The sequence below is a fragment of the Pseudomonas sp. GW822-FHT04H02 genome (genome assembly GCF_058800645.1).
The window spans coordinates 769832-827502 of record NZ_JBXAMM010000001.1 but is presented as its reverse complement, the minus strand read 5'-3'; the positions used below and the strand labels follow the sequence as shown (position 1 = coordinate 827502).

The following is a 57671-nucleotide window of genomic DNA, read 5'->3' as shown; positions in this document are numbered from 1 at the left end:
CCTCGACGGCGAGCCCTCGACCCTCGATGGCGTCAAGGTGACCCTGAGCCCCACCACCCTGCTGATCGAAATCGCCGCGGCCGACGCCGACGCCCTGAACGGCGCCGACCACCTGGAGATCCGCCACAGCACCGCTGCCTCGGACCTGGCCGAAGTGGAGGAAACCCTGCAGAACATCCTCAAGGGCACCGGCACCTACATCAGCCAGCTGTCCTGAGCGACAGTGCCCTTCCCGGTAGGAGCTGGCTTGCCTGCGAAGGCGTCTTCGGCCCCGCCGCAAACCTTGCCGGCCCCTTCGCCGGCAAGCCGGCTCCTACCAGAACCCCAGCACCGCGCCCGAGCGTAGGAGCTGGCTTGCCAGCGAAGGCGTCTTCGGCCCCGCCGCAAACCCTGCCGGCCCCTTCGCCGGCAAGCCGGCTCCTACCAGAGCCCCAACACCGCGCCCGACCGTAGGAGCTGGCTTGCCAGCGAAGGCATCTTCGGCCCCGCCGCAAACCTTGCCGGCCTCTTCGCCGGCAAGCCGGCTCCTACCGGGGGTGCGCGTGGTGCTGAATAAAACACGGATTTTTTTCGACTAATTCGCCAAATCAGGTTTTCCCCGTTAGTCGCCGACCCCCGCTATGGATTAAAGTATCGCCCCCAGCCCCGACGTTCCCTCAACGCCCGGGGCGCACCCTCTCCAGGAACAGTCACCGATGGAACATCGTGAAGCGCTTTTGGCGCTGCGAACCTTTCTTTCAACGCAGATTCTCGGCCAGGAAAAACTCATCGAGCGCTTGCTCATCGCCCTGCTCGCCGACGGCCACATGCTGGTCGAGGGCGCTCCGGGGCTGGCCAAGACCAAGGCCATCAAGGAGTTGGCCGAAGGCATTGAAGCGCAATTCCATCGGATCCAGTTCACCCCCGACCTGCTGCCCGCCGACATCACCGGCACCGAGATCTATCGCCCGGAAACCGGCAGCTTCGTGTTCCAGCAAGGCCCGATCTTCCACAACCTGGTGCTGGCGGACGAAATCAACCGCGCTCCGGCCAAGGTCCAGTCGGCCCTGCTCGAAGCCATGGCCGAGCGCCAGGTCAGCGTCGGGCGCAGCACCTATGAACTGTCGCCGCTGTTCCTGGTGATGGCGACCCAGAACCCCATCGAGCAGGAAGGCACCTACCCGCTGCCCGAAGCCCAGCTCGACCGCTTCCTGATGCACGTCAAGATCGGCTTCCCGGACGCCGCGGTGGAGCGGCGGATCCTCCAGCAGGCCCGTGGCGAAGCCCTGAACGGCGAAACCAAGCCCGAGCGCCGGGTCAGCCAGCAGGCGATCTTCGCCGCACGCAAGGAAATCCTCGGCCTGTACATGGCCGATGCGGTGGAGGAATACCTGGTGCAACTGGTGATGGCCACCCGCACCCCGGCCAAGTTCGACCCGGAGATGGCCGAGTGGATCGCCTACGGCGCCAGCCCCCGCGGTTCCATCGCCCTGGACCGCTGCGCCCGGGCCCACGCCTGGCTCGCCGGCCGCGACTTCGTCAGCCCCGAAGACATCCAGGCCGTGCTGTTCGACGTACTGCGCCACCGCATCATCCTGTCCTTCGAGGCTGAAGCGGCCGGCATCGACCAGGACCGTGTGGTACAGCGCATCCTCGACGTCGTTGCCGTCGCCTGAAGCCCATGACCCAGCCCGTTGCCGAACCCGGCATTCGCATCACCCTCGGCGAGCTGATCGAGATGCGCCATCGCGTGCGCGAGGTGCAGCTGTTCTCCACCCCCAGCCAGCGCAGCCCGCTGATCGGCCTGCACCACTCCAAGCTGCGCGGGCGCGGCGTGGACTTCGACCAGGTGCGGGTCTACCAGGCCGGCGACGACGTGCGCACCATCGACTGGCGGGTTACCGCGCGCACCCAGGAACCGCACACCAAGCTGTTCCACGAAGAGCGCGAGCGGCCGATCTTCATCATGGTGGAACAGAGCCGCCAGCTGTTCTTCGGCTCGGGGCTGATGTTCAAGTCGGTGCTCGCCGCCCAGGCCGCGAGCCTGATCGGCTGGGCCGCCCTGGGCCATAACGACCGGGTCGGCGGGCTGGTCTACGGCGACGACGAGCACTACGAGATCAAGCCGCGGCGCAGCAAGCAGAGCCTGTTGCAGCTGCTCAACCGCCTGGTGCGGGTCAACCAGTCGCTGCACAGCGAAGCCCGGCCCCAGCGCGACGCCCTGGGCACCGCGCTGCTGCGCGGGCGCGAAGTCCTGCGTCCCGGCAGCCTGGTGATCGTGATCTGCGACGAACGCGCCCTGAGCGACGCCGCCGAGCAGCAACTGAGCCTGCTGTCGCGCCATTGCGACCTGCTGTTGATGCCCCTTTCCGACCCGCTGGACCACGCCCTGCCCGCCGCCGGCCTGCTGCGCTTTGCCGAACGCGGCGCCCAGCTGGAACTGGACACCCTGAACTACGACCTGCGCCAGGCCTACCGCGCCATGAGCGAAGCGCGCATCGCCCGCTGGGAACGCCTGGCGCAAAAGCTGCGGGTGCTGCTGATGCCCCTGAGCACCCAGAGCGAGATGGTCGAGCAGCTGCGCGAGTACCTCAACCCGCAGCGCCCCGGAGCCGGCCGATGAGCAGCCTGGAACAACTGCAACCGCTGCTGCCGCCGCCCGCCGTCAGCCTGTGGCCACCGGCCCCTGGCTGGTGGCTGCTGGCGATCCTGCTGCCGCTGCTGGGCCTGGCCCTCTGGCACTGGCGCCACCTGTGGCCGCGCAAGGCCGTGCGCGCCCGCAGCGAGCAGCCCCTGGACCCGGTGCGCCTGGCCGCCCTGGCAGAACTGGCGCTGCTGCCCAAGCCCTATGACGGTGCCCCCGCCGGCGCCTGGCTGCAGGCCTTGAATGCCCTGCTCAAGCGCCTGTGCCGCAACCATTACCCCTACAGCCAGAGCCACACCCTGAACGGGCGCAAATGGCTGGCGTTCCTCGACAACCGTTGCCCGGCCGCCGGCCTGACCCGCTGGATGGTGCTGGTGGAAGGCGCCTACAAGCCCGAGTGCAAGCTCGACGACAAAGCCATCGCCGGCCTGACCCAGGCGGTGGACACCTGGATTCGCAAGCATGTTTGAGTTCGCCTGGCCCTGGGTCTTCGTCCTGCTGCCGCTGCCCTGGCTGCTGCGCCTGGTGCTGCCGGTGGCCGACAGCGGCGAGCCGGCGCTGAAAGTGAGTTTTCTCAGTGACCTGGAAGGCCTGTCCAAGCGCCGGGCCCGCGCCCACCTGCCGGCCTGGCGCCAGCAGGTACGTTTCATCCTGCTCTGGCTCCTGCTGCTGTTGGCCGCCGCGCGCCCGCAATGGCTGGGCGACCCCTTGCCGGTGGCCGCCAGCGGCCGCGACCTGCTGGTGGCGGTGGACGTTTCCGGCTCCATGGATTTCCCCGACATGCAATGGCAGGACGAGGACGTCAGCCGCCTGAACCTGGTCAAGCACCTGCTGGGGGACTTTCTCGAACACCGCGAAGGCGATCGGGTGGGCCTGATCCTGTTCGGCAGCAAGGCCTACCTGCAGGCGCCCCTGACCTTCGACCGGCACACGGTGCGGGTCTGGCTGGATGAAGCGAAGATCGGCATCGCCGGCAAGAACACCGCCATCGGCGATGCCATCGGCCTGGCCCTCAAGCGCCTGCGCCAGCGCCCGGCCCAGAGCCGGGTGCTGATCCTGGTCACCGACGGCGCCAACAACGGCGGCGAGATCGCCCCCATCACCGCCGCCCGGCTGGCCGCCGAGGAAGGGGTGAAGATCTACCCCATCGGCATCGGCGCCGACCCGGAACAGAGCGCCACCCTCGGCGTGCTGGGCATCAACCCGAGCCTGGACCTGGACGAACCGGCCCTCAAGGAGCTGGCGCAAGTCACTGGCGGGCGCTACTTCCGCGCCCGGGACGGCCAGGAGCTGCAAGCGATCAAGCAAACCCTCGACCAACTGGAACCGGTGGCCCAGCAACCGACCCAGGCACGCCCGGCCCAGGCCCTGTACCACTGGCCCCTGGCCACGGCGTTGCTGCTCAGCGTGCTGCTGGTGCTGCGCGAGCGCTGGCCGCAGAACCCGCTGCAACGCTTCTTCACCCAGTCGAACTTCCTGCTGCCTGCCCATGACTGGCGCCAGCGGCTCAAGCGCCTGCGCTTGCGGAGGCGTCGATGATCAGCCTCTGGCCCCATTGGTTCCGCCCTGGCTGGTTGCTGGTGCTGCCCCTGCTGGCGCTGCTGCTGTGGAAGCTCTGGCACCGGCAGAAACGGGCCGGGCGCTGGCAGATGATCCTGCCCCCGGCCTTTCACGCCGCCCTGCTCAGCGGCGGCAATGGCCGCGAAAGCAAGCTGCCCTGGGTGGCCCTGGGCCTGGCCTGGCTGCTGGCGGTGCTGGCCCTGCTGGGCCCCAGCTGGCAGCGGGTGGAACAGACCAGCCAGAAACCCGCCGACCCGCTGGTGGTGCTGCTGGAGCTGACCCCGCAGATGCTCGCCAACGACGTGCCGCCCGATCGCCTGGAGCAGGCCCGGCACAAGCTGCTGGACCTGTTGCAACTGCGCAGCGACGCGCAGACCGCCATCGTGGTCTACGCCGGCAGCGCCCACACCCTGGTGCCGCTGTCCGATGACCTGGCCACCAGCCGCAACCTGCTGGACGCCCTCAAGCCATCGATCATGCCCCAGGCCGGCCAGCGCGCCGACCTGGCCCTGCTCAAGGCCCTGAAGCTGCTGGACCAGGGGGCCCTGGGCCAGGGCCGGGTGCTACTGATGGCCTCCTCCCTCAACGAAGAGGAACGCCAGGGCATCCGCCAGGCGCTCAAGGGCGACGCGCCGCAGTTGCTGATGCTCGGCTTCGGCAGCCGCGACGGCGCCCCGGTGGCCCTGGAAGACGGCAGCTACCTCAAGGACGACCAGGGCGCGATCCTGGTATCGCGCCTGGACAGCCCGGACCTCAAGCACTTCATCGGCGACGTGGGCGGGCGCTACCGCCAGGCGCGCCTGGACGACAGCGACCTGCGCGGCCTGGGCCTGCTGGGCGGCCCGCAAGGCCTGCGCAGCGACGGCCAGACCCTGCGCCTGGATACCTGGGCCGACCAGGGCTACTGGCTGCTGCTGCCGCTGTTGCTGCTGGCCGCCTGCGCTGGGCGCCGGGGCTGGCTGTTCTGCCTGCCCCTGCTGCTGTTCGCCGTGCCGCAACCGAGCTACGCCTTCGACTTCAATGACCTGTGGCTGCGCCCCGACCAGCAGGGCCAGCGGCTTCTGCAACAGCAGCGCCCGGCGGAGGCCGCGCGGCATTTCCAGGACCCGCAATGGCAAGGCGTGGCCTTGTACGAAGCCGGCAACTACACTGCCGCCGCCGAGCGTTTCGCCGAGGGCAACGACGCCCGCGCCCACTACAATCGCGGTAACGCCCTGGCCCGCAGCGGCGAGCTGGAAGCCGCCATCGACGCCTACGAGCAGGCCCTGGAACGCCAGCCGGACCTGCAACCGGCGTTGCAGAACAAGGCCCTGGTGGAAAGCCTGCTGCAACAGCAACAGGCCCAGGCGCAAACACCGCCACCGGCGAAGAAGCCGGACACCCCCGAAGGCGACGACACCCGCCCGGGCCCCAGCGGCGCGGCCACCCAGCCACCACCGGGCAGCGATGGCCCGCAGGACCCGGCACAGACGCCGGCCAACGAAGGCGACACGCCGCCGCCGGATCCACAGGCCGCCGGCCACAGTGAAGTGCCCGGCAGCGAGCTGGACGACCAGCACACCACCACCCCGCTGCGCCCGGTGGAGGACAGCCTGGACGCTGAACACCAGCAGGCGCTGGAACAATGGCTGCGCAAGATCCCCGACGACCCGGGTGAATTGCTCAGGCGCAAATTCTGGTACGAACAGCAACAACATCAGGATCAGGGAAAAACTCGATGACCCGCTGCACCGCCCTACTGCTTGCCCTCGCGTTCTGCACTGGCCAGTCCCAGGCTGCCGGCCTGCTCGCCAGCCTGGACCGCAGCCAGGTCAATTCCGGGGAAACCGTCGAGCTGACCCTGGAGTCCACCGATGTCACCCAGTTCGGCAAGCCGGACCTGGCGCCCCTGGAGGCACAATTCGAGGTGCGCGGCACACGCCAGGTCAACCAGCTCAACGGCCTGGGGGACAACCACGCCAGTACCCGCTGGATCGTCACCCTGCTGCCGCGCCATACCGGCACCCTGGAAATCGCCCCGCTGCAACTGGGCAGCCTGCAGAGCCAGCCCCTGAGCCTGCAGGTCAACACCAGCCCGGCCCAGGACCAGAACGCCCGCCTGGAACCGGTGTTCATCGAAGCCGAGCTCGACCAGCCCAGCGTCTATGTCCAGGCCCAGGCCCTGCTGACCCTGCACATCTACCACTCGGTGCCGCTGTTCGACGACAGCAGCCTGAGCCCGCTGCTGCTGAGCGACACCCGGGTGGAACAGCTGGGCGAGCCGCGCACCTACGAAAAGCTCATCAATGGCGTGCGCCACGGGGTGATCGAGATGCGCTACGCGCTCTATCCCCAGCGCAGCGGGCCGTTGCAGATTCCCGCGCTGACCTTCAGCGCCACCCTGGCCAACCCGGACCCGGGCCAGGAAACCAGCTCGCAGACGCCCCGGGCCGGCAAGCTGATCCACGTCAGCTCCAGTGACATCAGCCTGCAGGTCAAGGCCAAGCCCGCCACCTACCCGGCCGACGCGCCCTGGCTGCCGGCCCGCAGCCTGAGCCTGAGCGAAAGCTGGAACCCGGAGCCCGAGCACCCTCAGGTCGGAGACTCCCTGACCCGCAGCCTGACCCTGCGCGCCGAAGGCCTGTCCAGCGCCCAGTTGCCGCCGCTGCCCCTGGCCGACGTCAATGGCCTGCGCAGCTACCCGGACCAGCCGCAATTGAGCAACCAGCACGTTGAACAGGGCCTTCTGGGCATTCGCGAAGACCGCCAGGCGCTGGTGCCCACCCGCCCCGGCAACGTCGAACTGCCCGCCATTGAAGTGACCTGGTGGAACACCGTCGAAGACCGCCTGGAAAGCACCAGCCTGCCGGCGCGGGCCCTGCAGGTGGCGAACAACCCGAGCCTGGTGGTGGACGCCCCGGCAGGCAACGCCCCGGCCGGGCCCGACGGCGGCAACCTGTGGCTGTGGCAACTGAGCACCCTGCTGCTGGCTTGCACCACCCTGCTGGGCTTCGGCCTGTGGTGGCGCGCCCGCTGGCAGCCGGCGGTGCTGCGCGCCACCCAGACCGGCCCCAGCCCGCGCTCGCTGCTGGACGACCTCAAGCGTGCCTGCCAGGCCAACGACCCCCAGGCCACCCGCCAGGCCCTGGACGCCTGGGCCCGACAGCAGCCCGAAACCCTGGCCGAAATGGCCGCGCGCTTCGTGCCGCTGTCCGACGCCCTGGACGGCCTCAACGGCGCGCTCTACAGCGAGACCGGCCAGTACTGGCAGGGCGAGGAACTGTGGCGAGCGATACGCGCCATCCCGATCGACGAACGGGTCCAGGACCCGGTGACGGACACCACCAGCCTGCCGCCGCTGTACCCCAAGTAACCGGCGCTTCGCGCAGCCCCCTCCCCCGCAGGAGCCGGCTTGCCGGCGAAAAGCCCCGTAAGCCATGCCGCGCCTGGGCGGGCCTGTTCGCTGGCGAGCCAGCTCCTGCAGCGCGTGCCCCCCACATTCAGCAGTGACGACAGTGCACCAGAACGCAAAAAGCCCTGCACCCGGCGACAAGCCAGGTGCGCCTGGCTGCGCGTAGCTTAAGGCCGTGGGCGCAACAGCCGTCGCGCCCCACCCCGAGAACAACAAGAACTCAGGTGAGCCATGAGCACAGTAGATCCGATCACCCTCGCCGTGGTGCGAGGGGCGCTGGAAACCGCCCAGCGTGAAATGACCCTGACCCTGGAGAAAACCGGCCGCTCCAGCGTCTTCAACCTGGCCCACGACTACTCCAATGCCTTGTTCGACCACCTCCCGGAAATGGTCCTCCAGGGCCAGGACATCCCGATCCACCTCGGCTCGCTGATCCCGGCGATGAAATGCGTGGCCGGATTCTTCGGCGACGACATCCATGAAGGGGACGTGATCTACCACAACGACCCGGCCTACCAGGGCAGCCATATCCTCGACTGCTGCATGTACAAACCGGTGTTCTACCGGGGCGAGCTGGTGTTCTGGGCGGTGTGCAAGGGCCACCTCACCGACATCGGCGGCCCGGTGCCTGCCGGCTACAACCCGGACGCCAGGGAGATCTATGCCGAGGGCCTGCGGATTCCGCCGGTCAAGCTCTGGTCCCGGGGCCAGCGCCGCGAGGATGTGATCAACCTGCTGCTGACCAACATGCGCGCCCGGGTCTACCAGGAAGGCGACCTGAATGCCCAGTACGGCGCCTGCAGCGTCGGCGAGCGGCACCTGCTGCAACTCCTGGAGCGCTACGGCGTGGAACAGGTGCGCGCCTGCATCGGCGAGCTCAAGGACATGGCCGACCGGCACATGCGCGCCCTGCTGCGCGAGGTGCCGGATGGCTTCTACCACGGCAGCGCGGTGCTGGAGGATTCGGGCCACGGCCTGGGCCAGCTGACCATCACCGCCCAGGTGCAGATCAGCGGCGATCAGGCCCGGGTGCGCATCGACAGCCCGCCCCAGGTGCCCTACTTCATCAATTCCTACGCCGGCAACTCGGTGTCCGGGGTGTACCTGGGGCTGATGATGTTCGCCCAGGTGCCGCCGCCCTATAACGAGGGCCTGTACCGCTGCATCAGCGTCGACCTGGGGGAGCCCGGAACCCTGTGCAACGCCAGCGAACCCGCGCCCCACGTCAACAGCACCACCACCCCCATGGAAACCCTCGCCGACGCGGTGCGCCAGGCCCTGGAGCAGGCCGCGCCGGAACGGGTCACCGCGTCCTGGGGCCATGCCAGCGGGATCAACATCGCCGGCCACGACCCGCGCAACGACAACGCCGAATACGTGACCATGGTCCTGGCCTCGATCATCTCCGGGGCCGGGGCCAACCAGGCCATGGACGGCTGGCCGGCCTGCGGCCCGCTGTGCTGCTTCGGCGCGCTGATGTCCGGCGACATCGAACTGCTGGAATACGCCTACCCGATCCTCATCCACCGCTACAGCCTGATCACCGACAGCGGCGGCGCCGGGCAGTTTCGCGGCGGCTCGGGCACCTGCATCGAGATCGAACCCTTGCAGCACCCGATGACCGTGGTGGGTTTCGGCGAAGGCCGGCAACTGCCCACCGCCGGCGCCGCGGGGGCGCGCAACGGCCTGCTGGCGCCCAAGCTCGGGCGCCTGACCCATCGCCGCACCGACGGCCAGGAACACACCTACCAGCACAATGCCCAGTTGACCGCGCAACCGGGCGAGCGGGTGATCAACCTCAACCCCGGCGGTGGCGGCTATGGCGACCCCTTCCTGCGGCCCCTGGAACGAGTGGCCGAAGACCTGCGCAATGGCCTGGTCTCCCTCGAAGGCGCGCGCCTGGACTACGGCGTGGTGTTCGACGCCGATCAGCGCCTGGACCACGACGCCACCCGCGCCCTGCGCACCCGCCCCTGAACCCACGGAGCATCCCCCATGAGCAAACACTATCGCCTGGGCATCGACGCCGGCGGCACCTTCACCGATTTCATCCTCGCCGACCAGCTCGGCAACGTGCAGCTGTTCAAGGCCCCCTCGACCCCGCAGGACGGCACCCTGGCCATCCGCAACGGCCTGGCGCAGATGGCCGACGCCCTGGGGCGCAGCCCGGCGCAGATCATTGGCGACTGCGACCTGTGCATTAACGGCACCACCGTGGCCCTCAACGCCCTGATCGAGAAGACCGGGGCCAAGGTCGGCCTGCTGTGTACCGATGGCCACGAAGACAGCCTGGAAATCCGCCTGGGGCACAAGGAAGACGGCCACCGCTACGACGCCAGCTACCCCCAGGCCCACATGCTGGTGCCGCGCCACCTGCGCCGGCCCATCGGCGGGCGCATGCGCAGCGACGGCCAGGAGCACGCGCCCCTGGACGAAACGGCGATCCTGCGGGCCATCGAGTACTTTCGCGAGCAGCAGGTGCAGGCGGTGGCCATCTCCTTTGTCTGGTCGGTGCGCAACCCGGCCCACGAGCAGCGCGCCGCACAGCTGGTGCGCGCGGCCCTGCCCGGGGTCTTCGTCTGCACCGGCAATGAAGTGTTCCCGCAGATCCGTGAATACACCCGCACTTCCAGCACCGTGGTCAACGCCTACCTGAGCCCGGTGATGCAACGCTATGTGGCGCGCATCGACAGCCTGTTCGAAGAACTGGGGGCACAGCAGCCGACCCGCTACTTCCAGTCCAACGGCGGCCTGGCCCCCGGCGCGATCATGAGCACCCGGGCGGTCAATGCCATCAATTCCGGCCCGGCCTCGGCGCCCCAGGCCGGGCTGTGCGTGGCCCGACCATTCGGTATCGACAACGTGATCACCGTGGACATGGGCGGCACCTCCTTCGACATCACCCTGAGCCAGGGCGGGCGCACCAACTTCAGCAAGGACAGCGACTTTCTGCGCTACCGCATCGGCGTGCCGATGATCCAGGTGGAAACCCTCGGCGCCGGTGGCGGCTCCATCGCCCACCTGGACCCCTTCGGCATGCTCCAGGTCGGCCCGCGCAGCGCCGGGGCCAACCCCGGGCCGGTGTGCTATGGCAAGGGCGGCAGCGAGCCGACGGTGACCGACGCCAACCTGGCGCTGGGCTACCTGGCGGACGGCGCCTTGCTCGGCGGCAGCATCCGCCTGTCACGCCAGGCGGCGCTGCAGGCCATCGCCAGCCGGATCGCCGAGCCCCTGGGCATCAGCATCGAGCGCGCGGCGCTGGGCATCATCACCCTGGTCAACCTGAACATGGTCAGCGGCATCCGCCGGGTATCGGTGGAGCGCGGCTACGATCCCCGCCAGTTCGCCCTGATCGGCGCCGGCGGCGCGGCGGGCATGCACGTGATCCGCCTGGCCGAGGAAATCGGCAGCCAGGTGGTGCTGATTCCCAAGGTGGCCTCGGGGCTGTGCGCCTTCGGGCAGATCCTCTCGGACATCCGCTACGACCAGCTGACCACCCTGCCCATGCGCCTGGACGACCAGCACGTGGACCTGGCGCTGCTCAACCGGACCCTGGCCCGGCTGCGCGAACAGGGCCTGGAGAACCTGCGCCAGGACGGCTTCAGCAACGGCAACCGGGTCGATACCCAATACCACCTGGAAATCCGCTACCTGGGGCAGATCCACGAATGCAGCGTCGAACTGGCCAGCAACGAGCTGGACCCGGCCGGCCTCAGCGCCCTGCGCGAAGCCTTCCACAGCCGGCACAAGGCGCTGTTCTCCTACAGCGAGCCGCAGAGCCCGATCGAGCTGGTGAACCTTGAATGCTCGGTGATCGCCAGGCTGCAGCACCCACCGATGCCGGAGATGCCGATCCCCGAGCAGCAGGTGCCGGCAACGCCTCGGGAACAGCGCTCGATGCTGTTCGACGAAGCCGGCGGCTGGCAACCGACGCCGGTCTACCAGGGCGAACAGCTGCAGGCCGGGCAGACCCTCACCGGCCCCTGCGTGATCGAGGAAGCCACCACCAACATCGTGGTGCCGCCGGGCTGGCAGGCGACGCTCGCGCCCTCGGCCTGCTACCGGCTGACGCCTGCCGATTGACCGACCCGCGCTCTTGCCCAAAGATCACCGGCACCGTGGCTGACCACCCGGTGCTGTCCTGACTAAAAAACACAAGAAAGCAGGAGTGATGATGGTTCAGCAGCTATCCACCCGTTACTGGCCCGAGCACCAATGCCAGCCCCGCTGGGCCGAAGCCATTGGCAACGCCTACTTTCCCCTGTCCCTTGAATTCAGCAGCGACCGCCCCTTCCAGGGCAACCTGCGGATCTGGGAAACCCCCAGCAGTGCCCTGGCCCTGTCGCGCCTGCGTTCCAGCCGCCTGGGCTATTCCCGGAGCAAGGCCCAGGTCAGCAACGACACCCAGGCCTGCTACCTGGTGACCATCCCCCGGCGCCACGAGGTGCTGTTCGAACAGGACGGCCGCGAGCTGCATTGCCGCCCCGGCAGCTTCATCTTCGAACGGGGCGATGCGCCCTACCGCTTCCGCTACGCCAGCGACAACGACCTCTGGGTGTTCAAGCTGCCGGAGCAGGCCCTGCACGGCCAGTTGCGCGGCGCCGAGCGCTACACCCGTTTCTGTTTCGATGCCCGGCGCGGCCTGGGGCGGATCTTCGCCGACCAGTTGGCCATGTGCGCCGCGCGCTTCGACGAATGCGCCCCGGCGGCGCGGCATATGCTGCTGGAACAGGCCCTGGCGACCCTGCTGCTGACCCTTCGCCAGGACGAACGGGTGCTCAGCAGTGAAAGCTCCAGCCTCGCCGCCCTGCACCTGCAACGCATCGAAAGCTACGTGGAGCAGCACCTGGGCTCGGCGGAGCTCAACCCCAGGCAGATCGCCAGCGCCTGTGGCATTTCCCTGCGCTATCTGCACAAGCTCTTTGCCGACAGCCCCTTCAGCCTGGGCGAATGGATTCGTCAGCAGCGCCTTTGCGCCGTGCACCGCCAACTGCGCGACGCCCACTGCCGCCTGTCGATCGGCGAGCTGGCCGCGCGCTGGGGGTTTGCCGACCAGGCCCAGTTCGCCCGGCACTTTCGCCAGCAGTTCGGCTGCACCGCCAGCGAAGTGCGCGCCGGCCAGGGCACTGCCGTACCGCGTCACTGAACGCCGGCCCCACTTGGCAGCGCCGGGGCATTTGCCACGGCTCGGGCATGAACACGCATTTGCCAGTAAACTCTCTGCCCTTTCGCCGCAGTCACCCTTATGTGCGGCCAAGCCTTTTGCATGCGGAGCCTGCCTTGCGTCTGTTTCACACCTCCGACTGGCACCTGGGCCAGAACCTCCACGGCCAGGAACGCGACTTCGAACACGCCTGTTTCCTGGAGTGGCTGCTGCGCCAGCTCAAGCACGAACAGCCCGATGTGCTGCTGATCGCCGGCGATATCTTCGACACCGTCAACCCGCCGGTCAGCGCCCAGGAGCGGCTCTACGACTTCATCGTCAGCGCCCACGAGCAGCAGCCGGCCCTGACCGTCGTGATGATCGCCGGCAACCACGACTCCGGCTCGCGCATCGAGCTGCCGGCGCCCTTGATGCGCCGCCTGCGCACCCACGCCCTGGGCCGGGTGCTGTGGCTGGACGACGGCCAGCTGGACGCCGAGCGCCTGCTGCTGCCGCTGCCCGACGCCAGCGGCCAGGTCGCCGCCTGGTGCCTGGCCCTGCCGTTCCTGCGGCCGGCGGAAGTCACCGGCCGCCAGCTGGGCGACGACTACCTCAAGGGCATTGCCCAGGTCCACGAATGGCTGATCGCCGCGGCCAACGCCAAGCGCCAGCCGGGCCAGGCCCTGGTCGCCGTCAGCCATGCGCACATGGCCGGCGGTTCGGTCTCGGAAGATTCCGAACGCAGCCTGATCATCGGCAACGCCGAGGCCCTGCCCGCCAGCCTGTTCGGCCCGGACATCAGCTACGTGGCCCTGGGCCACCTGCACAAGCCGCAGAAGGTCAACGGCGAGGAGCGCATCCGCTACAGCGGCTCGCCGATCCCGTTGTCGTTTTCCGAGATCGGCTACCAGCACCAGATCCTCGACGTGCGCCTGGACGGCGAGACCCTGGTCAGCGTCGAACCGCGGCTGATTCCCCGCGCGGTGAACCTGCAACGCCTGGGCCCGGCGCCCCTGGGGGAACTCCTGACCCAGCTCGGCGAGCTGCCGGACATCGACCTGTTGGCCGAGGAGCAGCGCCAGCCCTGGCTAGAAGTGCGGGTGCGCCTGGACGAGCCCCAGCCGGACCTGCGCCAGCAAGTGGAAAGCGCCCTGCAAGGCAAGGCCGTGCGCCTGGTGCGGATCGCCGCCGAATACGCCGGCAAGGGCGCAGGTGACGGTGAAGAGGCCAGTGCCGAGCTGATCGAGCTGGACCAGCTGACCCCCGAAGAGCTGTTCCGCCGCGCCTGGCGCGACGCTTACGCCAACGAGGTGGACGAAGCCACCCTCAAGGATTTCGCCCTGCTGTTGCAGGACGTCCAGCAAGAAGGTGAACAGCCATGAAGATCCTGGCCATCCGCCTGAAGAACCTGGCCTCCCTGGCCGGCCCCTTCGAGATCGACTTCACCGCCGAGCCCCTGGCCAGCGCCGGGCTGTTCGCCATTACCGGGCCCACCGGCGCCGGCAAGAGCACCCTGCTGGATGCCCTGTGCCTGGCGCTGTTCGGCGCGGTGCCGCGGCTGAACAATATCGGCCGCGAGACCAAGGTCCCCGAGGTCGACAGCGAGATCCTCACCAGCGACCCGCGCACTCTGCTGCGCCGCGGCACCGGCAGCGGCTATGCCGAAGTGGATTTTGTCGGCATCGACGGCCGTCGCTACCGCGCCCGCTGGGAAACCAACCGCGCCCGCGACAAAGCCACCGGCAAGCTGCAAGGCAGCCGGCAGAACCTCACCGACCTTGACAGCGAACAGCTGCTGAGCAACCAGAGCAAGAGCGAATACAAGCAACTGATCGAGGCCCGCCTGGGGCTCAACTTCGAACAGTTCACCCGGGCGGTGATGCTGGCCCAGAGCGAGTTCAGCGCCTTTCTCAAGGCCGACGACAAGGAACGCAGCGAGCTGCTGGAAAAGCTCACCAACACTGCGGTCTACAGCCAGTTGGGGCGCCGCGCCTACAGCAAGAGCAAGGAGGCCGAAGACGCCCACAAGGAGCTCAAGGCCCAGGCCAGCGGCATCAGCCCGCTGGAGCCCGAGGCCCGGGCCGAGCTTGAACAGCAGTTGAGCCAGGCCCAGCAACAGCTCAAGGAGCAACAGGCCCAGCTCAGGCAGTTGGAAGCCCAGCACGTCTGGCTCAAGGAACTACGCCAGTGGCAGGAAGCCCGGCAGAGCGCCGCCGAACAACTGCAAGCGGCCGAACAGGACGCCCAGGCCCTGGCCCCGGAGCGCCTGCGCCTGCAACGCCTGGAACAACTGGCGCCGCAGCGGCACCAGTTCCTGCGCCAGGCAGAGCTGGGCGCCAGCCTGCTGCCGTTGCGCCAGCAGATCCAGCAGCAGGTCGAACAGCAAGGCGCCCTGCAACAACAGCAGGAACGCCTGCAACAGCAACTGCAGGACGCCGGCACGGCCCTGTCCCAGGCCCAGGAACAGCACAGCACCAGCGCCCCGTTGCTGCGCGAAGCCTTTGCCGAACAGGCCAACCTGGAGCGCCTGGGGCAGAGCCTGGCCCAGGCCGAGGCCCAACGCAGCCGCGCCGAGCAGGCCAGCACCGAGGGCCAGCAAGGCATCCAGCAACTGCTGGAAAAACAGCGCCTGGTGGGCGAACGCCTGGAGCGGATCGCCGGGCAACTGGCCCACAGCGTCGCCCTCGCCCCCTTGAGCGACGCCTGGAACGCCTACCGCGAACGCCTGCAACAACTGATGCTGATCGGCAATCGCCTGCACCAGGGCCAGGCCGAACTGCCGGCCCTGGAACAGCGCGCCAGCAGCGCCGCCCAGCAACTGAGCGAGCAACGCACGCAGCTCGAACTGCTCTACAGCGAAGCCGGGGCCGAGCCCCAGGCGGTGGCCGAGCAGATCCAGTTGCTCGGCACCCTGCTCCAGGACAACCGCAAGCAGCAGCGCGCCGTCGAAGAGCTGGCCCGGCTCTGGGCCCAGCAACGCGAACTGGACCAGCGCGGCCAGGCCCTGCAGGACAGGCAGCAGGCGGTGGCCGCCCAGCGCGAGGAGCTGAACAAGGTCGGCCTGCAGGCCAAGGCCGAGCTGGTGGTGGCCGAGCAGACCCTGAGCGTCACCCAGGCCCTGCTGGAGCGCCAGCGGCTGGCCCGCAGCGCCAGCGTCGAGGAATTGCGCGGGCAATTGCAGAGCGACCAGCCGTGCCCGGTGTGCGGCAGCGTCGAGCACCCCTACCACCAGCCTGAAGCCTTGCTGCAGAGCCTCGGGCGCCACGACGAGAACGAGGAAGCCAGCGCCCGCAAGACGGTGGACAGCCTCAAGGAACAGCTCAACGAACTGCGGGCCCAGGTCCAGGGGCTGATCGCCCAGCAGAAGGAATTCCTCCAGCAGCAGGAACAGCTGGCGAGCCAGCAGCAGGCCCTGGCCCCGAGCCTGCAAGCCCACCCCTTGAGCGCCAGCCTCCTGGACCAGGACCCGCCCAAGCGCGATGCCTGGCTGCAACAGCAACTCGACCAGCTGCAGCAGAGCATCACCCAGGACGAAAACCGCCAGGGCGCCCTGCTGACCCTGCAAAAAGATGCCGCGCGCCTGCAAAACCAGCTGCAGGCAGCAATCGACGCCAGCCAGCAGGCCGCCCAGCACCTGGACAAGCAACAGCAGCAACTGAGCGCCGACCGCCAGCGCCTGGACGAGGAACTGGCCAGCTTCAGCCACCTGCTGCCGGCAGAGGTCCTCGACGGCCTGCGTCGCGACCCGGCCAGCACCTTCATGCAGCTCGACCAGCAGGTGCTGCAACGCATCGAGCAACTGCGCGAGCAGCAGGAAGAGGCCGAAGAACAGCAACAGCGCCAGCTGACCCTGGAAAAGGAACAGGACCGCCAACTGACCCGCCAGCAGCAACTGGCCGAGGCCCAACAGCAGTTCGACACCCTGCACCAGCAGCAACAGGCCTGCCAGCACAGGCTCGCCGAACTGCTGGGCCAGCAGCCCAGCGCCGAGCACTGGCAGCAGCACCTGGAGCAAGCCGTGGACCAGGCCCGCAGCGCCCAGGCCCTGGCCCAGCAACAGCAGCAGGCGCTGCACCAGCAAGCGATCGAGTTGGGCGCCGAGCTCAAGGCCCGGGAAGAACGCCTGCAAGCCCTGGAAAGCGAACAACAGCAACTGGCCGCCAGCATCGAGCAGTGGCGCGCCGGGCACCCCGAACTGGATGACGCCGGCCTGCAACAGTTGCTGGAGCTGGACGAAGAACAGGTGCAGCAACTGCGCCAGCGCCTGCAAGACAACGACAAGGCCATCGAGCAGGCCAAGGTGCTGCTGCAGGAACGCCAGCAGCGCCTGGAACAGCATCAGGCCCAGCACAACGGCAACCTGGAGACCGAACAACTGGCCCAGGCCCTGGAACAGCTGCAGCAACAGGCCCAGGCCAGCGAACAACAGGTGGCGGACCTGCGTGCACGGCAAAGCGAGGACCAGCGCCGCCAGGCCGCCAACCAGGCCCTCAACCAACGCCTTGAACAGGCCTACGCCCAGTGGCAGCGCTGGGCCCGGCTCAGCGCCCTGATCGGCTCGGCCGAAGGCGACAAGTTCCGCAAGATCGCCCAGGCCTACAACCTCGACCTGCTGGTGCACCACGCCAATGCCCAACTGCGCCAACTGGTGCGCCGCTACCGCCTCAAGCGCGGTGGCAGCATGCTCGGCCTGCTGGTGCTGGACACCGAAATGGGCGACGAACTGCGCTCGGTGCACTCGCTGTCCGGCGGCGAAACCTTCCTGGTGTCCCTGGCCCTGGCCCTGGGGCTGGCCTCCATGGCTTCCAGCACCCTGAAGATCGAATCGCTGTTCATCGACGAAGGCTTCGGCAGCCTCGACCCCGAGTCCCTGCAACTGGCCATGGATGCCCTCGACGGCCTGCAGGCCCAGGGCCGCAAGGTGGCGGTGATCTCCCACGTACAGGAAATGCACGAACGGATTCCGGTACAGATCAAGGTCAGCCGCCAGGGCAATGGCCTGAGCACCCTGGAGGTGAAATGAGCACGCTGCAAACGCCGGGGGCGACCCTCTACTCCTTCCGCCGCTGCCCCTACGCCATGCGTGCGCGGCTGGCCCTGCGCTATGCCGGGGTGCCATTGCGGATTGTCGAAGTCAGCCTCAAGGCCAAGCCGGCCGAGATGCTCGCGCTGTCGGCCAAGGGCACGGTGCCGGTGCTGGCACTGGAGGATCGGGTGATCGATGAAAGCCTGGAGATCATGCACTGGGCCCTGGCCCAGCATGACCCCGAGGATTGGCGGCTCACGGAGGACCCGACGGCCCAGGCGCAGATGGCGGCACTGATTGCCGAGAATGACCAGGTGTTCAAGGTGCACCTCAATCGCTACAAGTACGCCGAGCGCTACCCCGAGGCGCCCATGGAGCACTACCGGGCCCAGGGCGAGGCGTTTCTGGCGCGCCTCGATAGCCTGTTGCAGCAGCGCCGCTATCTGCTGGCGGCGCATCCGAGCCTGGCGGACATGGCGCTGCTGCCGTTTGTTCGCCAGTTTGCCCATGTGGACCGGGAGTGGTTTGCCCAGACGCCTTATCGCTCCTTGCAGGAGTGGTTGCAGGAGCGGCTAGCATCAGAGTTATTCCTGGCAGTCATGGCCAAACAATAACCTTCACAAGATGCGCGTATCGGCAGCCTCAAATAGATTGAGCTGCCGAAACAACAGGCTTTCAGAATCTTCCTAAAGACTTCATCCGCAACTAATAACTAAACTAACCCGACACATCAAATTCATATCCAACACAGCAATTAGTTAAACGCCCAGTTACTACTCTCATGTAAGCAAGAGAACTTCGATTCACACTATCGCGCCCCACTCAGCCCCAAACCCCAAGCCAGTCGGGCATCACACCCTCATTACCGCGTAAAGCAAGCCATTACTTCGGCAGTAGCCTGCTCGCCCCCAGAAAAATCCATTATTCAGGCCGCTGTAGTCATTTCCTTTATCGCCAGGTTCATTACATTGAAATCGCCTTTTTCAACAGCCGCATTAACCCTGATCTATGGAGTGATTTATTCAGCACAGTCCTGTGCCGACACTACTATCGACCTGAGTTCTTTGGGCGCTGATGGCTCGGTAGCCTATGGCGTATCGGCTGACGGCCATTTCATCGTCGGCACTGCGTTCGCGAACGGCAATCAATATGCGTTCAAGTACAGCGATGCGACCGGCATGGTCAATCTGGGCTCCCTCCCGGGGGGACGCCATGCCTCTGCCAAAGCCATATCCGCTGACGGCAATGTGATCGTGGGAAGCGCTAGCACCTCTAGCACGGTTCACGCCTTCAAGCACACCGACGCAACCGGCATGGTCGACCTCGGCACGTTGAGTGGAGGGGGAATCTCAGATGCGGTAGGCGTATCGGCTGACGGCGCGGTTGTCGTAGGCCATTCGAGTGCAGCCAATGGAGCGCTTCATGCTTTCAAGCACACCGATACGACTGGCATGATCGATCTGGGCACCCTGGATGCGGGCAACAGCGGCTACTCCGGTGCCACTGCCGTGTCCGCGGACGGCAGCATTGTCGTGGGATACGCGAATATCGATGCCAGCACAGGCATGCAACATGCCTTCAAGCACACCGACGCAAGCGGCATGATCGATCTGGGCACCCTGGGAGGGCAGGCCTCACAAGCGTCCGGCATCTCCGCCGACGGCCGCGTTATCGTGGGAATGGCCGAGACAGCTACAGGCGGCACTCAAGCGTTCAAGCACACTGACAGCCGGCATGGTCGGCCTGGACTCCTGGGGTGGCGATTCCTTCGCTTATGGCACTTCCTCCGACGGTAGCGTCATCGTAGGTGTAGCCGCGACGGCCACTGGCTATGTCCATGCATTCCGGCACACCGATGCCAGCGGCATGGTCGACCTGGGCACCCTGGGCGGTGAAACGTCAGCGGCGACCGGCGTCTCCGCTGACGGCAATGTTGTCGTGGGCCTCAGCCTTACGGGTGAAGGAGCCATGCACGCCGCGCTATGGAAAATCACCGAAACAGGCTCCCACCTTGTCGACCTGGACAACACCCGCACCGCCATGGCCAAAAACGCCAATCGGGCCTGGGGGATGCTCGATTTGCGCAGCGAACAACTGGCTCGATTGATGAGCCAGGAATGCCAGATCGACAGTGGCTCGTTCTGTATCGGTGTGGGCCCAAGCTACAGCCGCAACGGCGTGGCCAGGCAGACCAGCATGAGCCTGACCCTGGGGGTTCGTCCCACCGAGCATCTGCGCCTTGGCGTGACCCTGGATCAGGACCTCGATCGGCAACTGCCGGACAACTACACCAAGGCAGGGTCGGCAGCACCGGCGGTCGCCCTCTTCGCCGCCGTTGATGAAACAGGCCACGGGCTGGGTTGGCAGGGCCGTGTGGCCGCAGCCTATGTGTCTTCCAAGGTCGATATCACACGCGAACAACTGGCTTACACCGAGGCCGGCCAAGGGCGTTCGAGCCTGCGCGGCAAGTCCTTGAGCATCGAAGGCGCCTACGGCGTGATGCTCAATGCAATGACCCTGACGCCGTATCTGGGCCTCAGCCAGACTCAGGTCAGCCGCCAGGGCTATCGTGAAAACAGCGGCGCGGTGTTTGCGGCCAGCTACGCGAAAATGGGCCGCACGACCACCAGCCTGAACCTCGGTGTGCGGGGCGCCAAAAAGCTCACCCGGCAGCTGGAACTCAGTGCCAACCTGGAGCTGACCCAGGACCTGCGCAACAAGCGCGATGCCTTTCACGCCCAAATGGAGTACCTGGGGCGCTACACCTACCAGGCCGGAAAACAGCACGACGCTCGCCTGGGGGCCGGCACGGGAGTGAGCTATGCCCTGAACGAACACAGCGCCGTGCATACGGGCGTGTTCTGGGCGCAGCAACCAGGTGGCAATGATGTGACCGGCATTCAGACAGCCTTCACTTATCAGTTCTGATAGCAGCCTGCCCCACCGGCCTGAATTCGAAGCCGGCCGGGGACGCGGATGCACGTTCGCCATTGCGTGATTCGGGCAGGCCCGGGAGCCAGACGCCATGCTAAGGTTTGGCCACTTCCACTCTCGCGAAAATGCCCATGTCCGTCGTCATCCGCACCCACCCCCGCTTGACCATCGGCGTCCTGATCGGCTGCGCCATCGGTCTGCTCGCTCCTGCCCAGACCCTGACCGGCAAGATCCTCATTGGCTGGAACGCCGCTGTCTGGAGCTACCTGGCACTGATGCTCTGGCTCACCGTTCGGGCCCGGGCCGATGAGGTCAGGCGCATCGCCGAAGCCGAGGATGAAAACGCCGGCCTGGTGCTGTTGATCGTCTGTGTGGCGGCCATCGCCAGCCTGGTGGCGATCACCCTGGAGCTGGTGGGCAGCAAGGACCTGGACAGCACCCAGCGCCTGGTCCACTACGGCTTCACCGGGCTGACGGTGATCGGCTCGTGGCTGCTGGTGGGGGTGATCTTCAGCCTGCACTACGCGCGCCTGTACTACACCTGGGACGGCAAGGAACCGGCGCTGCGCTTTGCCGAAGGCCCGACCAACCCGGACTACTGGGACTTCCTGTATTTCTCCTTCACCATCGGCGTGGCGGTGCAAACCTCGGACGTCGGCGTGGCCACCCGCGAGCTGCGCAAGATCGTCCTCGCCCAATCGCTGATCGGCTTTCTGTTCAACACCGCGATCCTCGGTTTCTCGATCAATATCGCCGCCGGGCTGTTCAGTTGAGGCTGCACAAAACTTCTAGACCCCAGCCCTGCCAGCGGCGTTAACTGCCAGGGTTGCCGCCACGCCCCACGGACCGCCCCATGACCACGCCCAACTGGATCGACCTGGCCCAGGATGCCGACACCGGCATCGAGACCCTGCGGGCCCATTTCACTGGCCACGCCTATGACCCGCACTGGCACGACAGCTACCTGGTGGGCGTCACCGAGCAAGGGGTGCAGCAGTTCAACTGCCGCCGGGCCCGGCACCAGAGCACGCCGGGCAAGGTGTTCCTGCTGGAACCGGGGGAAATCCACGACGGCGAGGCCCCCACCGAGGGCGGCTTTACCTACCGCATGCTGTACCTCGACCCGCAGTGGCTGGAGCGCGAACTGGGGGCGCTGTTCGCCGAGGCGCCGGCCAATGCCCAACTGGCATTCGGCAGTACCCTGGCCAGCGATCCGCGCCTGGCCCGGGCCACCAGCGCGGCCTTTCACAGCCTGCACCATGGCGAGTTGCGCATCGTCCGCCAGAGCGCCCTGGACCAGTTGCTGGAACAACTGACCGGGCACTTGCACTGGCGCCGGCGCTACGCCCAGGACCCGCGCCTGCCGCTGGTGGCGCAACGGGCCCGGGACTACCTGCATGCACACCTGGCCCAGGACCTGAGCCTGGAAGCCCTGAGCCAGGCCTGCGGGGTCGACCGCTTTCGCCTCAGCCGCGCCTTCAAGGCCGCCTTCGGCCTGCCACCCCATGCCTACCTAGTGCAACTGCGCCTGAGCCGGGCACGCCGCCTGCTGGCCGGCGGCGCGGCGCCGGCCGAGGTCGCCACGGCCCTGGGCTTTGCCGACCAGAGCCACCTGGGGCGCTGGTTCATGCGTGCCTACGGGCTGAGCCCGGCGTTGTATCGCAAGCGCTGCACAAAGCTTCCAGACGCCTGAAAGCACCTGGGCCAGGATCAACTGCCGATCACTTACCGGAGTTGCCTGCCATGCCCCTGTCTCTCTCGACCCTGCTGCCCTTTGTGCTGTTTGCCTTCGTCGCCTCCATCACCCCGGGGCCGACCAATATCCTGGTGCTGAACAACAGCGCCCGCCATGGCCTGCGGGCGGCGCCGCCGATCATCCTCGGCGCGGCGCTGGCTGCGGCCGGGATCGTGCTGCTGGTGGGCGCCGGCCTGGGCGACTGGCTCGCCGGCAGGCCCAAGGTGCAGCAGGCCATGCAGTGGCTCGGGCTGCTGTGGCTCAGCTACCTGGCCTGGCAGATCTGGCAGGCCCCGGCCAGCGCGCTGGATGCCAGTGCCGGGCAGCCGCGCCGCCTCGGGCTGGCCGGCGCCGCCGCGTTGCAACTGGTGAACCCCAAGACCTGGATGATGGCCCTGGCGGTGGTCAGCGTGTTCGCCGGTACCGAGGCCGACCGACAGTGGCGGGCGCTGTGGCTGTCCCTGGTGTTTTTCCTCATCGCCCTGCCGTGCCTGGGCGCCTGGGCACTGCTGGGGGCCGGTTCGGCGCACTGGCTGCGCTCGCCGCGAGCGCTGCAGGCGTTCAATCGGGGCATGGCCCTGCTGTTGCTGGCATCCACCTGGATGAGCCTGTGGGCCTGAGGTCGCCACAGTGCAACGGGCGGTCGCTCCAGTGCCTTTGGCTCGGCACCGGGGCCCTGTAGGGTGGCGCACACGGCGCAACAAGACGCCGCCCCGAACAAAAACCACTGCCCCACGAGAGCCTCCGATGAAAACACCGTTCAAGCGTTGTTTCCTGGCCTGTTGCGCCAGCGCCCTGCTGAGTGCCCCGACCTGGGCCGCCGAGCCCGCCGCCTGCAAGACCGTGCGCATGGGCGTGGTCAACTGGACCGACGTGATCGCCACCAGCGCCATGGCCGACGTGCTGCTCGGCGGCCTGGGCTACGACAGCAAGCAGACCAGCGCGGTGCAGCAGATCATCTTCGCCGGCATTCGCGACCGGCGCCTGGACATCTTCCTCGGCTACTGGAAACCGGCCATGGACCTGAACATCGCGCCCTTCCTGGCCGCCGGGCAGGTCAGGGTCATGGCCCAGCCCAGCCTGGCCGATGCCCAGGCGACCCTGGCGGTGCCGGACTACGTGGCGCAAGCGGGCCTGAAGACCTTCGCCGACATCGCCCGCTTCAAGGAGCAACTGGGGGGCAAGATCTATGGCATCGAACCCGGCAGCGGCGCCAATACCACGATCAAGACCATGATCGACACCGACCATTTCGGCCTCAAGGGCTTCAAGCTGATCGAGTCCGGCGAGGCCGGGATGCTGGCGGCGGTGCAGCGGGCGATCAACCGCAAGGAGTTCGTGGTGTTCGTCGGCTGGACCCCGCACCCGATGAACATCAACCTGGCCATCACCTACCTCACCGGCAGCGAGGACGTGTACGGGCCCAACGAAGGCGCGGCCACGGTGTCCACGGTGACCGCCCCGGACTATGCCGAGCGCTGCCCCAACGTCGACCGGCTGCTGAAGAACCTGAGCTTCACCGCAGCCCAGGAAAGCCAGCTGATGGTGCCCATCATGCAGCGCCAATCCCCCCAGGAGGTGGCCCGGCAATGGTTGCGCGAGCATCCCGAGGACCTGCAGCGCTGGCTGGCGGGAGTGACCACCTTCGACGGCCGCGATGGCGTGGCAGCGGTCAAAGCGAGCCTGTAGCCACCTCTGCAGGAACCGGCTTGCCGGCGCAGGCGGTCTCACGGGCCCTTCGCCGGCAAGCCGGCTCCCACACTCCAGGACTGTCCATGAACCATTACCCGCTTTCTGCCGAGCTGGCGGCCTTTGTCCAGCGAACCCTGAGCTACACCAGCGCCGACAGCAGCTTCCAGGGCCTGCGCGACAGCTACGAGCGCATGTGCCGGGCCTTCACCCCGCCTCGCCCGGCCGGGCTGGCGGTACAGGAGCTGCAACTTTCCGGGGTGCCACTGCGCCTGTATCACCCCGAGCGCCCCGCTGCGCCTTCGGGCTGGCCCTGGCTGTTGTACCTGCACGGCGGCGGCTGGGTGCTGGGGAGCCTGGACTCCCACGAGTTCATCACCGCCCGCTTGGCCAGCGAGCTGGGAATACTGGTGATCGCCGTGGACTACCGGCTGGCCCCGGAGCACCCGTTCCCCGCCGCCTTCGACGATTGCCTGGGGGTCTGGCGGGCCCTGGAACAAGGGCTGCTGCCCCTGCCACTGGACCCGCAGCGCCGGGTGCTGATGGGCGACAGCGCCGGCGGCAACCTGGCGGCGGCGCTGTGCCTGGCCCTGCGCGATGCCGGCGAACCCGGGCCGGCGGCCCAGGTGCTGGTCTACCCCGGCCTGGGTGGTGCCGCCAACCTGCCCTCGCGCAGCCAGTGCGCCGACGCGCCCTTGCTCAGCAGCAGCGACCTGGACTGTTTCCAGGCCCTGTACCTGCCCGGCCCGCAGCAGCGCTCGGCCTATGCCCGGCCGCTACTGGCGCAACAGTTCGCCGGCCTGCCCGCGGCCTTTATCGCCCTGGCACAGTTCGACCCGCTGCGCGATGACGGCGAGCGTTATCACCAGCACTTGCTCGCAGCCGGTGGGCAAAGCCAGCTGTACCCGGGCCTGGGGCTGGTGCACGGCTGCCTGCGTGCCAGGGGCGTGGCCCCTGAAGTGGACGCCCTGTACAGCGCCCTGCTGGCCTACCTGGAACAGCACCTGGGTCGCCCCTGAACGCGACCGTTGGTCAGCCACCGACCTGCCCGGATGCTATTTCCTGCCTCCGCACTATTGACGGCCGAAGCGCTTTTGCGGTTTCCTGAAACCGGTTTCAGCGCAACTGGAACCCATAATTCCAAAAACAAGGTCGTCGCCCGTGAATCAGTTTTCCGCCGCCCAGCGCAGCCGCGTCACCATGCTCGATGTCGCCCGCCGCGCCGGGGTCTCCAAGGCCAGCGTGTCGCGCTTTATCGGCGAGGACCGGGCCCTGCTCTCCGATGCCATTGCCCTGCGCATCGATCAGGCCATCAGCGAACTGGGCTACCGCCCGAACCAGATGGCCCGCAGCCTCAAGCGCGGGCGCACCCGCCTGATCGGCATGCTGGTGGCCGATATCCGCAACCCCTATTCGATTGCCGTGATGCATGGCGTGGAAACCGCCTGCCGCCAGCACGGCTACAGCCTGGTGGTGTGCAACACCGACCGCGACGACGAACAGGAAGCCCGGCACCTGGCCAACCTGCGGGCCTACAACATCGAAGGCCTGATCGTGAACACCCTGGGCCACCACCTGGAACAGTTGCAGCAATTGCAGGAAGAGATGCCCATGGTCCTGGTGGACCGCAAGCTCTCGCAGTTGCAGGCCGACCTGGTGGGCCTGGACAACCCGGCGGCGGTGCGCAGCGCCCTCGACCACCTGCAACAGCAGGGTTATCGCGACCTGCTGCTGGTCAGCGAACCCCATGACGGCACCAGCTCGCGGCTGGAGCGCAGCGCCAGTTTCCAGGCCGAGATCGAGCGCCGTCCGGCCTTGCGCGGCCAACTGCTGGAAACCGGCAGCCACCTGACCAGCCAGTTGCAAGCCTTTCTCGCCGCCCCCGGCCCCGGGCCCAAGGCGCTGTTCTGCGCCAACGGCGTGGCGACCCTGGCCGCCACCCGTGCCCTGCGTGAGCTGGAGTGCCCGCTGTTCGAAGGCGTGGGCCTGATCGCCCTCGACGACCTGGACTGGTACCCCCTGGTGGGCAATGGCATCACGGCCCTGGCCCAGCCCACCGAAGCCATAGGCACCAGTGCCTTCGAATGCCTGCTCAAGCGCCTGCGGGGCGACGATGCCCCGGCGCGGGTGGTGGATTTTCCGGCGCAGTTGATCGTGCGCGGCTCCACCCGGTTGTAACAGTGGGGGCAAGGCCCACCACTTTTTTCTCGAACAAAAATGAAACCGGTTTCAGAGGTCAGGAACATGCAGCAATCCCCCGTCTCCATCAGTTTGTCCAGCTACGGCGCAGACCTTGTGCGCGCACAGGGTCAGGCGCATTTCATTCCCCTGGTGGCCGCCGCCGGCGCGTCCTGCATTGAATGGCGCGAAGAACTGCTGACCCATGAGCAGCCCGCCGAGCTGGCCCGCAGCGCTGCGGAGCACGGCCTGGAAAGCGTGTTTTCCTCGCCCCTGGAGTTGTGGCAGGCCGAGCGCAGCGAGCCCAACCCGCAACTGAGCGCCACCCTGCAACGGGCCCGGGAGTTCGGCGCCAAGCGGCTCAAGGTGTCCCTCGGGCACTTTCGCGAACACCACAACCTGCGCAGCCTGGCCAGCCTGCTGTTTCGCCAGCCCCTGGCCCTGCTGGTGGAGAACGACCAGACCGCCCACGGCGGGCGCATCGAGCCGTTCCAGCGCTTTTTCAGCGCGGTAGAGGCGCTGAACCTGCCGCTGCGCATGACCTTCGACATCGGCAACTGGCAATGGCAGGAGCAATCGGCGCTCAACGCCGCGCGCCTGCTGGGCCGGCACGTGGCCTACGTGCACTGCAAGGCGGTGCGCCTGCGGGTCGACGGCAAGCTGGTGGCCATACCGCCCGGCGCCCCGGAGCTGCATCAATGGGAACAACTGCTGCGGCACATGACTCAAGGTATTACCCGGGCCGTGGAATACCCCTTGCAAGGCACCGACCTGCTGCAAGTGACCACCGAGCAGGTCAGCCTGCTGGCCCACCTTGGCCAATCGCGCCTGGAGCATGCAGATGCCTGATATCGATATCCTCTCGTTCGGCGAAACCATGGCGATGTTCGTTGCCGAACACGGCGGCGACCTGGCCCAGGTCCAGCACTTCCACAAGCGCATCGCCGGGGCCGACAGCAACGTGGCCATCGGCCTGGCACGCCTGGGCTTCAAGGTGGCCTGGCTGAGCCGGGTAGGCAACGACTCCCTGGGGCGCTTCGTGCTCGACACCCTGCGCGCCGAAGGGCTGGACTGCCGTTTCGTGCGCTGCGACCCGATCCATCCCACCGGCTTTCAGCTCAAGTCCCGGGAAGACGGCGGCGACGACCCGCGGGTCGAGTATTTCCGCCGCGGTTCGGCGGCCAGCCACCTGGCCATCGGCGACCTCGACCCGGCCCTGCTGCGGGCCCGCCACTTGCACGCCACCGGCATTCCCCCGGCGCTCTCGGACTCGGCTCGGGAGCTGTCCGGCCACCTGATGCACACCCAGCGCAGCGCCGGGCACAGCGTGTCGTTCGACCCCAACCTGCGCCCCGCCCTGTGGCCCAGCGAAGCGCTGATGATCCGCGAGATCAACCGCCTGGCGGCGCTGGCCCATTGGGTACTGCCGGGGCTCGCCGAAGGCCGCCTGCTCACCGGCCGCGACGACCCGGCGGACATCGCCGCCTTCTACCTGGACCAGGGCGCCGAAGCCGTGGTGATCAAGCTCGGCGCCCACGGCGCCTACTACCGCACCCAGCTGGATGCCGGCTTCGTCGAGGGCGTGCCGGTGGCCCAGGTGGTGGACACCGTAGGCGCCGGCGACGGCTTTGCCGTGGGCCTGATCAGCGCCCTGCTGGAAAGCCGCGGCATCCTCGAAGCGGTGCAGCGGGCCAACTGGATCGGCAGCCGCGCGGTGCAGAGCCGTGGCGACATGGAAGGCCTGCCCCTGCGCCACGAACTACCGGAGCACACACCCAGCCTGAAAACCGCCAGCGCCCTGTAGGCGCTGGCTTGCCAGCGAAGACGCCCGCCCGGCGACACACGCCCCAAGGGCCCCTTCGCCGGCCAGCCGGCTCCTGCAGTGACCGAACACCACGAACCACCTGCTGCGACAAAAACAACAAGCTCAGGAGAACTTTCATGGACACGCTCAAACTCGCCACCCGCCGCTGGTGGTACATCATGCCCATCGTCTTCATCACCTACAGCCTGGCCTACCTGGACCGCGCCAACTACGGTTTCGCCGCGGCCTCGGGCATGGCCGACGACCTGCAGATCACCCCCGGCCTGTCCTCGCTGCTGGGGGCGCTGTTCTTCCTCGGCTATTTCTTCTTCCAGGTGCCCGGGGCGATCTACGCGCAAAAGCGCAGCGTGAAGAAGCTGATCTTCGTCAGCCTGATCCTCTGGGGCGGCCTGGCCACCCTCACCGGGATAGTCGCCAACGCCTACATGCTGATCGGCATCCGCTTCCTGCTGGGGGTGGTAGAGGCCGCGGTGATGCCGGCGATGCTGGTGTACCTGTGCCACTGGTTCACCCGCGCCGAACGCTCCCGGGCCAACACCTTCCTGATCCTCGGCAACCCGGTGACCATGCTCTGGATGTCGGTGGTCTCCGGCTACCTGGTGCAGCACTTCAGCTGGCGCTGGATGTTCATCATCGAAGGCCTGCCGGCGGTGATCTGGGCCTTTATCTGGTGGCGCCTGGCCGATGACCGGCCCAGCCAGGCGCAGTGGCTGAGCCAGGACGAAAAACGCGACCTGGAAAGCGCCCTGGCCGCCGAACAGCAAGGGATCAAGGCGGTGAAGAACTACGCCGAGGCGTTCCGCTCGCCCAGGGTGATCATCCTCGCCCTGCAGTTCTTCTGCTGGAGCATCGGGGTCTACGGCTTTGTCCTGTGGCTGCCGTCGATCCTCAAGCACGGCGCGCAGATGGACATGGTGGAAGCCGGCTGGCTCTCGGCCCTGCCTTACCTGGCGGCGGTGATCGCCATGCTGGCGGTGTCCTGGGGCTCGGACCGCACCCAGAAGCGCAAGCGCTTCGTCTGGCCGCCGCTGCTGGTGGCGGCCATCGCTTTCTACGGTTCCTACCTGCTGGGGGCCGAGCACTTCTGGTGGTCCTACAGCCTGCTGGTGATCGCCGGGGCCTGCATGTACGCGCCCTACGGGCCGTTCTTCGCCATCGTCCCGGAGATCCTTCCGGCCAACGTCGCCGGTGGCGCCATGGCCCTGATCAACAGCATGGGCGCCCTGGGCTCTTTCGGCGGCTCCTACCTGGTGGGCTACCTGAACAGCGCCACCGGCTCCCCCGGCGCCTCCTACCTGCTGATGAGCGGCGCGCTGCTGCTCTCGGTACTGCTGACCCTGTTGCTCAAACCCGGTGCCGACCAGCCGCAGGCCAAGGCCCTGCCCCTGCGCCGGCGCCTGGCCCACCCTTGAAACGGTCTAGAGAACCCCATGAAAAAACACCTGGTGCTGTACAAGAAACTCTCCCCAACGCTGATGGCGCGCCTGCAGGAGCAGGCGCAGGTGACCCTGATCGAAACCCTCGACGCGGCGGGGCTGAATGCCCTGCGCCAGGCGCTGCCGAGCGCCGACGGGCTGCTGGGTGCCAGCCTGCGCCTGGACGCCGAACTGCTGGACCTGGCGCCCCGGTTGCGGGCGGTGGCCAGCGTTTCGGTGGGGGTCGACAACTATGACATCGACTACCTGACCCAGCGCCGCATCCTGCTCAGCAACACCCCCGACGTGCTCACCGAGACCACCGCCGACACCGGCTTCGCGCTGATCCTGGCGACCGCCCGGCGGGTGGTGGAACTGGCCAACCTGGTGCGCGCCGGGCAATGGCAGCGCAACATCGGGCCGGCGCACTTTGGCACGGATGTCCACGGCAAGACCCTGGGCATCATCGGCATGGGGCGCATCGGCGAAGCCCTGGCCCAGCGCGGGCATTTCGGCTTCGGCATGCCGCTGATCTACCACAGCACCCGGCCCAAGCCCGCGGTGGAGCAACGCTTCAATGCCCAGTACCGGAGCCTGGAGCAACTGCTTGAGGAAGCCGACTTCATCTGCCTGACCCTGCCCCTGACCGAACGCACCCAGGGCCTGATCGGCGCCCGGGAGTTCGCCCTGATGCGCCCCGAAAGCATCTTCATCAATATTTCCCGGGGCAAGGTGGTGGATGAAGCGGCGCTGATAGAAGCCCTGCAACAACGGCGGATTCGCGGCGCCGGGCTGGACGTCTTCGAACGCGAGCCGCTGGACCACGACTCCCCGCTGCTGCAACTGCCCAACGTCGTGGCCACCCCGCACATCGGCTCGGCCACCCACGAAACCCGCGAAGCCATGGCCCGCTGCGCGGTGGACAACCTGCTGGCGGCCCTGGCCGGCCAGCGCCCGCCGAACCTGGTCAACCCCGCGGCGTGGACCGGCCCGCGCCCCTAACGGCCAGCCTGCGCAGCGCCCCCGAAGAACTCCCTATCGCCGGGAATGCTCGTGTAGGAGCTGGCTTGCCAGCGAAGGCGGCCGCAAGAGCAGCGCAAGGCTCAAGGGCCTGTTCGCCGGCAAGCCGGCTCCTACGGAGGAAGACGTATCGCCGCGGACGCTCGTGTAGGAGCTGGCTTGCCAGCGAAGGCGGCCGCAAGAGCAGCACACGGCTCAAGGGCCTGTTCGCCGGCAAGCCGGCTCCTACGGAGGCAGACGTATCGCCGCGGACGCTCGTGTAGGAGCTGGCTTGCCAGCGAAGGCGGCAAGAACAGCGCAAGGCTCAAGGCCCTGTTCGCCGGCAAGCCGGCCCCTACGGAGGAAGGCGTATCGGCGGTGGGGATTTCAGACCGGCAAGGGGTACAGGGCTTCGTCGAACTGGTCCAGGCGCGGGAAGACCAGGGGCTGGTCGTCCGCCAGGTGCTGCAGGCGCTGGCGGTAGCTGTGCAGGAAAGCTTCACGAGCCTCCTGGCTGATGTAGGGCACGTGCCAGGCCACGAAGGGTTCCAGCACGTCATAGCCGACATAGGCCAAAGTGCCGCGCAGCAGCGGGCGCAGCATGTCCTGCAGCGGGCCGTGAATCGCGCCTTCGCCGAACATGTGCTCGCGCCCGCCCAGGGTCAGGGTCACCAGGGCTTTCTTGCCCGCCAGCCCGCCCTGGTCATAGAACCGCTTGCCGCCATAACACACCCCCGACACCAGCACCCGGTCGATCCAGCCCTTGAGCATGGCCGGCACCGAGAACCAGAACACCGGGAAGTTGAGGATCAAGAGGTCGGCCCACAGCAGCTTGTCCAGCTCGGCCTGGATATCCGCGGCAATGCTCTGGTTCTTCACCCCCAGGCGCTGTTCCAGGGCATACACCAGGTAGTCCGGATTGTCCCGGGAGGCAAAATCCGCGGCGCTGGCCACCGGGTTCCAGTTCATCGCGTACAGGTCGCTGACCTGTACCTGGTGCCCCTGGGCCTCCAGGGTGCTGCGGGCCTGGTCACGCAAGGCGGCGGTGAAGGACTGCGGTTCGGGGTGGGCGTGGACGATCAACACATTCATGAAGCTTCCTCAGACAGGTTGCACAGTAACAGGGGCATCGCGTTCGGCCAGGCACTGCCGGGCGCACAAGGCGATGCGCCGGCAGGCTTCGCGCAGGTCATCCGCTTGCAGCACCAGCCCCAGGCGGATATGCCCGGCGGCGCTGGGGCCGAAGGCTTCGCCAGCCAGCACCGAGACGCCCTGCTCATCCAGCAGGCGCTCGCTGAAGGCCTGGGCGCTGAGCCCGGTGGCGCGGATATCGACCATGACGAACATGCCGCCATCGGGTTTCAACGGCCGGGCACCGGGGCAATCGGCCAGGCAGTCGCACACCAGGTCCCGCCGCTGGCGATAGGCCTGGGCCATGTCCCGCAGCTGCGGCAAGGGCTGTTCCAGGGCCACCACGGCGGCGTCCTGGATGAATTCCGGTGAGCCGTAGAGCATGCAGAGGGCGAGGTTTTCCAGGTGCGCGGCCAGGGCCGTCGGCGCCACCACCCAGCCCAGGCGCCAGCCGGTCATGGCATGGGACTTGGAGAGGCTGTTGAGGGTTGCGGTGCGCTCGGCCATGCCCGGCAGGCTGGCCGGGCTGACATGCTCGCCCTCGTACAGCAGTTCGCTGTAGACCTCGTCGCAGATCAGCCACAGGTCATGTTCGATGCACAACGCCGCCAGGGCCTCCCAGGTGGCCCGGGGAATGCTCGCGCCAGTGGGGTTGTGCGGGCTGTTGAGCACCAGGGCCCGGGTCTTGCCGGTGATGCGCGCGGCCACCGCCTCGGGCTGTACCCGAAAGCCGTCCTCGGCCCGCACCGGCAGCGGCACCACCCGGGCATTGCAGGCACCGAACACTGCTTCATAGGTGACGTACATCGGCTCGGCCACTATCACTTCGTCACCCGGGTCCAGCAGGCACTGGGCCACGCTGTAGAGGGCGCACTGGGCACCGGCCAGCACCACCACTTGCTCGGCATCCACCACTTGCCCGCTGCGCTGCTGATGGCGGCGGGCGATGGCCTCGCGCAAGGCGCGCTTGCCGCGCACATCGGCGTAATGGGTGTGGCCGGCCTGCAGGCTGTCGATGGCCGCCTGGACGATGGGCTGGGGGGTGTCGAAATCCGGGTCGCCCACCGACAGCAACCAGACTTCCTCGCCACGTTCGCGCTTGGCCAGGGCCCGGTAATGAATGTCCCAGGCGGCGGCGCCGTCTCCGGCAATACGTTGGGTCAGTCGAGAAAAGCGCATGCACAAGCTCCAGGAAAAAGGGATGGTCAGCGCGCGCAGGCGTGCTTGAGTTCGATCAGGGTCACGCCGTTGCGGGCAAAGCCCTCGCGCAGCTCCTGTTGCAGCTCATCGAGGCTGGCGGGCTGGCTGACGCTGCAACCAAAGGCCCGGGCCAGGGCGGCAAAATCCGGATTGCGCGGCAGCACGCCAATGGGCTCGATGTTCAGATCCAGCATGTCATCGCGGATCTGCCCCAGGGCATCGTTGTTCCACAGCAGCACCACCAGCGGGCTGCGCAGTTCCTCCACCGCCGTGGCCAACTCCTGCACGGTGTAGAGAAAACCACCGTCGCCCACCAGCACCAGCCCGGGACGCTCGGGGGCACCGAGCTTGGCGCCGATGCCCGCCGGCAAGCCGTAGCCGAGGGTGCCGTAGCCGGTGGGGTGCAGCCAACTGCGGGTGGCCCGGGTCGGGTACAGGTAGTTGCCGCTGTAGGCCAGCTGAGTCATGTCGCTGGCGATAAAGCCGTGCTCCGGCAACTCCGCGGCAATGCGCTGCAGGATAGAGCGGTGAATCTGCTGCAAGGGCCCCTGCCCGTTCTGCACCGCCTGGCGCAGATCGGCCACCGCATGAATCGCCGCCCCCGCTTCGGCCGGTGTGGGTGGCAAGGCCTGGAGCAAGGCGTCCAGGGTGGCCCGGGCATCGCCGTGCAAGGCCACCGAGCACGGGTAGAAGTCATTGAACTTGCGCGGGTCGATATCCAGGCGCAGCAGCTCGCCGTTCAGCGGCAGGCGCTCGCGCCAGTAGTCGGTGTCGGCCATCTCGGTGCCCACCGCCAGCACCACATCGGCCTGACTGATCAGCTGCCAGCCGGGCTCCACGCACAAGGTCGCCCCGGCGTTCAGCGGCGCTTCATCCGGCAGCAGGCCCTTGCCGGCGACGCTGCTGAAGAACACCGCCCCCAGGCGCGTGCTCAGGGCCCGCAGTTGCTCGGCGGCGTGCAACGCGCCGCCGCCGGCAATGATCATCGGCCGCTTGGCGCGGCGCAGTGTGTCCGCCGCCTGCCGGATATCCGCCGCCGCGGCCGGGCCACGCCCGGGGCGGCGCACCACCTCGCCGGTCCAGTCCCGGGCGACCTTGGCCGCCAGCACATCCAGGGGCACGCTGATGTGCACCGGGCGCGGGCGCTCGCTGTCGAACACGGCAAAGGCCCGGGCGATCAGCTCCGGCAAATCTTCCGGGCTCAGGGCCAGGGCCGAAAAGGTGGTGATAGGCGCGGTAATCGCCCGCTGGTCCTGGGTTTCGTGCAGCGAGCCGCAGCCCTTGCCCAGGCTGGCGCTGTGGTTGACGCTGGAAATCACCAGCAGCGGGATCGAGTCGGCATAGGCCTGGCCAATCGGCGTGGCGACGTTGGTCACCCCCGGGCCGCTGATGACGAAACACACCCCGGGCTTGCCACTGACCCGGGCGTAACCGTCGGCCATGAAGCCCGCGCCCTGCTCGTGGCGGGTCAGCACATGGCGGATGCCGCTGCCGGGCAGCCCGCGGTACAGCTCCAGGGTGTGCACCCCGGGAATGCCGAACACCGTGTCGACGCCGTAGCCGGCCAGCAGCCGCACCAGGGCCTGGCCACCGGTCAAGGTCTGATCGTGCATGTCTCTCTCCTCAAGCCTGGCCAAGGCGAATCAACGCATCGACCGCGACGGTGCCCTGGGCACCGACCAACAATGGGTTCACATCCAGTTCCAGCAGTTGCCCGGCATGTTCGCAGGCGTAGTCCGCCACCGCGCCGATGGCCGCCACCAGGGCCTCAAGATCGGCCTCGGGGCGCCCGCGAAAGCCTTGCAGCAAGGTAGCGCTGCGCAGGCTCAGCAAGGCCTGGCGGATCGCCCCTTCGGTGGTGGGCAGCAGCAGGCTGCGGCTGTCCTTGAGCAGTTCCACCAGCACCCCGCCGGCGCCGATCACCAGGGCCAGGCCGAAGTCGTTCTCACGCTTGATGCCGACAATCAGCTCCGCCAGGGGCGCCGCGGCCATGGGCTCCAGCAGGATCTGTTCAAAGGCCAGCCCCGGCGCATGCTCGGCAATCCGCGTGCGCATCAGCCGCAATGCGGCGCTCAGGGCTTCAGGGTCCTTGAGATTGAGGGCCACCGCCCCGGCCTCGGTCTTGTGCGGCAGCTCGGCGCTCACCGCCTTGAGCACCAGCGGGTAGCCAATGCCCGCCGCCGCGCTCAGGGCCTGCCCGGGGGTGGTCAACACGCCGTCCGGGGTACAAAGGCCAAAGGCGCGCAAGGCCTGCTTGGACTGCCACTCGTCCAGCAGCACAGCGCTACCGTCCAGAGCCTGCGGGCACAGCGGCACCAGGGCCGACTCCCCCAGGGCCAGCAACACCGGGCGCCGCTGTTGATAGGCGACGATCCGGCCCCAGGCCGCCAGGCCGTCCTCCACCCCTTGCAAGGCGGGAATGCCGTGGCCGTGCAAACGCTCGCGGGCACTGGCCGGCAGCAGCTCGGGAAAGGCCGAAGTGACAAAACCGCGCTTGCCGTGGCGCTGCAACGCGGCGCAGAACAGCTCCAGCAGCAGGTCGCATTCCTTGCGCTCGCCGGTAAACTCGGCCGGGTAATCCAGCACCAGCATGGCGCTGTCGGCCTCGGTACGCAGCGCCGTGTCGAGCATGGCTTGCAGGGCCTGGGCATCGCCCCAGATGGCGGTGGTGAAATCCAGCGGGTTCACCAGGTTGGCGTAGCCCGGCAGCACCTGGGCCAGCTCGGCGCATTGCCCGGCATCCAGCTTGGGCAACTGCAGGCCGTTGCGCTCGGCGTAGTCGGCGATCAGCCCGGCATCGCCCCCGGAACAGGCCAGGGCCATCAGCTGCGGGCCAGCTGGCAACTGCCCGCAGGAGACGGCCTTCAAGGTTTCGACAAAACTCACCGGGCCGCTGACCCGGATCACCCCCAGGCGCTGGAACAGCGCGTCGTACAGCGCGTCCGATCCCGACAGCGAACTGGTGTGACTCAAGGCCAGCTCGGCACCGATCTGCGACACCCCGGTCTTCAGGGCGATGATGGGTATGCCCTTCTCCAGGGCTTTATGCGCCGCCCGGGCAAACCCCGGCACGTTCTTCAGGCCTTCCAGGTGCAGGCCGATGGCGGTCACCCGTGGTTCGTCCAGCAGCACGTCCATCAATTCGGCAATGCCCAGCTGCGCCTGATTGCCCACCGACGCCATGTAGGCCACCGGTAGCGAGCGATCGCTCATGGACAGGTTGTAGGCAAAGTTGCCGCTCTGGGTCAGCACCGCCACACCGCGTTCCACGGGTTGACCGCCATGGGCCACCGGCCACAGCGCGGCGCTGTGCAGGTAGTCCAGCAGGCCGTAGCAGTTGGGGCCCAGCAGCGCCATGTCGCCGGCGGCCTGGAGCAGTTGCTGTTGCAGGGCCTGGCCCTGGGCGCCGGTTTCGGCAAAGCCCGAGGCGTAACAGATCGCCCCACCCGCGCCCTTGGCCGCCAGCGCCGCGACGCAGGTCAGGGTCAGCTCGCGGTTGGTGGCGACGAACACCGCGTCCGGGCCACAGGGCAGCTGTTCGATGCTGGCCACGCAGGGCACGCCATCAAGCTCGGCATGCTGCGGGTTGACCAGCCACATGGGCCCGGCAAAACCGCCTTCGGCGCAGCGCTTGAGGGCCCGGGCCATGCTGCGCCCGCCGACGAAGGCCAGGTGCCGCGGGGCCAGCAGGCGCTTGAGATTGTCACGCAAAGTCTGGGACATGACGGCAATTCTCCAGGGCGCTCAGCGCATCAGCGGCCGCAGCAGTTCACGGGAAATGATGTGGCGCTGGATCTCCGAGGTGCCTTCCCAGATCCGCTCGATCCGCGCGTTGCGCCAGATGCGCTCCACCGGGCCTTCGTCCATCAGGCCCATGCCGCCGTAGATCTGCACCGCCTCGTCGGCCACCCGGCCCAGCACTTCACTGGCGAACAGCTTGGCCATGCCGGCCTCGCCATCGGTCATGCTGCCCTGGTCCATCTTCCAGGCGGTGTGCAGGGTCAACAGCTCGGCGGCGCGGATCTGCGTGGCCATGTCCGCCAGCTTGAACGACACCCCCTGGTAGCTGCCGATGGCCTGGCCGAACTGCTTGCGATCCGCCGCCCATTGCAGGGAGGCATCCAGGGCGCGCTGGGCCTGCCCCACGCAGTTGGCGGCGACCATCACTCGCCCGGCGGTGAGCCAGGCGTTGGCCACTTCCCAACCCTTGCCCACCTCCCCCAGCACCTTGCTGGCCGGTACCCGGCAGTCGTCGAAGAACATCTCGAAGGTGTGGTAGCCGCGGTTGCTCACGCACTTGGGGCCACGGCGGATGGTCAGGCCCGGGGTGTCGCGGTCCACCAGGAACGAAGTCACCGCGTTGCGCTGACGGCCGTTGTGCTCATAGGTGCCGGTGACCGCAAAGACAATGGCGAAATCCGCATGCCCGGCGTGGCTGATGAAGTGCTTGCTGCCGTTGAGCACGAAGTCACCGCCGTCGCGCACGGCGCGGGTCTTGATCGCATTGGCGTCGGAGCCGGCCCCGGGTTCGGTCAGGGCGAAGCAGTCGACCTTGCGCCCCTGCACACAGGGCAGCAGGTAGTCGCCGATCTGCGAGCCGGTGCAGGCCATGAGGATTTTCGACGGCCGGGCAACGAACACATGCAGGGCCCAGGAACACTTGGCCAGCTCGCGCTCGATCAGCGCCTGGGACAGGTAGTCCAGGCCGCCGCCGCCCACTTCTTCCGGCATGTTGAAGGCATAGAAGCCAGCGGCAATGGCTTTGCTGCGGATTTCCCCGGCGAGGTCGGCGCTGACCTCATCGGCGCGGTCCACCGCGTCCTCGTGGGGCAGCAACTCCTTGCTGACAAAACTGCGAACCGCGTCCACCAACATTTCTTGTTCTTGGCTGAGTTGGAAATTCATGGCGCTACCTGTGAGTGATTGACGGTGCAAAAAAACCAGTGATCTGGCAGGACGATCTGGCGAAAAACACCTTCCCGTAGGAGCCAGCTTGCTGGCGAACAGGCCCTTGAATAAGGCGCTGTTCTTGCGGGCGCCTTCGCCGGCAAGCCGGCTCCTACAAAATGGGCGCATGGCCCAGGGGCCCTTTCGCCGGCAAGCGGAACGCCGCCCGACCGCCCCTACAACCCTTGGAAACGTGGCGGGCGTTTTTCGCTGACGGCACGCAGGGCTTCGGCGCCGTCGGCGCTGCGCCCGCAGAGCAGGCCGGCGGCCAGTTCGGCGGCCAGTTGCTGCGCCAGGCTGCGGTCGGCGCCCTGGCGGATCAGCTTCTTGGTCTGGGCAAAGGCGAAGGTCGGGCCCGTGGCCAGGCGCGCCGCCAGCTCGCTGACGCTGCCGATCAGTTGCTCGTCGGCGCACACCTCGCCGACCAAACCGGCGGCCAGGGCGCGTTCGGCGCTCCACAGCTCATCGAGGAACAGCAGGCGCTTGGCCTGTTCGCTGCCGATCAAGCGCGGCAGGTGCCAGCTGGCCCCGGCGTCCGGCGAGTAGGCCATGCTGGTGTAGCCGGCCTTGAAGCGCGCCGACTGCCCGGCCACCCGCAGGTCGCAGCACAGCGCCAGGTCCATGCCACCGCCCACCGCCGTGCCGTTGATGGCGGCGATGGTGGGTTTGTCCAGGCTGTGCAGGCAGGTCATCAAGGCGTGGGCGGTTTCGGTCCAGCCGTAGCTTTCCAGGGCGCCCCGGGCCTCGGCTTCGGCCCATTCCGCCAGATCGGCCCCGGCGCAGAAACTGCGGCCGCTGCCGGTCAGCACCAGCACCCGTACCGCCGGGTCACTGTTGCAGTGCTCCAGCAAGGCATGCAGTTGCTTGAGGGTGGGGATGTCCAGAGCATTGCGTTGCTCCGGGCGATTGAGGGTGATCCAGGCTACGCCGGCTTCGACCCGGCTGAGCAGCGACGATGAAGGGGTCATGTGCGTCCTCGAATTATTGTGGTTGGCGTGAGGGAGGTGACGTGAGCGCCATACTAAACGAGTGTTCAACAAGGCGGCAATTGGTGGGGTTTGGGGGGCTTTTTGGTCGATTTTTGGAGATATCCCTTTGTTTTTATTAGGTAAACATCTGGGTTCTGGGGGTGTGGTGTGTGGGGGTTGTTACAACTTCGAACAAGCCTCGACAAAAGGGGGATTGGGGGAGGTTTTTGTGGTGTGGGCGCTTGTGCCCGCTCGGGTGGGCAGTGGTCGTAGATTCTGAGTGTGTGTACATATCCGTTGCTGCGGGTGTGGCGGCTTATGGTTTCGCTCTTACAGCGAGTCACTTTGGAAAGAGCCCAAAGTAACCAAAGGCTATTGCCCCTCCACTCGGTGCCTCGCCTAGGCTCGGCATGCCCTCACTCCGGCATTGATCCGTGGGCCGCCGCCACCGGTCATCCCTGGCCGGGTGGCGGCTAACCCGGCATCCCTGCCGGGTTAGCCACGGATCAATGCCTGCGTTCGGCCATCGTGGTTAACGGGGCGCTCAGATCAAGATCAAAATCAAGAGCGCGACGGCGGCCTACCGGCCGGCCTGAAGCTGAAGCGGTGTGTATCGCCCCCCGTGTAGGAGCTGGCTTGCCAGCGAAGGCGTCCGCCCAGACGCTGCATGACTTACGGACCTCTTCGCCGGCAAGCCGGCTCCTACGAAAAGCGCGTAAAACGCGCTTGGCTTTTGATCTTGCTCTTGATCTTCAAGCCCCTTCCCAGCCGGCCGAGCGTAGGCGTTGCGTAGGGGGCAGCTCGGCAGGGATGCCGAGCTAGCCGCCACCCGGCCATGGATGGCCGGTTGGCGGCGGCCCCCGGAGCAATGCCGGAGTGAGGGAACCCCGAGCCCCAGCGAGGGGCCCATGGAGGGGCAAGCGTTTTTGGTTCCTTTTTAGGCGTTTGTAAAAAGGGACTCGCCGTAAGGGCGAAACCATAAGTGGCCGCACCCGCAGAAATGGATATGTACCCCCTCTAGCCGCAAAGGCAGCAAAGTCAGCGAAGGCGTCCGCCCAGGCGCTGCATGTCTCCCGGGCCCCTTCGCCGGCAAGCCGGCTCCTACACGGCGGCTGCAGGTTGCAGTTGGCGTTTGCGCTGCATCAGGTAGTAGGCGCCGTAGCACAGAGCGATAAAGCCCGAGCCCCAGTACAGCGACGGACGCTGGGTTTCATCCAGGGCCAGGAACACGAACAGCGAACTGCACAGGACGATGCACAGCAGCGGCACCAGGGGGAACCAGGGCGCGCGGTACTTGAGCTGCTCCAGTTGCCCGCCTTCGCGCAGGAACTGGCGACGGAAGCGGTACTGGGCCAGGGCGATGACGATCCAGGTCACAGTGCCGGCCATGCCACTCACCGCCATCAGCACCATGAACAGGGTGTCGGCAGCGATAAAGCTGGTCATCAGCGAGATCAGGGCAAAGCACAGGGTGATGAACAGGGCGCGCAGGGGGACGCCTTGTTTGCTCAGTGGCGACAGGGCCTTGGGCGCCATGCCGGATTTGGACATGGCCCAGAGGATGCGCGTGGAGGCATACAAACCGGAGTTGCCCACCGAGAGGATCGCCGTGAGGATCACGAAGTTCATCAGGTCGGCGGCGTAGGGAATGCCCACCATGTCGAACACCTGGACGAAGGGGCTTTCCACCAGCCCGGCCTGCTGCCAGGGAATGATCGCCGCCAGCACCATCACCGCCAGCACGTAGAAGATCAGCACGCGAAACACCACGTTGCGTACGGCGCGCGGAATGCTTTTTTCCGGCTGGTCGGTTTCACCGGCGGCCACGCCCATGATCTCGCAGCCCTGGAAGGCGTAGACCACGGTCATCATCACCGCGAACACCGCCGGCAGGCCGTTGGGGAACAGGGAGTCGCCCTTGAGGTTGTCGAACATCGGCGCCGGGGCGCCGCTGGGCAGGTCGATGACGCCGAAGATCACCAGCGCGCCCACCACGATAAAGCTCAGGATCGCCAGCACCTTGACCCCGGCGAACCAGTATTCGGCCTCGCCAAAGGCCCGGGTGGCCAGGGCGTTGATGCCGAACAGCAAGGCCACGAACAGCGCCGACCAGTACCAGATCGGCACCCCGGGAAACCAGCGCTGCATCAGCATGCCGGCGGCGGTGAACTCCAGGCCCACGGTGGTGGCCCAGCTCATCCAGTAGACCCAGCCGATCATGAAGCCGGTGGCCGGGCCGATGTACTTGGTGGCGTGGGCCTGGAACGAGCCGGACACCGGCATCTGCACCGACAGCTCGCCCAGGCAGACCATTACCAGGTACATCAGGAAGCCGGCCACCAGGTAGGAGAGGATCGCCCCCCAGGGCCCGCCCTGGTTGATGGTGACCCCGGAGCCCATGAACAGCCCGGTGCCGATCACGCCGCCCAGGGACAGCATGAAAATGTGCCGGCTCTTCAGCGAGCGCGTCAGTTGGATGCCTTTGCGTTCAGTACTGGTCGTCATGGTGCACCTCAGCAGTCGGTGAGGCGCAGGGCGCGGGGCGATGGGACGGGACGTGGGGCACAAGCAGCTTGCAGGCAGTTCATTATTATTATCTCCAATAAGCTTCGAAGGCCGCGGCGGGCGCGGCTCAAGCGATTATTGGAAAGCCATGTAAGTTCGGGTTGAAGCAAAAGATCGAAGATGTAAAAAGTCGTAAGGATTTTGTACGTCAGGCCGCCAGCAAGCGCTGCAGCAAGGCCCGAGACTCTTGCCAGGGCCGCTGCAGCCTCGCCGCCAGGGGCGCCAGAGCCGGGCGATCCGCCTGCTGCGCTGCCTCCTCCAACTCCCGCAGCACCCGGGCCAGCGCGCAAAACCCCAGGGAGTCGGCACTGCCCGCCAGCCGATGGGCCAGGTGCAGGACCTCGGTGCAGTCTTCGGCGGCCAGGGCGTCGGCCAACAGTGGTTGTTGCTGATCCAGGGCATCGGCCAGGATCTGGAGCAGGTCCTGCAACTTCTGCTCGCCCAACAGACTGCGATGAGTGTCCAGCAAGCCCTGGTCGAGCAAGCCTTGCGGGGCCTGCAACGGCGGTGGCTGCAGTTGCCCGGCCAGCGCCTGACGCAGGCTGGCCAACTGCAACGGCTTGCCGAGAATGCCTTGCATCCCGGCCTGCAGATAACTGCGCACCACAGACGGCTGGACGCTGGCGGTCAGGGCGAAGATCCGCACCTGCCGATTGGGCCCGGGACGGCGGCGGATGTCCCGGCACAACTCGACCCCGCTGATGCCAGGCAGGTGCACATCCAGCAGCAACAGGTCGAAGGCTTGCTGCCGGCACAGGGCCAGGGCCGTTTCACCGTCTTGCGCCAGCCACACCTGATGGCCGTCACGCTCAAGCAGGCCGCTGGCCACTTCGCGGTTGAGGGCCACGTCTTCGACCACCAGGATCTTCAAACCCTGCGCCGGCACCTGAAGCTGTGGCGACGGCAAAGGCTCTTGACCCACCCCCAGCACCAGCTCGAACCAGAAACAACTGCCCTGCCCCAGCTCGCTGTCGACGCCGATGCGTCCGTCCAGTTGCTGCAGTAGGTGCTTGCAGATGGCCAATCCCAGGCCAGTGCCGCCATAGCGGCGGCTGACTTCATCACTGGCCTGGACGAAACGCTCGAAGATCTTTTCGCGCATCGACGCGGCAATGCCGATGCCGTTGTCGCGCACGCAGCAGCGCAGGCGCTGGCCCTCGGCGGCGCTGTGCAGCACCTGCACCTCGACCCGCACCCAGCCGTCTTCGGTAAAACGAATGGCGTTGGCCAGCAGGTTGCTCAGCACTTGGCGCAGGTACTGCTCGGCGCCCTGCTGGCGTGGTGCCAGTTGTTCGTCGATGTGCAATTCCAGGCGGGTGCGGTTGGCCTCGGCCCGGGGCTGCAACAAGGTGGTGACTTCTTCCAGCAACTGACGCAGGGAGAAGTCCCGCACTTCCGGGCGGCTTTCGCCCTCCTCCAACCGGGCAAAGGACAGCACTTCGTTGAGGATGCTCAGTAGGCCCTCCCCGGCTTGATGCAAGGCCTGCAAGCGCTGGCGATCCTGGCTGCCCAGGGGCGCCGAACGCAGCAGTTCGGCCATGCCGAGGATGCCGTTCAAGGGGGTGCGCAGTTCATGGCTCATGGTCGCCAGAAAGCGCGACTTGGCGAGGTTCGCGGCTTCGGCCTCGTCCTTGGCGTGCATCAGGCTGGCGGTGCGGCGCTGGACCATTTTCTGCAGTTCGTCGCGCTTGTCCTGCAAGGCCAATCGGTCGGCTTCGCGGCGCTGCACATCGTCGAGCACCGCCCGGCGCATGTCGTCCAGGGCCCGGGCCACGGTGTCGATCTCGTCGCCGCCGAGGCGCTGGCGCTTGTCCAGGTGCAGGGGCTCGTGCAGCTCGCCGGCCGCCACGCGCCGGGCAAAATCGGCCATCACTTGCAGGTGCCGGGTCACCAACCGGTAGAACAGCCCGGACAAGGCCACCGCCAAGCCGCAGAGAAACACGCTCATCCACAACAGGCTGGCCAGCCCGGTGGCGTACAGGCGCCGGTACACCGCCCCCAGATCGGTGCTGACCTGCAACTCGCCGAGCTGGCGCAGCGGCCCGGACGGCGGCTGGTAGCTCAGGGGGAAACGCTCGACCCGCAACGGCCCGATCAGCTCGGCGCTGCCCTGCTGCAAATCGAAATCGTTGCTGATCAGGTGCACCCGGGCCACATCGGAAAAGTCCACCAGCCCCTGCAACTGCACGGTCAGCTGCTCCTGGTTGAGGTCCCACAGGTTGCGTTCCAGGCTGCCCAGGTAACCGGCGCGGATCAGCTCCATGCGGCTGTCGATGTCGCGCATTTCCCGGCGGTATTCGAAGTACAGCTGCACGCTGCTGGCGAGCACGGTGAAGCACAGGCTGAACAGCAGGATAAACAGCAACAGGCGGCGCAACAGGCCGCTGGGCCGCAGCGCAATCATGGCCGGCCCTCCACCTGGGCCTTGAGCATGGCGCGGTAGCCGTCCTGGCTTTGCGCCAGCCAGCGCTGGATCGCCCCGCTGTCCACCTGGCGCTGCAACTGGGTGTCGATCTCGGCCATGCGCGGCGCCAGGGGCGAATGGCGCGACACCGCCAGGCGCAGGTAGTCGACGCTCACCGCCTGGGGCAAGGCGATGATGTCCTGGGCCCCCGGCAACTGCTCGATAAACAGCTGCCCGGTGCGGCGTTCATGGGGGATGAAATCGATGCGCTGGCGGATCAGCTTGCCGAAGTTCTGCTGGCTGCTGGAGACCCATTCGATATTGCCGTGCTGCACCACTTCGCGGTCGAAATCCTGGCCGTAGCTCTCGCCGAACAGCAGGCCGCCGCGGTAGGCCCGCAAGTCCTGCAAGTGCGCAAAACGCGGCAGATGGCGGCGGTTGACGAACAGCGCGACTTCTTCGCGCAGCACCGGCACCCGGGAAAACAACAGGTCCTGCTGGCGCTGGCCGGTGCTGTAGGCCAGCACCACATCCACCCGGCCCGCGGCGGCGTCCAGCAGGCAGCGCTTCCAGTTGCCCAGCACCACCACCTGCACCTGATAGCCCAGGTTCCCCAGCACCTGGCGCACCACCGTCGGTGCCAGGCCACGCACCTGGCTGCCGTCGCTCCAGGAAATCGGTGGGTACACCGGGTAGTCGCAATAACGCAGCACGGGCTGGGGCTGCGGCGCGGGCTCGGCCCAGGTCGCGCCGGCCAGCGGGATCAGGCACAGGCCCAGGCACAGCACCAGCGCGCGACGCAGCAATTCAGGCCGCCACGCTGGCGGTGAACAGGTAACCGGCGCCGTGGATGGTGATGATCAGCTCCGGCTCGGCCGGATCGTCGTGCAGCTTGCGCCGCAAGCGGCCCACCAGCACGTCGATGGAACGGTCGCTGGGCACCCATTCGCGGTTGCGGATCTGGTCCATCAACTGGTCGCGGCTCAGGGTATGGCCGCTGTTGCGCAGGAACACGCTGAGCAATTGGTATTCGCCGTGGGTCAGCAGGGTTTCAGCGCCCCGCGGGTCGATCAGCCGGCGGCGGTCGGTGTCCAGGGCCCAGTCGGCGAACTGCTTGACCGGGCTCGGGCTGTTGGCCGGGGCCTGGGGCGGGCTGGCCTGGCGCACCCGACGGATCAGGTTCTTGGCCCGGGACACCAGCTCGCGCGGATTGAGGGGTTTGATCACGTAGTCGTCGGCGCCGCATTCCAGGCCGACGATCCGGTCGATGTCGTCGTTGCGCCCGGTGATCAGGATGATCCCCACTTCCGAACGCACCCGCAGCTCCCGGGTCAGGGTCAGGCCGTCCTTGCCCGGCAGGCGGATGTCCAGCATCAGCAGGTCCACCGTGTGCTGGCCGAGAAAGCTCTCCGCCTGCTCCGCGGTGGCGGCGCAATGCACGTCGTAGCCTTCCTGAGAGAGATAAGCCTGAAGCAGCTCGCGAATCAGCGGATCGTCGTCGACGATCAATACCCGAGGAGTCATCGCCTGTGTTCCTGATTATTTTTATTAGAGAAACCACCTACAGCGCAGCAGCCTAGCCATTACTGAACAACCGATCAACAGCCCTATGTCGGCACAGCGAAACCTCGCCCGCCGCTGGCCAGCAGCCCCTCGACCCAGGCCTCGCAGATCTGCACGCCCTGCTGCGGGCTGAAGGTCCCCGGGTTGAGCCCGGATTCCAGCCACAGGCCGTCGAGCAAGGCGCTGAGGCTGATGGCCGCCAGATCGGCGTCGAAGCCTTTCCAGCCCTGAAGGCCGGCCAACTGGCCCAGCAGGCCGGCCAGCTCGTTACGGTATTCACCATAGGAATGTTCGTGGGCCAGGTTGATCGCGTCGGCGGTCTTCACCGCGCCCCAGAAGGCCAGCCAGGCATCCAGCAGCCGCGGGTCCAGCAGTTCGGCGCAGAACGAGGCGCGAAAGAACGCCGACAGCCGCTGCCGGGGGTCGGGCGCGGCCTGCTCCATGGCCTCGCGCAGCAGGGTCATGACCCGCCCGGTGATGGCGCGATAGGCCTCGGCCACCAGCTCGTCCTTGCCGGAATAGTGATGGCTGATCAGCCCCACCGAAACCCCGGCCTCGGCGGAGATCTTGCGGATCGACGCGCCCTGGAAACCGTGGAGCTTGAGGCAGGTCAGCGTCGCCTCGATCAGCTCGGCCTTGCGCAGGTCGGGTTCCAGGCGGGAAAAGCGCGCTTCCTGGCTCATGGGGCGGGTTCCTTGGACAGTGGCGGGAAGTTGAAACTGAACGACTGTACAACAGGCCTTCCGTGGCTATCCAGCGTTTGTGTGGCCGCCCAAGCCGCACCGCTTCCTGTGGCCGCTGCCGAAGGCTGCGAACGGTCTGGGCGGCATTCCGTCGTAGGGACGCAACGATCTTCAAGGCGACACAGGTTCGGCGGCAGATCGTCAAGCAAGGCCCTGCGGGCCTTTTCGCAGCCTCGCCGTGGCTCGGCAGCGGCTACAGGTAGATACAAACCCACGTGTGGTCAGGCGCGATAGTCGGGGGCGATGCGCTCCAGCAGGCGCAACAACGCTGCCCAGGCCAGTTGCATGGCGTCCGGGTCGTTGAGCTCGCCTTCCTGCAGCGGCCGGCCCGGGTCGTTGAACTGGCGTTCGGTGTGGGCGCAGACCGCGTCCGGCGGTAGCACGATCTCCCCCGCCGCCTGGGCCGCCAGCTGGATCTCGCAGGCCTTCTCCAGGTAGTACATGCGCAAAAACGCCTGGCTCACGGTTTCGCCCACGGTGAGCAGGCCATGGTTGCGCAGCATCAGCACGCTCTTGTCGCCCAGGTCGGCCACCAGCCGTTGCTGCTCGCTCAGGTCCAGGGCCACGCCTTCGTAGTCGTGGTAGGCCACGCGGCCATAGAACTCCATGGAAATCTGGTTCACCGGCAGCAAGCCACATTTGAGCGCCGCCACCGCGCAACCGGCCTTGGTGTGGGTGTGCAGCACGCACTGGGCGTCTTCCCGGGCGCCGTGAATGGCGCTGTGGATCACGAACCCCGCCGGGTTCACCGGGTACGGCGACGGCTCCACGGCTTCGCCATTGAGGTCGATCTTTACCAGGTTGGAGGCGGTGATTTCATCGAACATCAGGCCGTAGGGGTTGATCAGAAAATGATGCTCGGGCCCGGGCAGGCGCACCGAGATATGGGTGAAGATCAGGTCGGTCATGCGAAAGTGCGCGATCAGGCGGTAGCAGGCCGCCAGCTCTTCGCGCAGGCGCTGTTCGGTGGCGCTGCGCTCGGTCAGGGAGTGGGGGCTGGGAGCGATATTGTTCATTGTTGGAGTCCTCCAGGCAGGTGGGCGGGCAAACGGGGCCGGTAAAAAGAGCCCGCAAACAATAGGACCGGACGCCCGCAGGCGTCCAGCCCGTTGCGCTTACTTGCTGGCCCAGGCGTTGAAGCGCTCTTCCAGCTCTTCGCCATGATCAACCCAGAACCCGACGTCCATCGCCAGTGCACCCTTGAGGTTCTGTTCCGAGGTCGGCACCCACTGCGCCAGCGCCGGGTCGAGCTTGGCTGCGGCCAGGGTGTTGGTGGGGCCATAGGGGATCTGCTTGACGTAGTTGACCTGGACCTCGGGAGTGTTGGCGAAGGCGATGAAGCGCTTGGCCTGATCCACGTGTTTCGAGCCCTTGATGATCGCCCAGTAGTCCATGCCGTAGAGGCTGCCGGGCCACACCACCGCCAGCGGCGCGCCGGCCTGGGCGGCCACGGCGATGCGGCCGCTGTAGGTCGAGGTCATCACCACATCACCGGCGGCCAGCCACTGCCCCGGCTGGGCCCCGGCCTCCCACCACTGGATGTAGGGCTTGAGTTCGCTGAGCTTGGCAAAGGCCCGGTCCACCCCCTCGGGCGTGGCCAGGACCTTGTACACGTCCTCGACCTTGACCCCGTCGGCCATCAGGGCGAATTCCAGGTTGTACACCGCGCGCTTGCGCAGGCCGCGCTTGCCGGGGAACTGCTTGACGTCCCAGAAATCCGCCCAGGATGTCGGGGCCTTGGCCAGCTTGTTGCGGTCGTAGGCAATGGCCACGCTCCACACCAGCACCGCCGAGCCACAGGGCTGGGCGGCATCGGGAATCAACTGCTCGGCACGGCCCAGAGTCTTCCAGTCCAGGGGCTCGTACATGCCTTCGTCGCAGCCGCGCATCAGGTCCGGGCCTTCGATCTGCACCACGTCCCAGTCGACGTTGCCGGTGTCGACCATGACCTTGATCCGGGCCATTTCGCCGTTGTATTCGCTCTGGATCAGCTTGCTGCCATCGGCCTTGCTGAAGGGTTGGAACAACGCCACATCCTGGGCTTTTTGTCCGGCTCCGCCGTACGCCACGACCACCATGTCGGGGGCTGCCTGGGCAGTGCCCTGGCCCAGGGTCAGACCCAGGGCGAGGCTCAGGGCCAGGAAAGAACAACCGTGCTTGCGGGTGAGCGCTTTCATTCTGTGAATCCTCTTCGCGGTGCCACACCGGCAGGCGCCGGCACAGCCCTTTTTTATTGTTGTGAGGTTGGCCCCGGGAGCGGGCGCAGATCGAAGCTACTGCAAGCCTTAGTAAAAAAACAAGTTGATTTTTTACTGGCGGTAAATTTTGATAGGCCAACAATAACAACGCCAAGGCTGCGCGCCCTGCCCTTGGCCCGCCTGGAGTCACCGCAATGACCAGCGCCTTCCCGCACCTGTTCGAACCCTTGCAGATCCGTGGCAAACGCCTGAAGAACCGCATCATGTCCAGCGGCCACGACACCTCGATGCCCACCGACAACCTGGTCAACGAACAGCTGATTGCCTACCACCGCGCCCGGGCCGAAGGCGGCGTCGGCCTGATCGTGCTGCAGGTGGCCGGGGTCCACGACAGTGCGCGCTACACCAGCCACGTGCTGATGGCCACCGACGACGCCTGCATCGACGGCTACCGGCGCCTGGCCGAAACCTGCCACGCCCACGGCACGGTGGTGCTGTCGCAGATCTTCCACCCGGGGCGGGAAATCATGGAGTCCGCCGACGGCCTGCTGGCGGTGGCCTATGCGCCTTCGGCGGTGCCCAACGAACGCTTCCGGGTCATGCCACGGGCCCTGGACCAGGACATGATCGACGAGATCATCCAGGGCTACGCCGACGCCGCCCGGCGCCTGCATCAGGCCGGGCTGGACGGCGTAGAACTGGTGGCCAGCCACGGCTACCTGCCGGCGCAGTTCATCAACCCGCGGGTCAACCGCCGCACCGACGGCTACAACGGCGAGCTGGAACAGCGCCTGCGCTTTATCCGGGAAATCCTCGGCGCCATGCGCGCCAGCACCGATGCCGACTTCATCATCGGCCTGCGCATTTCCGCCGATGAGCGCGACCCCGAAGGCCTCACCGAAGACGAATCCCTGGCCGCCGTGCAATTGCTGCAAGGGCAACTGGACTACGTGCACATAGTCGCCGGCACCTCCGCCTCCCTCGGCGGCGCCGTGCACATAGTCCCGCCCATGGCGGTGGAAGCGGCCTATCTCGCCCGGGAAGCCGGCACCTTCAAGGCCAAACTGTCGATCCCGCTGTTCGTCACCGGGCGCATCAACCAGCCCCAGGAAGCCGAGGCGATCATCGCCAAAGGCCAGGCCGACGTGTGCGGCATGACCCGTGCGCTGATCTGCGACCCGCAGATGCCCAACAAGAGCGACAGCGGCCATGCCGAAGACGTGCGCGCCTGCATCGCCTGCAACCAGGCGTGCATCGGCCACTTCCACAAGGGCCTGCCGATCTCCTGCATCCAGCACCCGGAAACCGGCCGCGAACTGCTCTACGGCCAGCCCAAGCCCAGCGCCCGCGGCAAACGCATCCTGGTGGTGGGCGGCGGCCCGGCCGGGATGAAAGCCGCCGCCGTCGCCGCGCAACGCGGCCACCGCGTCACCCTCTACGAAGCCAGCGCGCAACTGGGCGGCCAGATCCAACTGGCGCAACTGCTGCCCCGGCGCAGCGAATTCGGCGGCGCCAGCACCAACCTGCAACGGGAAATGCAACTGGCCGGGGTGGAAGTGGTGCGCAACACCCGGGTCGACCGCGCCCTGATCGAGCGCGAAAACCCCGACCACGTGATCATCGCCACCGGCGCCCAACCCTACTGGCCGAACTTCGAACGCGGCGGCGACCTGCAAGTGGTGGACGCCTGGCAAGTACTGCGGGACGAAGTGCAACTGGGCCGCAGCGTGGTGGTGGCCGACTGGCGCTGCGACTGGATCGGCCCCGGCATCGCCGAGCGCCTGGTGCGCGCCGGGCACCAAGTGCAACTGGCGGTCAACGGCACCCACTGCGGCGAAAGCCTGCCGCTGTACGTGCGCGACCAGATGGCCGGCGAACTGCACAAACTGGCGATCCCGATCATCCCCTACGCCCGCCTCTACGGCTGCGACGACAGCACCGTGTACCTGCAACACACCGCCAGCGGCGAACCCATGCTGCTGGAAAACGTCGACAGCCTCGTCCTGTGCCAAGGCCACCAATCGGTGGACGACCTCGGCCAACAACTCAAAGGCCTGGTGCCCTTCCAACGCATCGGCGACTGCCTGGCACCGCGCACCGTCGAAGAAGCCATCCATGAAGGCTTGAAAGTCGCCTGGGCGCTTTGAGGCTGCTTTATACTCCAGAGCTTTTGCAGGACGGGCGCCCGGATGCGCCCGTCTTCCAGGCCTGGAGCCCGCCATGAACCCAAGCAGCAAGACGCCGCCCGTGAGCACCCCGCCCGAGCCCGGCAGCGACAACCAGGCCCCTGGCGGCCCACAGTTTCTTGGCACCCGCATCCGCGGCCTGCGCAAACGCCGCGGCCTGACCCTGAGCGAACTGGCCCAGCAGAGCGAACTCACCGCCGGCTACATCAGCCAACTGGAACGCAACCTCGCCTACCCCTCCATCCCCGCCCTGTTCAACATCGCCCGCAGCCTGGGCGTGACCATCCAATGGTTCTTCGCCAGCGAAACCCAGACCGCACCCGAAGACCAAGGCTATGTGGTACGCAAAAAACAGCGGCTGCAGGTGAATTATGAGAACGGGATTATCGATCAGCTGCTGACCCCGCAGCCGACACGGCAGTTGGAGTTTTTGCACTCACGGTTTCCGCCGGGGACCTACAGCAAGGAGAGTTACAGCCATGAGGGAGAAGAAGCCGGGTATGTGCTGTCGGGGAGTTTTGAGCTGTGGGTGGGGGAACGGTATTTTCAGCTGAGTGAGGGGGATAGCTTTAGCTTTTCCAGCCAGGAACCGCATAAGTATGGAAATCCTGGGGAGGAGGATGCGGTGGTGTTGTGGGTGATAACGCCGCCGACGTTTTGAGGGGGTGTTGAGCGGGGTTAACCGAAAGGCTGCTACCGGCCATTAGCGGACGCTCGCAATAGACAGCCCACGGTCAATAGCATCCAATCACGAAGGGTTGCATTTGGCTACAAATGGCATTTAATTGGTCGGACGATTACCTTTAACCCACTATGCTGCTATTTTCATTGAGTTTCGCAGATGGCTAAAATCAACATCATCGAGAATCAGGGTTATACAATCTAACATTGCACAAAACACAGGACTATGCGAATTGGATAATAACGTCGGATTCATCTCATCCATCAAGGTCGTTTCGGACTTTGAAGAGCTTGTACGACGCTTCGCTCAGAAAATATATGGAGCAGATGCGTTCCTTGTTGGCGGGCCTTACGACGGAGGAAGAGATCTTTCCTATTCAATTCGCGGAAGACAAGTAAGTGAAGCAATTCAGATATCAATTCAAGAAAAAAATTTAGAAGCGAAATTAATTGAAGATTTAGAAAAGACTACAAATTTAGTAGATAATCATAATTATCCAGCAATTTTGCATTTTTTCTGGTCGCACTCGATCAGTGCTAGCAAGGAAGATTCATTTAGAACGCTTGCTCGCACAAAATATGGAATTTCACTTGAGTTCTATGATGCCAACAAAATAGCTCAGAAAATCACAAATGATTATCCAGATATTTTGAAGTTCTTACTTGAGACAATACACAATTACACGCCATCTACTCTTTCAGATATTGATATAAAACAAAGAGCGTTTTATGACTACCTTGTTTTGAGTAAAGATACCGCAAACCTTAAGCATGTGATTGTAGATTCGCACGTCGTATCAAATCTTTATGAAAAGCAGTTGCTTGAGGCTGATCTAATTTCTTTGCTTGGAGAACTTGGCATTAAGCCTGGACAGGCTAAAGCTAGGTTCTCAGTATTAAAAAAAGCTGATCGTATAACCATTCACGATGGCTTAGTTAAACTTTCAGAAAAGGAGACTCTACGAATAAAAAATGTAGAGACAAACGATGCGGTACGCCGCAAGGAAGTGATAGAAGCGATCGCGAGCGTTGCAGGTGAGTTTACCAAGGAAAATATTTCAGAGAGAATTTTTGAATTAATAAAGGCTGCATATGCAGCATCGGTTGATATTCAGGTTTCCGAGGAAAATTTTGAGCCTCCAAAAGTTCAAATGTTGCGAAATGCGATTAGTGACATTGAATCTTTGCTCAAAGATAGCGCCAATCTTGATGATGCAACTGCGAAAAAAGCTTCTCATGCACTGGTAGAAATTTCAGCGAAGAATGAATACCTATCAAGTTACTGCTCGTCAAGGCTATGCATTAGTCTTCTTAATCAAAAAAAACTTGAGCGGTACGTAGAAAATAAAAGTTTTTTTATATATTTGGATGCTCCTGTTCTTATCAGATATATGGCAGTGTTGCGATTTAATGAATTAGATAACGTGGATAATGGATTCAAAACAATTAAAAATCTGCGCGACAGCATTAGATCTCTCAGAAGCAAATCCGTGCGCAGTACTTTAGAGCACTTTGAAGAAACTGTTCGTCACTTGGAGTACGCTGAAAAAATTAGCAGATTTGCTAACGATGAGTTGATTGCGCAGTTCGGCGATTCGAAAAATGTATTCTTCAACGTTTACCTTCAAAGGAAAAAGAATTCGAACGCAAACTACAATTTCCAAAAATTCTTAGACGAGTTTATTGGCTTCGAGGATACTCCCTCAGCTACATACTCTAATTTTAGCTCACTCCTCAGTTGCTCCAGAAGTTTTATTGAACTTAACGGAATCGAGATTAAACAGCTCGACTCATACTCATCTGATAGCTTTTATGATGACATGGTACGCCAATTTTATAAAAAAATCGGCGTGAGACGAAAATTTCAAACAATTAAGAATGATGTCATTGCGTTTGAAATTCTTGGCGATACAAAAAATCACTGTGACAAAGATGGAATTGGCCAGACTCCGATACTAGTAACATGGGATAGCACCCTGCAGAATTTCCGAACCACGTATCGAGGAAAAAGACCCCATGACGAGTGGTTGGTCTACATGCCTCAGCGCGCAATTGAAAGACTTTCTATGCTGGACCTTAAAATCAACAGTTCTGATCTAAAAGACGGAGTTCTCGCACTAATTGATGATGATTTTTTCAAAGACTCTAGAAACAGCCTCATTGATACGCTCGGCGTCTTCCTTGGAGATGACACAGCCGAAAGCGGAGCAGTGATTAGCCTGCTTACAAAACTTACGCGACGCGTGACGGAAGAGGCACATGACCCTAAGCACGTAGAGCAAGATAGTTACAATACATTGAACGAAGTACTAATCTATACTCAGAAGGAATTTCATTCTGAGTTTGCCAATGTCAGAAAGCTGTTTCAGGATGAACGCTTTATGAGTGAAATATTCGAACTGCTCAGAACCACTATAACTTCACAGTTTGAGGAGAAGGAAAAGGAAATTTATACTAGCACCCTCAAAAACTTACTTTCTACGAGCGAGTCTTGATGGAGTATATTTGATTGGAGGGTTGTAGCCTCGCTATCCTCCTTTCAACACAAAACGCATGCTCAGAGAGAAAGCTATCTATATATCTATCTTTTTTGGGCTGCGATGAAATGTGTGTTCACTATGTTACTCTGAATTGCGACTCGATTTTTTAGTGAGAGTGCACAACATTCGGAAAGCGGTCCCTCACGAAGGTAAGCCAACGGTTGATACCAGCCCCTGCGGCTAGCGTCCGAAAGCAAATTGATGACTCGTTCATATCTATCTTTGATCTAGCACCTGAACATGCTCTCGCTTGATGAATTCAGGCTTGGCATTAGCGCGGAATTCGTACATCGGACCATCGTAATCAAAAACGTTCAGTACCAATCGATAAAACAATGTAAGAGTATTAGAAATGCGTTTTCGTGTCTTGAGTTCACTTGCCTCGTTGTTTTCCTTGAATATAGGATGCGCAGCGGAATTACGGAGATCGCCCCACGATTTTTTTTCGATCTGCAAGACTAAGCCTTTTTCCACCAGAATGGTAAGGGCCTTTGCTGGATGTATATTTCCCCAACGCTCAACACTTGAAATCAACGTATTCTTGTGATCACGAGTGATTGCTAGCTTTTCTAGCTCTTTAATCAATGTGACCTTGGCTTCCTCTAACTCAGGATCGATGCTAGTGAGTTTTAATTCAGGAATGAATACATCATTCAGTAGCCCCTCAACCGCCACACCGAGCGACAAAATTGATATGTTGTTTTCAGATTGAAACGAGTGCCAGACTCGTTGCCATTGACTATAAGTGCTGTTAAAGCGCAACGGACTTTTCCGCTTTGTTCTCAATATCGATACTAAAATTCCATAATGACAAGCAGGAAATTCTTCGCCGAAAGCTAAATCAGTGACGGGAGCAGGGATCGATTTGCCCCTGAGCCCGTTTCGTATAGTTTTAAAATAAAAAAATATTTCACTGCCAATGTGTTTTATTAAGCAATAAGGCTGTGGCAGTCGTCCTGACGACAATCCAAAATAGAAAAGCAACGACTGATAAAGCTCATCTGAATCGAAAGTTCCTCTAGCTCGAACCTCCACCCTGTCGTTTCTTTTTGTTATATTAATCCTAGTATCTTCAACTTGTATTTCAGACTCATTCCATAAATGTGATTCCTCGCCATAACTGCTGGACTCAGTATTCATTTTATTGGTTGGAATGTTCGGACTCTCTAAAAGCTCAAAGAACATATAGTTTTCCGAGTCGATCTGGAATTTATTATCCTCAACAATATATATCTCATGAAAGAATATATGAAGTCTGTACGGCGGCTTTCTATTAAATACACTAATGCGAAGCGAAAATTCTTCGGCATATATTTTGTCGCCATTAAGCGACTCTGCCTCTAGATATAGCTTCTGGCTTTTGTCAAAAGGATCATCCGGAAAGGACTCATGAAACCCCGTCATGGAGACAAATTTAATTTCTGCTTCTAAGCAAATAAACTCAAGATAAATCGTGCCCACGTTATTTGTTTTTAGTACACCATAACCTTTGAGTGAAAGCCCCTCTTGGCACTTTTGTGTAATTGTAACGGAAACGCAATGTAACTCTAGCTTTCCGTCACGCATCGAATCGATCAATTTTTCAGCAGTCATTACGAAAGCCCTACCTTTAGCATTCAGTCGCTTGAACGAAATTTCAACTATTCCTCGTAATCTGCAAGTTCAAATTCAAATAGGGCTCCTGAAGTTTTTTAAAATAATACTGCGTAAATTTCGTGCTTTGAACCTACCCAAATCAATGGGCGCTCAATGACAGTAAATGGCCGGAAGGTGCCGCTTTCATACGTCCGCTTCTGGCCGGAAGCAGTCGCTCGTGAGGGTCCGCTAATGGCCGAATGCAGCCTCTCAAGCAATAGAGACACCGCTTATCAAGCAGCGATATGCGGTGTCTCTATCTACCTCATGCGATGTTGCCCTAACTCAGAGCCCCTCCCTCAGCCGCTCTTCCACCCAACCCCAACCCCACATCATCAATCACCGCCTTCCCCATCTCCGCCAAAAAATACGCCGCCCAGGCATACCGCTCCCCCTGCTCTTCCATAGCAGCATCCAGCGCTAACTTCTTGGCGTAGTACAACAACGTCGAAGCCTGCTCCAACGCCTGCTGCAAAGGCACATCCGCATTGACGCGAAACAACGTTAGTTCAGGATCGGCACATTGGCCAAAGGTTACAAAACCTTGGGTTTTGATGGAGTTTGAATGGCTCATCGTGCACCTCCCGCCAGGGTCTGACAGCAGAGGCTTTTGAGCGGGGGAAGGTGAAAGGAACAGCAGCAAACTTCACACAGATTACCGGCAGACATGATTGAAACTCCCTGATCAACAATGTGCCTGCATCTGATCGGGTTCTCAGGCCCGGTCGCTGATTTTGCAGCGACCGCAGCAGACTAGGCGGTCTGCTCAGGGTCCGGCAACCGCTAAACCGTAGCCGGTTATGTCGCTCGGATTAGCGAGCCGTTATGCTCTCCCCCACCCCGGATAAGGACATCTGCCCCCTCATGATCGACCGCGAACAACTCCATCAAAACGGTTACCAGTTGCTGCGTCAGGCGGTGCCCGCCGACTGGCTGGATGAGCTGCGGGCCACGTTCGAGGCGGGGGTGATCGGGCCCGAGCAATGGCCGGTGCCTCGGGGCCACGATTGGCGGCATGCGCTGGTGGATCTGGATGCACAGGTGCAGGCGGTGTGTCGCTTGCCGGCGCTGTTGGCGGTGGCCGGGGAGTTGATCGGGGAAGGCTTTTTTCTGGCTCAGGTGGAGGGCCGCGAGCCGTTGGCGGGGGGCGGTCATCAGGTGTTGCACCGTGATCTGTCGGATCAGCGCCTCGGTGACCGGGTCACGGCGCTGGTCTATCTCGATGACTATGGGCCGGCCAATGGCGCGACGCGCATCGTGCCCGGCAGTCATCGCCCCGGGGAGCAGTTGGCGCCCTTTGACTTCAGTGATGAATCCCGGGTGGTGCAGTTGGCGGGCAATGCGGGGGACGTGCTGCTGTTCGATGCCGATCTGGTGCATGGGGCCAGTCTGAACCCCAGAGGTGCGCGCCGCCGCAGCTTGCTGGTCAGCTATTGCGCCCTGGGGCTGTATGAGTCCCATCTGCAGACGCTGGGCCTGCGTGCTATCCGCATGGACACCAGCGAGCGTTTCGAGCCGGCGGATTTTGCCTGAGTGGGCTCGGGCGCCAGGGGGGCGTCAGCCGCAGCGTGGCGCTCATTCAGTCGGCAAGGCGGCCGGCCAAACGTTGCAGTGCCTGGGCCAGTTCCACGGCCTGTTCTGCCGTCAGTTCCACAGGGTCGTTGTGCGGGCTGATGGCCTTGAGATGAATGGCACTGCCCTGCTCTATCCATAGGCGCACGTCGCCGTCGCTGCTCTCGAAATAATCCGTTGTGCGGTCAATCGGCATGCTCATTCACCTTGAACGTGGGCGCTGGCCAGTTCCAGCAGGCGGGTGAAGTCGGCGATGGCGAAATACAGGTCATCGCGGGTGTCGCCGTCCCAGTCTTCGACGGCTTCCCTGTCTGCCTTGAGTGAGGCGATGCGGGTTTTGATCTCGGCGATTTCCGCCGCGCCGCACTGGGTGGCGATGGCCTCCCAGCGTTCCTGGGGAATGTTTTGCTGGACCGACAGCCCGGCTTGGGCTTGGGCGATCAGTGCGGTGAGTTGGCTCATAGGGGTATTCATCCTTAAAATGCAGCCTTTGAATCGGGGCGCAGCTTGTGCGTCAGGCGCTTTGAGGCGGGTCACTTTATCGCGTTCAAGCCCAAACAACGACCTCAAGAATGGAGCCAAGCCCATGTCCGCCATACCACTGGAGAACTCGTTGCCGGCGTCTCCCCCCAGGGTGCCCACAAGGTCACATGTCGCTAAGCGTCCCGTGAACACAGCATGCTGTTCTCAACGACAAGGGCAAGGATGTCCGAGCAACGACCATGACAATGCTTGGCGCTCATAGCCGGGCAGTGCTGACCGGCTATGAGCGGATAGAGAACCTCAACGGCTCGCTTTCAGCGTTTCAAGCATCGCCTCG

Annotated in this window: 46 protein-coding genes and 1 pseudogene (2 of these 47 running past the window's edge); 29 read left to right on the top strand and 18 right to left on the bottom strand. The window is 64.7% G+C overall.

Features of this window, described 5'->3' with window-relative positions; all coding sequences use genetic code 11:
- The 25 genes from AC1RMG_RS03990 to AC1RMG_RS03870 all read left to right on the top strand — a co-directional run.
- Window positions 1–217, top strand: the 3' portion of a protein-coding gene (locus AC1RMG_RS03990) for a hypothetical protein (protein WP_019094865.1). Its footprint begins 140 nt before the window's first position; 217 of the gene's 357 nt are visible here — the last part of the coding sequence; its start codon lies beyond the left edge, outside the window; its stop codon occupies window positions 215–217.
- A 478-nt stretch (window positions 218–695) separates the two neighbouring features.
- A complete protein-coding gene (locus tag AC1RMG_RS03985; protein ID WP_003218556.1) occupies window positions 696–1655 on the top strand; it encodes an AAA family ATPase in 960 nt (319 codons plus the stop codon).
- Window positions 1656–1660: 5 nt separating this feature from the next.
- Window positions 1661–2602 (top strand): DUF58 domain-containing protein, encoded by a 942-nt coding sequence (locus AC1RMG_RS03980; protein ID WP_011061032.1) that lies wholly within the window; start codon window positions 1661–1663, stop codon window positions 2600–2602.
- A complete protein-coding gene (locus AC1RMG_RS03975) occupies window positions 2599–3093 on the top strand; it encodes a DUF4381 domain-containing protein (RefSeq protein ID WP_011061031.1) in 495 nt (164 codons plus the stop codon). Before AC1RMG_RS03980 ends, AC1RMG_RS03975 begins: the two co-directional genes overlap by 4 nt.
- Window positions 3086–4162: a vWA domain-containing protein gene (locus AC1RMG_RS03970; protein ID WP_011061030.1), complete on the top strand. Its 1077-nt coding sequence runs from the start codon at window positions 3086–3088 to the stop codon at window positions 4160–4162. The genes AC1RMG_RS03975 and AC1RMG_RS03970 overlap by 8 nt, the downstream gene beginning before the upstream one ends.
- Entirely contained in the window at window positions 4159–5904 is a 1746-nt protein-coding gene (locus AC1RMG_RS03965; RefSeq protein WP_493168414.1) for a tetratricopeptide repeat protein, read from the top strand. The genes AC1RMG_RS03970 and AC1RMG_RS03965 overlap by 4 nt, the downstream gene beginning before the upstream one ends.
- Window positions 5901–7535 carry a BatD family protein gene (locus AC1RMG_RS03960; protein WP_493168412.1) on the top strand — a complete coding sequence of 545 codons (1635 nt, stop codon included), beginning with the start codon at window positions 5901–5903 and terminating at the stop codon, window positions 7533–7535. Before AC1RMG_RS03965 ends, AC1RMG_RS03960 begins: the two co-directional genes overlap by 4 nt.
- A gap of 270 nt (window positions 7536–7805) precedes the next feature.
- Window positions 7806–9551 carry a caprolactamase subunit beta gene (gene capB, locus AC1RMG_RS03955; protein ID WP_493168410.1) on the top strand — a complete coding sequence of 582 codons (1746 nt, stop codon included), beginning with the start codon at window positions 7806–7808 and terminating at the stop codon, window positions 9549–9551.
- Between the two features lie 18 nt (window positions 9552–9569).
- Window positions 9570–11657, top strand: coding sequence for a caprolactamase subunit alpha (capA, locus tag AC1RMG_RS03950; protein ID WP_493168408.1), 2088 nt, complete (start codon window positions 9570–9572; stop codon window positions 11655–11657).
- Window positions 11658–11748: 91 nt separating this feature from the next.
- Entirely contained in the window at window positions 11749–12720 is a 972-nt protein-coding gene (locus AC1RMG_RS03945; protein WP_011061025.1) for an AraC-like ligand-binding domain-containing protein, read from the top strand.
- A gap of 134 nt (window positions 12721–12854) precedes the next feature.
- Entirely contained in the window at window positions 12855–14099 is a 1245-nt protein-coding gene (locus AC1RMG_RS03940) for an exonuclease SbcCD subunit D C-terminal domain-containing protein (protein WP_011061024.1), read from the top strand.
- Window positions 14096–17740, top strand: coding sequence for an AAA family ATPase (locus AC1RMG_RS03935; RefSeq protein WP_401020172.1), 3645 nt, complete (start codon window positions 14096–14098; stop codon window positions 17738–17740). The genes AC1RMG_RS03940 and AC1RMG_RS03935 overlap by 4 nt, the downstream gene beginning before the upstream one ends.
- Window positions 17737–18357 (top strand): glutathione S-transferase, encoded by a 621-nt coding sequence (locus AC1RMG_RS03930; protein WP_493168406.1) that lies wholly within the window; start codon window positions 17737–17739, stop codon window positions 18355–18357. The genes AC1RMG_RS03935 and AC1RMG_RS03930 overlap by 4 nt, the downstream gene beginning before the upstream one ends.
- Window positions 18358–18711: 354 nt before the next feature.
- On the top strand, window positions 18712–19539 hold the full coding sequence (locus AC1RMG_RS03925; protein ID WP_493168404.1) for a hypothetical protein: 828 nt from the start codon (window positions 18712–18714) through the stop codon (window positions 19537–19539).
- On the top strand, window positions 19478–20671 hold the full coding sequence (locus tag AC1RMG_RS03920; protein WP_493168402.1) for an autotransporter outer membrane beta-barrel domain-containing protein: 1194 nt from the start codon (window positions 19478–19480) through the stop codon (window positions 20669–20671). The genes AC1RMG_RS03925 and AC1RMG_RS03920 overlap by 62 nt, the downstream gene beginning before the upstream one ends.
- A 137-nt stretch (window positions 20672–20808) precedes the next feature.
- A complete protein-coding gene (locus AC1RMG_RS03915; RefSeq protein ID WP_011061020.1) occupies window positions 20809–21450 on the top strand; it encodes a DUF1345 domain-containing protein in 642 nt (213 codons plus the stop codon).
- 80 nt (window positions 21451–21530) lie between these two features.
- Complete coding sequence (locus AC1RMG_RS03910) at window positions 21531–22370, top strand: AraC family transcriptional regulator (RefSeq protein ID WP_015635414.1); 840 nt, start codon at window positions 21531–21533, stop codon at window positions 22368–22370.
- Window positions 22371–22420: 50 nt separating this feature from the next.
- Window positions 22421–23032, top strand: coding sequence for a LysE family translocator (locus AC1RMG_RS03905; protein ID WP_077934012.1), 612 nt, complete (start codon window positions 22421–22423; stop codon window positions 23030–23032).
- A gap of 127 nt (window positions 23033–23159) precedes the next feature.
- Window positions 23160–24101, top strand: a complete 942-nt coding sequence (locus AC1RMG_RS03900) for a choline ABC transporter substrate-binding protein (RefSeq protein ID WP_493168400.1) — start codon at window positions 23160–23162, stop codon at window positions 24099–24101.
- Between the two features lie 86 nt (window positions 24102–24187).
- A complete protein-coding gene (locus tag AC1RMG_RS03895; RefSeq protein ID WP_493168398.1) occupies window positions 24188–25120 on the top strand; it encodes an alpha/beta hydrolase in 933 nt (310 codons plus the stop codon).
- 142 nt (window positions 25121–25262) lie between these two features.
- Window positions 25263–26279, top strand: coding sequence for a LacI family DNA-binding transcriptional regulator (locus tag AC1RMG_RS03890; RefSeq protein ID WP_493168395.1), 1017 nt, complete (start codon window positions 25263–25265; stop codon window positions 26277–26279).
- A gap of 66 nt (window positions 26280–26345) precedes the next feature.
- Window positions 26346–27128: a sugar phosphate isomerase/epimerase family protein gene (locus AC1RMG_RS03885; protein WP_493168393.1), complete on the top strand. Its 783-nt coding sequence runs from the start codon at window positions 26346–26348 to the stop codon at window positions 27126–27128.
- Window positions 27121–28083, top strand: coding sequence for a sugar kinase (locus AC1RMG_RS03880; protein ID WP_072442076.1), 963 nt, complete (start codon window positions 27121–27123; stop codon window positions 28081–28083). The genes AC1RMG_RS03885 and AC1RMG_RS03880 overlap by 8 nt, the downstream gene beginning before the upstream one ends.
- 137 nt (window positions 28084–28220) lie before the next feature.
- On the top strand, window positions 28221–29516 hold the full coding sequence (locus AC1RMG_RS03875) for an MFS transporter (protein ID WP_053158148.1): 1296 nt from the start codon (window positions 28221–28223) through the stop codon (window positions 29514–29516).
- Between the two features lie 18 nt (window positions 29517–29534).
- Window positions 29535–30521, top strand: coding sequence for a 2-hydroxyacid dehydrogenase (locus AC1RMG_RS03870; RefSeq protein WP_015635406.1), 987 nt, complete (start codon window positions 29535–29537; stop codon window positions 30519–30521).
- A 384-nt stretch (window positions 30522–30905) separates the two neighbouring features.
- Here AC1RMG_RS03870 and AC1RMG_RS03865 read toward each other — a convergent pair whose 3' ends face one another.
- From AC1RMG_RS03865 to AC1RMG_RS03805, 13 genes are all read right to left on the bottom strand, one after another.
- Window positions 30906–31610 (bottom strand): NAD(P)H-dependent oxidoreductase, encoded by a 705-nt coding sequence (locus AC1RMG_RS03865; protein WP_011061010.1) that lies wholly within the window; start codon window positions 31608–31610, stop codon window positions 30906–30908.
- A 9-nt stretch (window positions 31611–31619) separates the two neighbouring features.
- Window positions 31620–32828, bottom strand: a complete 1209-nt coding sequence (locus tag AC1RMG_RS03860) for a pyridoxal phosphate-dependent aminotransferase (RefSeq protein WP_015635405.1) — start codon at window positions 32826–32828, stop codon at window positions 31620–31622.
- 26 nt (window positions 32829–32854) lie between these two features.
- Entirely contained in the window at window positions 32855–34462 is a 1608-nt protein-coding gene (locus AC1RMG_RS03855) for a 5-guanidino-2-oxopentanoate decarboxylase (RefSeq protein WP_125063256.1), read from the bottom strand.
- 10 nt (window positions 34463–34472) lie between these two features.
- The gene (locus AC1RMG_RS03850) at window positions 34473–36572 is read right to left on the bottom strand and encodes an acetate--CoA ligase family protein (protein ID WP_125063255.1); all 2100 of its coding nucleotides are present in this window, start codon (window positions 36570–36572) and stop codon (window positions 34473–34475) included.
- A gap of 21 nt (window positions 36573–36593) precedes the next feature.
- On the bottom strand, window positions 36594–37754 hold the full coding sequence (locus AC1RMG_RS03845; protein WP_125063254.1) for an acyl-CoA dehydrogenase family protein: 1161 nt from the start codon (window positions 37752–37754) through the stop codon (window positions 36594–36596).
- Between the two features lie 218 nt (window positions 37755–37972).
- Window positions 37973–38764, bottom strand: a complete 792-nt coding sequence (locus tag AC1RMG_RS03840; RefSeq protein WP_011061006.1) for an enoyl-CoA hydratase/isomerase family protein — start codon at window positions 38762–38764, stop codon at window positions 37973–37975.
- A 1101-nt stretch (window positions 38765–39865) separates the two neighbouring features.
- Window positions 39866–41269: an amino acid permease gene (locus AC1RMG_RS03835; protein WP_015635402.1), complete on the bottom strand. Its 1404-nt coding sequence runs from the start codon at window positions 41267–41269 to the stop codon at window positions 39866–39868.
- 208 nt (window positions 41270–41477) lie between these two features.
- The gene (locus tag AC1RMG_RS03830; protein WP_493168388.1) at window positions 41478–43733 is read right to left on the bottom strand and encodes an ATP-binding protein; all 2256 of its coding nucleotides are present in this window, start codon (window positions 43731–43733) and stop codon (window positions 41478–41480) included.
- Window positions 43730–44539 carry a substrate-binding periplasmic protein gene (locus tag AC1RMG_RS03825; RefSeq protein ID WP_493168386.1) on the bottom strand — a complete coding sequence of 270 codons (810 nt, stop codon included), beginning with the start codon at window positions 44537–44539 and terminating at the stop codon, window positions 43730–43732. Before AC1RMG_RS03825 ends, AC1RMG_RS03830 begins: the two co-directional genes overlap by 4 nt.
- A gap of 1 nt (window position 44540) precedes the next feature.
- Entirely contained in the window at window positions 44541–45257 is a 717-nt protein-coding gene (locus AC1RMG_RS03820) for a response regulator (RefSeq protein WP_011061002.1), read from the bottom strand.
- A gap of 83 nt (window positions 45258–45340) precedes the next feature.
- Complete coding sequence (locus AC1RMG_RS03815; protein WP_053158118.1) at window positions 45341–45979, bottom strand: TetR family transcriptional regulator C-terminal domain-containing protein; 639 nt, start codon at window positions 45977–45979, stop codon at window positions 45341–45343.
- A 281-nt stretch (window positions 45980–46260) separates the two neighbouring features.
- On the bottom strand, window positions 46261–47055 hold the full coding sequence (locus AC1RMG_RS03810) for a class II aldolase/adducin family protein (RefSeq protein WP_182999863.1): 795 nt from the start codon (window positions 47053–47055) through the stop codon (window positions 46261–46263).
- Window positions 47056–47154: 99 nt separating this feature from the next.
- Window positions 47155–48216: an ABC transporter substrate-binding protein gene (locus AC1RMG_RS03805; protein ID WP_493168383.1), complete on the bottom strand. Its 1062-nt coding sequence runs from the start codon at window positions 48214–48216 to the stop codon at window positions 47155–47157.
- Between the two features lie 215 nt (window positions 48217–48431).
- Here AC1RMG_RS03805 and AC1RMG_RS03800 point away from each other — a divergent pair, with 215 nt between their 5' ends.
- The 3 genes and pseudogenes from AC1RMG_RS03800 (at window position 48432) to AC1RMG_RS03790 (ending at window position 53599) form a co-directional block, all read left to right on the top strand.
- Window positions 48432–50384, top strand: coding sequence for an oxidoreductase (locus AC1RMG_RS03800; protein WP_493168381.1), 1953 nt, complete (start codon window positions 48432–48434; stop codon window positions 50382–50384).
- 140 nt (window positions 50385–50524) lie between these two features.
- A pseudogene (locus AC1RMG_RS03795) lies at window positions 50525–51084 on the top strand (cupin domain-containing protein).
- 253 nt (window positions 51085–51337) lie between these two features.
- Window positions 51338–53599, top strand: a complete 2262-nt coding sequence (locus tag AC1RMG_RS03790) for a hypothetical protein (protein ID WP_493168379.1) — start codon at window positions 51338–51340, stop codon at window positions 53597–53599.
- Between the two features lie 261 nt (window positions 53600–53860).
- On the opposite strand, the gene AC1RMG_RS03785 is transcribed toward AC1RMG_RS03790, so the two are convergent.
- Entirely contained in the window at window positions 53861–55237 is a 1377-nt protein-coding gene (locus AC1RMG_RS03785) for a hypothetical protein (protein ID WP_493168377.1), read from the bottom strand.
- A gap of 322 nt (window positions 55238–55559) precedes the next feature.
- Window positions 55560–55853, bottom strand: coding sequence for a DUF3077 domain-containing protein (locus tag AC1RMG_RS03780; RefSeq protein WP_493168376.1), 294 nt, complete (start codon window positions 55851–55853; stop codon window positions 55560–55562).
- Window positions 55854–56143: 290 nt separating this feature from the next.
- Here AC1RMG_RS03780 and AC1RMG_RS03775 point away from each other — a divergent pair, with 290 nt between their 5' ends.
- A complete protein-coding gene (locus AC1RMG_RS03775; RefSeq protein WP_493168374.1) occupies window positions 56144–56812 on the top strand; it encodes a phytanoyl-CoA dioxygenase family protein in 669 nt (222 codons plus the stop codon).
- Between the two features lie 46 nt (window positions 56813–56858).
- Here the strand turns inward: AC1RMG_RS03775 and AC1RMG_RS03770 are convergent, their stop codons facing one another.
- The 3 genes from AC1RMG_RS03770 to AC1RMG_RS03760 form a co-directional block, all read right to left on the bottom strand.
- Window positions 56859–57047 (bottom strand): DUF6360 family protein, encoded by a 189-nt coding sequence (locus AC1RMG_RS03770; RefSeq protein WP_493168372.1) that lies wholly within the window; start codon window positions 57045–57047, stop codon window positions 56859–56861.
- A 2-nt stretch (window positions 57048–57049) separates the two neighbouring features.
- Window positions 57050–57313, bottom strand: a complete 264-nt coding sequence (locus AC1RMG_RS03765) for a hypothetical protein (RefSeq protein WP_210456776.1) — start codon at window positions 57311–57313, stop codon at window positions 57050–57052.
- Between the two features lie 321 nt (window positions 57314–57634).
- Window positions 57635–57671 carry the final stretch of an SGNH/GDSL hydrolase family protein gene (locus AC1RMG_RS03760; RefSeq protein WP_401156524.1) on the bottom strand. The gene runs 878 nt beyond the window's last position, so only the last 37 of its 915 coding nucleotides appear in the window; its start codon lies off the right edge, out of view; the stop codon is at window positions 57635–57637.

Excerpts from the sequence above, each read along its gene's own strand:
- AC1RMG_RS03985 (WP_003218556.1), top strand. The coding sequence starts at position 696 with ATGGAACATCGTGAAGCGCTTTTGGCGCTGCGAACCTTTCTTTCAACG.
- AC1RMG_RS03980 (WP_011061032.1), top strand. The coding sequence starts at position 1,661 with ATGACCCAGCCCGTTGCCGAACCCGGCATTCGCATCACCCTCGGCGAG.
- AC1RMG_RS03975 (WP_011061031.1), top strand. The coding sequence starts at position 2,599 with ATGAGCAGCCTGGAACAACTGCAACCGCTGCTGCCGCCGCCCGCCGTC.
- AC1RMG_RS03970 (WP_011061030.1), top strand. The coding sequence starts at position 3,086 with ATGTTTGAGTTCGCCTGGCCCTGGGTCTTCGTCCTGCTGCCGCTGCCC.
- AC1RMG_RS03965 (WP_493168414.1), top strand. The coding sequence starts at position 4,159 with ATGATCAGCCTCTGGCCCCATTGGTTCCGCCCTGGCTGGTTGCTGGTG.
- AC1RMG_RS03960 (WP_493168412.1), top strand. The coding sequence starts at position 5,901 with ATGACCCGCTGCACCGCCCTACTGCTTGCCCTCGCGTTCTGCACTGGC.
- capB (WP_493168410.1), top strand. The coding sequence starts at position 7,806 with ATGAGCACAGTAGATCCGATCACCCTCGCCGTGGTGCGAGGGGCGCTG.
- capA (WP_493168408.1), top strand. The coding sequence starts at position 9,570 with ATGAGCAAACACTATCGCCTGGGCATCGACGCCGGCGGCACCTTCACC.
- AC1RMG_RS03945 (WP_011061025.1), top strand. The coding sequence starts at position 11,749 with ATGGTTCAGCAGCTATCCACCCGTTACTGGCCCGAGCACCAATGCCAG.
- AC1RMG_RS03935 (WP_401020172.1), top strand. The coding sequence starts at position 14,096 with ATGAAGATCCTGGCCATCCGCCTGAAGAACCTGGCCTCCCTGGCCGGC.
- AC1RMG_RS03930 (WP_493168406.1), top strand. The coding sequence starts at position 17,737 with ATGAGCACGCTGCAAACGCCGGGGGCGACCCTCTACTCCTTCCGCCGC.
- AC1RMG_RS03920 (WP_493168402.1), top strand. The coding sequence starts at position 19,478 with ATGGTCGGCCTGGACTCCTGGGGTGGCGATTCCTTCGCTTATGGCACT.
- AC1RMG_RS03915 (WP_011061020.1), top strand. The coding sequence starts at position 20,809 with ATGTCCGTCGTCATCCGCACCCACCCCCGCTTGACCATCGGCGTCCTG.
- AC1RMG_RS03910 (WP_015635414.1), top strand. The coding sequence starts at position 21,531 with ATGACCACGCCCAACTGGATCGACCTGGCCCAGGATGCCGACACCGGC.
- AC1RMG_RS03905 (WP_077934012.1), top strand. The coding sequence starts at position 22,421 with ATGCCCCTGTCTCTCTCGACCCTGCTGCCCTTTGTGCTGTTTGCCTTC.
- AC1RMG_RS03900 (WP_493168400.1), top strand. The coding sequence starts at position 23,160 with ATGAAAACACCGTTCAAGCGTTGTTTCCTGGCCTGTTGCGCCAGCGCC.
- AC1RMG_RS03895 (WP_493168398.1), top strand. The coding sequence starts at position 24,188 with ATGAACCATTACCCGCTTTCTGCCGAGCTGGCGGCCTTTGTCCAGCGA.
- AC1RMG_RS03885 (WP_493168393.1), top strand. The coding sequence starts at position 26,346 with ATGCAGCAATCCCCCGTCTCCATCAGTTTGTCCAGCTACGGCGCAGAC.
- AC1RMG_RS03880 (WP_072442076.1), top strand. The coding sequence starts at position 27,121 with ATGCCTGATATCGATATCCTCTCGTTCGGCGAAACCATGGCGATGTTC.
- AC1RMG_RS03875 (WP_053158148.1), top strand. The coding sequence starts at position 28,221 with ATGGACACGCTCAAACTCGCCACCCGCCGCTGGTGGTACATCATGCCC.
- AC1RMG_RS03870 (WP_015635406.1), top strand. The coding sequence starts at position 29,535 with ATGAAAAAACACCTGGTGCTGTACAAGAAACTCTCCCCAACGCTGATG.
- AC1RMG_RS03865 (WP_011061010.1), bottom strand. The coding sequence starts at position 31,610 with ATGAATGTGTTGATCGTCCACGCCCACCCCGAACCGCAGTCCTTCACC.
- AC1RMG_RS03860 (WP_015635405.1), bottom strand. The coding sequence starts at position 32,828 with ATGCGCTTTTCTCGACTGACCCAACGTATTGCCGGAGACGGCGCCGCC.
- AC1RMG_RS03855 (WP_125063256.1), bottom strand. The coding sequence starts at position 34,462 with ATGCACGATCAGACCTTGACCGGTGGCCAGGCCCTGGTGCGGCTGCTG.
- AC1RMG_RS03850 (WP_125063255.1), bottom strand. The coding sequence starts at position 36,572 with ATGTCCCAGACTTTGCGTGACAATCTCAAGCGCCTGCTGGCCCCGCGG.
- AC1RMG_RS03845 (WP_125063254.1), bottom strand. The coding sequence starts at position 37,754 with ATGAATTTCCAACTCAGCCAAGAACAAGAAATGTTGGTGGACGCGGTT.
- AC1RMG_RS03840 (WP_011061006.1), bottom strand. The coding sequence starts at position 38,764 with ATGACCCCTTCATCGTCGCTGCTCAGCCGGGTCGAAGCCGGCGTAGCC.
- AC1RMG_RS03835 (WP_015635402.1), bottom strand. The coding sequence starts at position 41,269 with ATGACGACCAGTACTGAACGCAAAGGCATCCAACTGACGCGCTCGCTG.
- AC1RMG_RS03830 (WP_493168388.1), bottom strand. The coding sequence starts at position 43,733 with ATGATTGCGCTGCGGCCCAGCGGCCTGTTGCGCCGCCTGTTGCTGTTT.
- AC1RMG_RS03820 (WP_011061002.1), bottom strand. The coding sequence starts at position 45,257 with ATGACTCCTCGGGTATTGATCGTCGACGACGATCCGCTGATTCGCGAG.
- AC1RMG_RS03815 (WP_053158118.1), bottom strand. The coding sequence starts at position 45,979 with ATGAGCCAGGAAGCGCGCTTTTCCCGCCTGGAACCCGACCTGCGCAAG.
- AC1RMG_RS03810 (WP_182999863.1), bottom strand. The coding sequence starts at position 47,055 with ATGAACAATATCGCTCCCAGCCCCCACTCCCTGACCGAGCGCAGCGCC.
- AC1RMG_RS03805 (WP_493168383.1), bottom strand. The coding sequence starts at position 48,216 with ATGAAAGCGCTCACCCGCAAGCACGGTTGTTCTTTCCTGGCCCTGAGC.
- AC1RMG_RS03800 (WP_493168381.1), top strand. The coding sequence starts at position 48,432 with ATGACCAGCGCCTTCCCGCACCTGTTCGAACCCTTGCAGATCCGTGGC.
- AC1RMG_RS03785 (WP_493168377.1), bottom strand. The coding sequence starts at position 55,237 with ATGACTGCTGAAAAATTGATCGATTCGATGCGTGACGGAAAGCTAGAG.
- AC1RMG_RS03780 (WP_493168376.1), bottom strand. The coding sequence starts at position 55,853 with ATGAGCCATTCAAACTCCATCAAAACCCAAGGTTTTGTAACCTTTGGC.
- AC1RMG_RS03775 (WP_493168374.1), top strand. The coding sequence starts at position 56,144 with ATGATCGACCGCGAACAACTCCATCAAAACGGTTACCAGTTGCTGCGT.
- AC1RMG_RS03770 (WP_493168372.1), bottom strand. The coding sequence starts at position 57,047 with ATGCCGATTGACCGCACAACGGATTATTTCGAGAGCAGCGACGGCGAC.
- AC1RMG_RS03765 (WP_210456776.1), bottom strand. The coding sequence starts at position 57,313 with ATGAGCCAACTCACCGCACTGATCGCCCAAGCCCAAGCCGGGCTGTCG.